This is a genomic window from Micromonospora sp. NPDC049107 (assembly GCF_040648595.1).
Lineage (GTDB): Bacteria > Actinomycetota > Actinomycetes > Mycobacteriales > Micromonosporaceae > Micromonospora.
Genome location: NZ_JBEZEC010000003.1, coordinates 342653 through 400323, shown reverse-complemented (window position 1 = coordinate 400323; position 57671 = coordinate 342653). Strand labels below are relative to the sequence as shown.

Genomic DNA, 57671 nt, shown 5'->3' with positions numbered 1-57671 from the left:
TGACCCCGGCCCGCCGGCCGACCTCGCCGGCCACCTTCAGCGCCTCGCCGGTCATGTTCATGTCCACCAGGCGGTGCGCGTGCTCCAGGATCACGGTGGGATCGCGTCCGGCCAGCGCGATCACCGCCCGGCCGGCGGCCACGAGCCGCTCGGCGTCCACGTGGACGAGAGCCTCGGCGATGCGGTCCGCGTAGCGGGCCGGACCGGCGACCGGATCCAGGTGCGCGGCGTAGATGAGATAGCCCAGTTCCACCAACCAACTCCCGGAGGCGTGCGCGACCACGATCGCCTCGTCCATCAGCTCGCCCGCCCGAGCGCGCCGACCGGTCGCCGCGGCGACCGCCGCCAGCGCCCACGGGCGCAGCCCCGGGACCAGCGCGACCGCGTCGACGGGGTGCTCCCGTAGCACCGACTCCGCCTCGTCCGGGCGGCCATCCTCGGCCAGCGTGACGGCCAGCCAGCCGGTTGCCTCGGCGCGGAACATGCCGTTGCCGCCGGCCTGTTGGGCGACGGCGTCCCGGAGCCGGCTGATGGCGCCCGCTCGATCCCCGCTGACCCGCTGGGCGTACCCGTCGAAGAGGGGCCAGGCGGTGGGGGACAGACCGGAGACGAGCGGGTCCGGGGGCAGCGGCCACCGACCGGTGGCCGGGTCGGTGACCGGACCGGTCGGGGTGGGCTGACGCCACAGCTCGGCCAGTGCCAGCGCCGCCCCGGCCATGCCACGGATCTGCGGCATGGCCGACGAGCCGGACCGCTCGACCGCCTCGACCACCGTGCGGCCCACCCGTACCGCCTCTTCCGTGCGGCCGGCCAGCACCAGCGCCACGACCGACGCCAACATGACCCGAAGCCGCGCGCCGCGCGGGAGTGACTCGCCCAGGAGCTGACGGGCGCTCGCCAGCACCCCCGCCGACTCGCCGCTGAACAGCTGGACCAGCACGCCGAGCGCGGCCAACTCCGCCCGGCCGGCAGAGTCACCGGCCGCATCGGCTTCCGCGCGCAGTCGTCGCAGGTCGTCGTACGCCTGTCGGGGCTCCCGCCCGACCCAGAGGCGGTGCGCGGCCAGGGCCACCCCCACCGTCACCCGGGCGGTCGGGTCACCGGCCGCGTCGGCGTCCCGGGCGGCGGTCCGCAGCGTCTCGTACGCCTCGACGGCGCGGCCCTGCTCGGCGAGGGCGGCGCTGAGCGCGACCGCCGCCGACGCCCCACCACCCTCCTGCCACGCTCGCCGGGCCAACTGTTCCGAGGCCTCCGGGTCGGCGTACAGGCACAGGCCGGCAGACCGCACCAGCTCCGGCGGGTCAACCGGTTGCCCGGCGTGCACCGCCCAGAGCGCGCGGGCCACCGCGTGCGAGCCGCGCGGCGTGGCCTGCCGTGCGCCGGTCAGCAGCGTGGCGGCGATGCGGCGACGCCGGGCGGGTGACATGCGGCGGCGTACCGCCGCGCCGAGCATCGGATCGCGCAACCGCACCAAGACCTCGTCGCCGCGCTGCTCGCTGCGGAGCATACCGAGCTGTTCGAGGTCGGCGAGCAGCTCCGCCGACGCGGCGGCCTCCGCGACGGGCAGCGGCAGCGGCCCGCCGAGCGCCATCGCGGCCAGCGCCTCCTCACCGGGGCGGCCGACCCGGTCCAGCTCCCGGTCGAGCAGGTCCGCCAGCTGTGCGGGCACCGCCAGGCCGGCGCGCCAGCGCCACTGGTCGCTGTCGCGGGCCAGCGAACCGACCTCCTGCCCGTGGTCGAGCAACGCCACCGCCAGATGTGGCAGTCCGCCGGTCCACTGCCACAGCAGGTGGGTGGTGGAGCGGCTGACCGGACCCGCCAACCGCTCCGCCGCCAGCGCGCCGACCTCGGCCTCGGTCAGGGCGGGCACCACCAGTCGGGACAGTCCGACGTCCTTCCACAGCGCGACGACGGCGTCGGGTACCGGGACGCCCGACCGGACGGTGAGCAGGGCCCGGACCGCTCGGGCCTGCACGAGGCCGAGCAGCACACCGGCGGACGGCCCGTCGAGCAGGTGGGCGTCGTCGACGACCAGGACGGGCGTGCGGGCCGGGCCGCACCGCTCGACGAGACTGGTCAGCATGGTGCTGTGCACCAGGGCCGGGTGCAGGGCGGGGTGACCGCCCGCGAGGAGTCGACCGAGCGCGCCGAAGGGCACCTCCTTGCTCGCCTCGGTGGCGGTGATCCACACCGTGGCGAACAGTCGCGGCGGCAGGTCGGCGACCACCGCGCGAGCGAGGGCCGTGCGACCCACCCCCGCCGGACCGATCAGGACGGCGCCGTCGGCCCGCACCAGCGCGGCGCGGGCCTCGGCGAGCGTGCCGTCACGCCCTGTCAGCATTCCCGGATGATGACGGGCGAGCCGCGTCCCGGGCCATCACCCATCCGACAGATGACGGACAGCGTCAATCGGTGCGAGGCCGACGGTGTCCACCGCTCACGATAACCAGTTGCCGTGCGTCACGGACGTCGCCACAGTGGTGCCCATGACGTACTGACGGACACCACCTGAGGACCGCGCCGAGGCCATTTCACGCCGCCCGGCGCCGTACCGCCGTCCGTCCACTTGCGACTCAGCGAGAAATGAGCGTCGTTGTCCGAGCACCACTCCCCTGGGGAGTCCCTGTCCCTGTCCACCCCCGCCACCGTCACCGTGTTCGCGTCCGCCGCGAGCTGGATCGAGTCCGCCGCGCTCGACCAGTGCCGGCAGGTGGCGGCCCTCGACGGCATGGTCCACGTCGCCGGCATGCCGGACCTGCACCCGGGCAAGGGCGCCCCGATCGGCGCGGCCATGGCGTCGACGGTCCTGTACCCGTTCCTGGTCGGCTCCGACATCGGCTGCGGTATCGCCGTCTTCCCGATTCGACTCCGGCGCGTCGTACCCGAGCGGCTGGCCGCCCGGTTCCCCGACCTCGACCGCGCGCTGGACCCGGAGCGGGACGCCGACGACCCCGCCTGGGCCGTCCTCGCGGGTGACGTTCCCGCCGGCCACCTGGACGGGCTCGGTACGGTCGGCCGCGGCAACCACTTCGTGGAGCTGGCCCGCGTCGACACCGTCTTCGCGCCGGAGCACGCCGACCGCCTCGGGCTGGCAACCGGTGACCTCGTCCTGGTCGTGCACAGCGGTTCGCGGGGCCTGGGTGAGCGGATCCTGCGGACGCACACCGAGACGCACGGGGCGGGCCCCGCACCCGACCCGGCCGCCTACCTGACCCGACACGACGAGGCGGTGCGCTGGGGCTCGCTCAACCGGCGGCTGCTGGCCGCCCGGGTCGCGTACGCCCTGGGGGCCGAACCGACCGAGCCGGTCGTCGACCAGTGCCACAACCTGGTCGAGGTGCGCGACGGCGTCTACCTGCACCGCAAGGGAGCGGCGCCGGGTGACGGTCGCGATGTGCTCGTCGCCGGTACGCGGGGCACCGCGTCGTACCTGGTGGCCGCCCACGCCGGGGCGGACGCCAACCACTCGGTGGCGCACGGCGCGGGTCGCAAGATGTCCCGCGCCGACGCGCTGCGCCGGGGCCGGGCCAAGCACACGGTCGAGGAGCTACGGCGTACCCCGGTGGGTTCGCTGGTGGTGTGCGGCGACCGGCAGTTGCTCTTCGAGGAGGCGCCCACCGCGTACAAGCGGATCGAGCAGGTGATCGGCGATCTCGTCGCCCACCAGCTCGCCACGCCGGTGGCCACCACGATCCCCCTGGTCACCTACAAGACGCCGGATGTCGGGGCCGCGCCTCGCTCGGACCGGCGGGATCAGCGTCGCGGGCGGGGTCGGTCGTGAGCCAGGCTCTGTTGCTGTCCGCCGGCCGTGGGCCGCGGGAGTGCGGGTGGGCGCTGGCCCACCTGCTGCGCCGTCTGGAGGGTGACGCCACCCGGCAGGGCGTGGCGGTCCAGCGGGTCCACGTGGTGCCCGGCGACCGGCCCGGCACCTACCGGTCGGCGCTGATCCGGCTGTCCGGCGTCGACGTCGAGGCGTTCGCCGCCTCCTGGACGGGGACGTTGTGCTGGCAGGCGCCCAGCCCCTACCGGACGAGCGCGGGTCGAAAGAACTGGTACGTGACGGCGCAACCGCCGCCGAGCGACGTTCCCCCGACGACGTTCGCCGAGGCCGACGTCGAGATCGTCGGCTGCCGCACCGGCGGTCCCGGCGGCCAGCACCGGAACAAGGCCAGCACGGCGGTACGCGCCACCCACCGCCCGTCGGGTCTCGTCGTCGTGGTGGACGACGAGCGGCAGTTCAGTCAGAACCGGCGCATCGCTCTGGAACTGCTGCGCCAGCGTGTCGAGCGGGGCGACGAGGTGGCCCGCCGCGCGGTCACCACAGCCAGGTGGCGCATCCACGACGACCTCGTGCGGGGCGATCCGACCCGCGTCGAACGCCCGGCGCCGACCTCGACGCCGGGTCGACGGCGGCGCGGACGGGCGGCCGCCGGCCACTGACAGCGGCGCGCTGGCGAGGGGTTGCAGGCGTGTCGGAGGACGTCGTATGTTAACGATCACATCGATGGGCTCGAATGAAATGCTCGCGCTCGCCGCCGCAGAAAGGTCGCCGACCGTGCCTCTGACCCGACGCGCGTTCACCCTGGGCGCGCTGTCCACCGCCGCTGCCGCCACCGGCGCGCTGAGCCTGCCCCGCACCGCCCTCGCCGCGCCGAACACCTCCTACGTCATGGCCTACTTCACCGAGTCGCCGCAGGGCCTGGGAGCGGACTACGGACTGCACCTCGCGGTCAGCCGTGACGGTCTCAACTGGACGCCGCTGAACCAGAACAACCCCGTCGTCACGCCGACCGCCGGGCAGTTGGGTCTGCGGGACCCGTTCGTCTTCCGCAAGCAGGACGGCGCCTTCGTGGTGCTGGCCACCGACCTCAAGGGCACCAACTGGAACCAGACCAGCCAGTACCTGCACGTGTGGGACTCGACCGACCTGACCAGCTTCACCGGCTACCGCCGGATCCGGATGCACACCCTGAACACCCACACCTGGGCGCCGACCGCCTTCTGGGACGCGGCGCGCGGCCAGTACGCCATCGTCTACTCGGCGAACAACGGCCAGGACGTCCTCCTGGTCAACTACACCAGCGACTTCCGGACGGTCAGCTCGCCGCAGGTGTTCTTCAGTCCGGGCTTCGGGGTCCTCGACGGCGACGTCGTCGTCGACGGCGGCACCACCTACCTGTACTACAAGAACCTCGCCAACGGGAACCTGTACGGCGCCCGGTCCAGCACCGCCGCCCCGAACAGCTTCACCACGTACACCTCGGGACTGCTGCAGGGCAGCGGCATCGAGGCGCCGCTGCTGGTCAAGGCGGTCGACGGTAGCGGCTGGCGGTTGTGGGGCGACTCGTACAGCCCGGTCAACAACGACTTCTACGCCTGGTCGACCACCGCCATCGGCGGCAACTCCTGGACGCCGCTGAACCAGCGCGACTACACGCCGCCGTTGAACTCGAAGCACGGGTCGATGACCGGCATCACCGACGCGGAGTACGCCGGTCTCGTCGCGCGGTGGGGTACGCCGAACTGGGTCCGACTGAAGTCCTCCAACCTGCCGGACCGCTACGTGCGGCACTACAACTACGTGGCCCGCGTCGACACGTACCCGTTCGACCCGTACCAGGACCAGTTGTGGCGGATGGTTCCCGGCCTCGCCGACTCGGCCGGGGTGTCGTTCGAGTCGGTGAACAAGCCCGGGTACTTCCTGCGCCACTACAACTACGAGGTACGGCTGGAAGTCACCGACAACACCTCGGTGTTCCGGGCCGACGCGACCTTCTACCGCACCGCCGGGCTGGCCGACGCGTCCTGGACGTCGTTCCGCTCCTACAACTACCCGACCCGCTACCTCCGGCACTACAACTACCTGCTGCGCATCGACCCGCTGAGCGCCAGCTCGGGCGCCACGGACCGGCAGGACGCCACCTTCCGGATCACCTCGTGACGCGAGCCGGACCGGATGGCACCCGCCACACGGCCCGGCCTCACACCTCGAGGACCGCGTCGGCGAACGCCCGCGGCGCCTCCTGGGGCAGGTTGTGCCCGACGCCGCCACCGACGGTCCGGTGCTCGTACCGGCCGGAGAACTGCTTGCCGTAGACGCTGGCGTCCAGGTGGGGCGCGCCGTTGGCGTCACCCTCCAGGGTGATGCTGGGCACCGTGATCTTCGGCTTGCCGGCGAGGCGCTTCTCCACCTCGGCGTACTGCGGTTCACCCTCGGCCAGGGCCAGCCGCCACCGATAGTTGTGGATCACGATGTCGACGTGGTCGGGATTGTCGAACGCCGCCGCGCTGCGGTCGAACGTCGCGTCGTCGAACGTCCATTTCGGCGATGCCGTCTGCCAGATGAGCCGGGCGAAGTCGCGGCGGTTGCGGTCGTACCCCTGCCGGCCGCGCTCGGTGGCGAAGTAGTACTGGTACCACCAGGAGAACTCGGCCTTCGGCGGCAGCGGCACCCGGCCCGACTCCTGACCGTCGATCAGGTAACCGCTCACCGACACCAGACCCGCACAGCGCTCGGGCCACAACGCGGCCACGACGTCGGCCGTACGCGCTCCCCAGTCGAATCCGGCGAGTTTCGCGCTGTCGATGCCCAGGGCGTCCATGAGGGCGACGAGGTCGAGCCCCATGGCGGCCGGCTCACCGTTGCGCACGGCGTCGTCGACGAGGAACCGGGTCGTGCCGTAACCCCGCAGGTACGGCACGACGACCCGGTGGCCGGCGTCGGTGAGCAGCGGCACGACCTCGGCGAAGCTGTGGATGTCGTACGGCCAGCCGTGCAGCAGGATCACGGGCGGCCCGTCCGGCGGGCCGGCATCGACGTACCCGACGTTCAGGACCCCGGCGTCGATCTGTCGTACGTCGTCGAACAGCGCCATGGCCGGCACCCTTCATCGGTTGGTCAAGCCTGGGGGCCGCGCCCGGAGTGCGCCCACCCTGGGGAGAGCGTACGAAGCCCCGAGCCGCCCGGCGGCGCGTTGGGCAAGGAGACCGGGGCCCGGCCGGCGGATGGTTAAGATGCGCCGCCGTACGCCGTCGGCCCCCACCCAGGTCCGATGCTGGTCGTAGGGTGGTGACATGGCTGAGCGATCCCTGACCCTGATGGCGGTGCACGCGCACCCCGACGACGAGGCGACGAGCACCGGTGGCGTCCTCGCCCGGTACGCCGCCGAGGGTGTCACCACGGTCCTCGTGACCTGTACGGACGGGCGGTGCGGCGACGGGCCGGGCGGGGTCAAGCCCGGCGAGCCCGGTCACGACCCGGCCGCCGTCGTGGCGATGCGTCAGGCCGAGCTGGAGGTCAGCGCGGCCACCTTGGGAATCACCCACCTGGAGACGCTCGGCTACGCCGACTCCGGGATGATGGGCTGGTCGACGAACGACCAGCCCGGCTCCTTCTGGACGACGCCGGTGGCGCAGGCCGCGGACCGGCTCGCGGAGCTGATCCGCCGGTACCGGCCGGACGTCGTCGTCACCTACGACGAGAACGGCTTCTACGGCCACCCCGACCACATCCAGGCGCACCGCATCACCATGGCCGCCGTGGCGCAGACCGACGTCCCCGCGAAGGTCTACTGGACCACCGTGCCCCGCACGGCGTTCGAGGAGTTCGGCCGGGTCATGAAGGAACTTGGCGTCGAGTGGGCCGACCCGGACGAGTCGTCGGATATGCCGGAGCTGGGTCTCCCCGACGACGAGATCACCACCTGGGTCGACACCCGCGCCCACGGTGCGCAGAAGTTCGCGGCCCTGGCCGCGCACGCCAGCCAGACCGAGAACATCTTTTTCCTCCAGCTCGGCCAGGAGCGGTTCACCGAGTTGATGGGCATGGAGACCTTCGTCCGGGTGCGGGACACCACCGACGCGCCCGTTCCCGAGGACGACCTCTTCGCAGGCCTGCGCTGACGCCGCCCCCGCCTGCCCGCCACGGCGCGTGAAAGGAAGGGCCCCCTATTAGCAGACGTCTGTTAACAGGGGGCCCTTCCTTTCACCAACGGTTAGGACGCCGCGGCCGACTGTCCGCTGCGACGGTCCCGCTCCGGGTCCTCCCCGGGGCGGGACGTCAGCACCCGGGGACCGGACTCGGTGACCGCGATGGTGTGCTCGGAGTGGGCCGAGCGCGAACCGTCCGAGGATCGGATCGTCCAGCCGTCCTGGTCAAATTTGATCTTGTCGGTGGTCCGGCACAACCACGGCTCGATCGCGAGCGTCAGGCCGGGTTTGAGTGTCATGCCCCGGCCGGGACGGCCGTTGTTGGGCACGTGCGGGGCCTCGTGCATGGTGCGACCGATGCCGTGCCCACCGAACTCGTTGTTGACCCGATAGCCGTAGCGGTGGGCGACCTCGCCGATGGCGGCGGAGATGTCGCCGAGCTGGTTGCCCGGTCGGGCGGCGTCGACGCCGGCCTTCAGCGCGACCTCGGTGGCCTCGATCAGCTTCAGGTCGGCCGGGGCGGGAGCGCCGACGACGAACGACAGCGCCGAGTCGGCGGCCCAGCCGTCGATCTCGACCGCCATGTCGATGCTCAGCAGGTCACCGTCGCGCAGGAGGTAGTCGTGCGGCAGGCCGTGCAGCACCGCGTCGTTGACCGAGAGGCACAGGACGTTACGGAAGGGCCCACGACCGAACGACGGCGTGTAGTCCCAATAGCACGATTCGGCGCCACGCTCGGCGATGCGGCGGCGGGCGTGGTGCTCGATCTCCATCAGGTTGACGCCGACAGCGGCCACCGTCCGCAGCTCGGCCAGCAGTTCGCCGACGAACTGGCCGGTCACGGCCATCCGGTCGATCTCCGCGGCAGACTTCAGCTCGATCACGACAAACCCTCCCCATCCGGTGCGGTATATTTATACCACGCCGTGCGGGCGTCCGGCGGGTCGACATTGCCGGCCTCCAGCGGCGGAACTATCCTGCTCACATGGTTCGGCCACCGCTCACACCGGAGCAGATCGCCGCGGGGCAACGCCTTGGCGCGGCGCTGCGGGTCGCGCGGGGGGGCCGCAGTCTCGCCGAGGTCGCCCTCGCCGCCGGCATGTCACCGGAGACCCTGCGCAAGATCGAGGTGGGTCGGCTCCCGGCGCCCGCCTTCGGCACCGTGGTCTGCCTCAGCGAGGTCCTCGGTGTCGCGCTCAGCGACCTCGCCGACGTGTGGCTCGCCGACCCGCGGGTCCGCGAGGCGTCCTGAGCACTCGGCCAGGGCACGCTCGCGGGCACGCGCCGCGCGGAACACCCGGACCGGCACCTCGCTCGCTCCCTGAACAGGGGCGGCGGCGCCCAGAACCGACCGACGGTCGGAAAAGCCACCGATAACCGTCTATGGACAGGGCCGCCTGTTAACGCTAACGTAACGACGGCCGTCGATAACTGACCGTCACCGGTGCCTCCCAACTGCTGGCCCCGGCCGCGGTCTACGTCGTTCGCGGCGCGGGCGGGCGGAGCGTGGCCGACACGGGACGGCCCGAGCTCACCACCGGGCGACCCGTGCCGAGGGCCGGACGACGGATGCCTGACCAGCGGCGCCCGCAGGTCGGCATCACCTCGATCGGCCGGAGCCGTGCCGTCGATCGGCCTTCCCACAATCGCTCCAGGCCACAGCCACCGCCGTCACCGCGACCCCGGGCCGGGTCGCGGGCGGCGACCGCACCACCGCGTACCCGTCGCGCCCGGCCCGCCGACCCCACCGTCCGCGCGGTCAATCCCGCGCCGGACGGTTCCGGCGACGCCGTACGCGCCCGCGGACCGGGCCCCGTCCCGTCGTCCCCCTGCTCAGAGTCCGGGCCCGAGCAGGGTGAACGGGGCGGGGCCCGCACACCGCCAACTCCCACCCTTGAGGAGAGAACGTGCGAACCCAAGACATCCGACATCGGCGACCGGCGCTCGTCGCCGCGGCCGCCACCCTCGTGCTCGTCGGCGCCGCCGCCGCTCAGACGGGCGCCTCGGCGGCCGCCGCCGGCTGCCAGGTCACCTACGCGGTCAGCTCCCAGTGGCAGGGCGGCTTCGGCGCCAACGTCACCATCACCAACGTGGGCGACGCCATCAACGGGTGGCGGCTGAACTGGAACTTCGCCGCCGGCCAGACCGTCACCCAGCTCTGGAACGGCAGCTTCACCCAGGCCGGCGCCCAGGTGAGCGTCACCAACGCCGCCTACAACGGCAGCATCGGAACCAACGGCAGCACCAGCTTCGGCTTCAACGGCAGTTGGACCGGCAGCAACCCGACGCCGACCTCCTTCGCCCTCAACGGCGTCACCTGCAACGGCGTGGTGGACCCGACGACGCCCCCGCCCACCACGCCCCCGCCCACCACGCCGCCTCCGACGACGCCCCCGCCCACCACGCCCCCGCCCACCACGCCGCCTCCGACGACGCCGCCACCCACCACACCACCGCCCACCACGCCGCCGCCCACCACTCCCCCACCGAGCACGACGCTGCCCTGCGACATCTACGCGGCGGGCGGCACGCCCTGCGTCGCGGCGCACAGCACCACCCGCGCCCTGTACGCCTCCTACAACGGCTCGCTCTACCAGGTACGCCGATCCTCGGACAACACCACCCGTGCCATCGGCGTCCTCAGCGCGGGCGGACGCGCCAACTCCGCCACCCAGGACAGCTTCTGCGCGAACACCACATGCGTCATCACGGTCATCTACGACCAGTCGGGGCGTGGCAACAACCTCGGCTACCAGGGGGCCGGTGGCATCGGTGGCGCCGTACAACCGGCGGTCGCGACCAGGGAGTCGTTGACGGTCGGCGGGAACAAGGTCTACTCGCTCTACATCAACGGCAACAGCAGCTACTGGCGGGACGGTCACCTGACCGGCATCCCGACCGGCGCCGCGCCCGAGGGCATGTACATGGTGACCAGCGGCACCCACGTCAACAGCGGCTGCTGCTTCGACTACGGCAACAGCGAGACCACCCGCCGGGCCGACGGCGCGGGCGCGATGGACGCAATCTACTTCGGCACCAGTTGCTGGTTCGGTGGCTGCTCCGGCTCCGGCCCCTGGGTGCAGGCCGACCTGGAGTACGGCCTCTACCCCGGCGGCAGCAGCTCCTGGAACAGCAACCAGCGGGCCTTCACCAGCAAGTTCGTCACCGCCACCCTGAAGAACAACGGCACCTCACGCTTCGCCATCAAGGGCAGCAACGCCCAGTCCGGCGGCCTTTACACCCTCTATGACGGGTCGCTGCCACGCGGGTACAGCCCGATGAGGAAGCAGGGCGCGATCATCCTCGGCAGCGGCGGGGACTGCTGCATCGACAACTCCAACCAGAGCGTCGGTACGTTCTACGAGGGCGCGATGGTGGCGGGCTACCCGTCCGACGCGGCCGAGAACGCGGTGCAGGCGAACATCGTCGCCGCCGGCTACCGCTGAGAGCGCGTGACCGCCGCCCCGCGACGCGACGGCGGCGGTCACGAAGGTCCGCGCACGCCGTGTGGCCCGACCCGGGAACGTCCCGGGCCGGGCCACACCGGTGGTTCAGGCCGCGTTCCGGCTCACCACCATCGGGTACGCCTCAACCGCGCGTCCACTTCTGACCGTTGCCGCCGTTGCAGGTCGCGAGCACCACCTGGGTGCTGTTGGCGGTTCCACCGGCGTTCGGCGCGAGGCACAGTCCGGACTGCACACCGGTGACGGAGCCGTCCGTGTTGAGGTTCCACTGCTGGTTCGCGCCCCCGGTGCAGTCCCAGATGATCACCCGCGTGCCCGCCGTCGTCGCGGCGCCCTCGGCGTCCAGGCACTTCGTCCCGTACACCTGGAGTTGCCGGCCCGCCGTCGAGGCCCACTGCTGGTTCGCGCCGCCGTTGCAGTCCCACAACGCGACCTGGGTACCGTTCGTGCGCGACTGCGCCGGGACGTCCAGGCAGCGGCCGGCGGCGGAGTTGCGCAACGCCCCGGTCGTGCCGCCCGGGGGCGGCGTCGTCGGAGGTGTCGTCGTCGGAGGCGTCGTGCCGCTGGTGGTGTCGAAGCCGAGGAACCGGATCGCCTGCGCGGCGTCGAACGGGATGGAGTGGCCGTACCCCTGGAAGCTGATCGCCTCGACCGGCGCGGTGCCGCCGGTGCCGCCGTAACGCGTCCTGGTGGCGCTGGTCTGCGGGTAGTCGGTGTAGCTGGGGGTCTGGGACACGCCCTGCACGTTGGTCCACTGCTTGATCTGCTCGCCGAAGTTGACGTAGCTCAGCGTGGTGTCCGTGGTGCCGTGCCAGATCTGGAAGCGGGGACGCTTGCCGGTGTAGCCGGGGTACGCGTTGCGCACCAGATCGCCCCACTGCTGCGGGGTCTTCACGATCCGCCCGCCGGAGCACTCGCTGTTCCACTCCGCGCCGTTGGTGGTCGCGAAGCAACCGAACGGAACGCCCGAGGAGCTGACGCCGGCGTTGAACAGGTCGGGGTAGAGGCCGACCATCACGTTGGTCATCATGGCGCCGGAGGAGAAGCCGGCCACACCGATGCGGTCCGGGTCGACCGGGTAGCGACTCCGGACGTAGTCGACCATCGACTTGAGGCCGACCGGGTCGCTGCCGCCGTCGCGGCGCAGGGCCTGCGGGGAGGAGACGTCCCAGCACTTGCTGCTCCGGGTCACGGACGGGTAGATGACGATGTAGCCATAGCGGTCGGCCAGCGAGCTGAGCCCGAAGCCGGTGTGCACGGCCGGGCCGCTGCCGGTGCAGTAGTGCAGGGCGAGCAGGAGAGCCGGACGCGCCGCTACCCGGTCCGGCACGTACAGGTGCATCTGCAGGTTCGTCGGGTTCGTGCCGAAGTTGGTTACCTGGGTGAGGGTCGCGGCCGACGCCGGGGTGGCGACCGTGACCACGGCCGTCATCGTCGCCAGCGCCGTCGCCAACGCGGCGGCCAGCAGTGCGAACCTTGTTCTCATGGGCGGATCCCTCTCGGTCGGTGGCAGCGTTGGTGGCGCGCGGGAAGGACGTTCGGGACGACGCCCTCGCGGGCGCGCGACATCTGCCGCGCGTCGCCGGCGGCTGGTGACAGGTGCTGATGGCGACGTCCGCTTGCCCGGAGGGGACGTCCGGATGGTGCGGGCCCGAAGCGGATGGCTCGCCCGGTGAGCCGTGGGTGCGGTCGCCTCGACATCGACTGTGAGCGATAACATGCCGTTCGTCAAGCCGTAACGGAGGACGCCGACGAAGCCCGCCCGGGGAGAACCGGACCGGGTCCGAGCCCGCGCGGCGACACCAATCGGCGGCAGGCATCATGTCGGCGTGAACTCAACCCTGGCCGCTCTGCTCGGCTCCGCGATCACCGCCTGCGCCTCACTCCTGGTCGTGTGGACGCACAGCCGGGTCAAGCGACGCCAACGCGAGCGGGCCGAGCTTCAGCGGGCGTACGTCCTGGTCCTATCCGGCGCGCTCCGCCTCGCCCACAAGGTCGAGGCGCTGCGGCAGACCCGGTACTGGCGGTCGGGGCTGCCCGAGGCGGGCAACGACCTGCTCGGCGGGCACAAGCCGCTGGGGCCGATGGGGCTGCACGACTGGCTGGCCCGGGACATGGTCACCGTGGAGGCCGCGTGGTCGGAGATCTGGACGCGTGGGGACCAGGACGGCATCGCGCTCGCCAACGGGCTGATGACCGCGTACAACGCCGTGCTGGCGGCCGCGTTGCAGGCCAGCGGGAGGGAGCCGTTCGAGGCGTCCGACGAGATGACGACCGGGATCCGCCGCCTCGGTGAGGCACGTCGGCAACTCGCCCTGCACGCCCGCCGGGCCGCCAAGCTGGGTCCGCGCGACGTCGACCTGTTCACCGAGCGGGAGTACGGCGTACCGGTGGGCTGATGTCGGGCTGGGCGTCGGCCGGAGGTGCCGACGCCGGCAGCGCCAGCTGGACGACGCCGAGCATCGCCGCCGCCACCACAGCGTCGAGCCAGTAGTGGTTGCCGGTGGCCACGACGACGAGCATGGTGACGAGCGGATGGGTCAGCCACAGCCACCGTAGGCGTCCACGGGTCACCGAAACGAGCGCGACGGCGACGGCCAGCGCCCACCCGACGTGCAGGGACGGCATGGCCGCGTACTGGTTGCTGAGCGCGTCGGTGTCGGGCGGCCCGTAGACGGAGGGCCCGTACCGGCTGCCGGTGTCCACCAAGGCCGTCAGCGCGGTCAGCCGGGGCGGCGCCAGCGGGACCACGACGTGCACTGCCAGGGCCGCCGCGGTGAGCACGGCGAGCGTACGGCGGGTGCGCAGGTAGCGCGCCGGGTGCCGCAGGTAGAGCCAGACCAGGGTGACGGCCGTGGCCGGGAAGTGCACGTACGCGTAGTAGCCGTTGGCCAGGTGCGCCAGCAGGGTGTGCGAGAGCACGGGGTGCTGGACGACGGCCTCGTCGGGCAGGCGCAGCAGCCGCTCCAGATGCCAGACGGACTCGCCGTTGGCCAGCGCCGTGGCCACCCGACCGGCCACCACCATCCGCGCCCCCTTGTAGAGGAGGAACAGCGTGGCGACCAGCAGCAGCTCCCGCACGGCCCGGCGCGCCGGAGCGGCCCGCCGGCCGGGCGTGACCGGCCTCGACGCCGTCAGCTCGGCGATTCCCACAGGCGTCTCGATTCGGTCGTAGGGCCTGTTTCACCGGGGCGGTCGAGCCGAGGCGGGGCCTGGACGACGATCCGGCAAGGCCACGCCGCCGGTCGTCGTCCGGACCCCGCCGCAGGCCGGCCAGTCCTTGTGAAACAGGCCCTCGGATCAGGGGCCGCCACCGTCGTGACGGTGGCGGCCCCTGATTCTGTGCTCTGCAGAGGTCAGCGCCGCTCGGGCGCCGCGTTCGCCGTGGAATCGGCGGCGACCTGGTCGAACGCGGGCGCTCCGTCGACCGCGTCGGCGGCCAGAGCCGTCGACGTGGCGGCGTCCGGCAGGTCGAGGCTGGTCCGCAGGGTGACCGGCCGGAGCAGGAGCGCCGCGATGACGCCGACCACCCCGATGGCCGCGGAGATGAGGAAGATGTGGCCGGTGGCGTCGCCGTACGCGGCGCGCACGATGTGCTGAACTCCGTCGGGCAGCGCGGTGATGTTGAGGTTGCTGTCGCCACCGCTGCCGGAGGTGGGGATCCCGGCGGCGGCCAGGTCGCGCGTGATCTGGTCGGTGACCCGGTGGGCCAGCACGGCGCCGAGCACCGAGACGCCGACCGCGCCGCCGAGCGACCGGAAGAACGCGACGCTGGAGCTGGCCGCGCCGATGTCCTTGAGGGCCACCGTGTTCTGGACGGCCAGGACGAGGTTCTGCATGGTCATGCCGACGCCGGTGCCGACGATGAACATGCCGACGCCGACGAGCACCAGAGACGTCTCGTGGTCGATGGTGCCGAGCAGGCCGAACCCGACGACCAGGGTGATCGAACCGGCGACGATGTACGGCTTGATCCGCCCGGTCCGGGTGATCAGCCGGCCGGCGACGATCGAGGAGCCGAGGACTCCGGCCATCAACGGGATGGTGAGGAGGCCGGCCTCCGTCGGGCTGTAACCCCGGCCGATCTGGAAGTACTGGCCGAGGAAGACCGCGCCACCGAACATGGCCATGCCGACCGCGAGGCTGCCCAGGATGGCCAGGGCGGTGGTGTGCTGGCGCACGATGGCGAGCGGGACGACCGGCTCGGCCGCCCGAGATTCGACCCAGACCGCGAGGGCGAGCAGGAGGAGCGAGCCGGCCACCATGGCCGCGCTCTGCCACGAGACCCAGGCGAACGAGCTGTCGACGAAGGAGATCCAGATCAGCAGCACGCTCACGCCGGCGGCGATCAGGCTCGCGCCCAGGTAGTCGATCTTGACGTTGTCCCGTCGGAACGTCGGCAGGTGCAGAGTCACCTGGAGCAGGATCAGCGCGACGACGGCGACCGGCACGCCCACGAAGAAGCACCAGCGCCAGCCGAGCCAGGACGTGTCGACGATGAGGCCGCCGAGCAGCGGGCCGCCGACGGTCGCCACCGCCATGACGCCGCCGAGGTAGCCGTTGTAGCGGCCCCGCTCGCGGGGCGGGATCATGGCGGCGATCGCCACCTGGACGAGAGCCTGCAGGCCGCCGACGCCGATGCCCTGGAACGCACGGGCCGCGATGAGCTGGCCGGCGCTCTGCGAGAAGCCGGCGATGACGGAGCCCAACAGGAACACCACGATGGCGACCTGGATGAGGAGCTTCTTGTTGAACAGGTCGGCGAGCTTGCCCCAGATCGGGGTGGTGGCCGTCGCCGTGAGCAGGGTCGCGGTGACCACCCAGGTGTACTGGGTCTGGGAGCCGTTCAACGCGCCAATGATCTTGGGAAGCGCGGTCGAGACGACCGTGCTGCTCAACATCGCGACGAAGAGCACCAGCAGCAGGCCGCTGAGCGCCTCGAGGGTCTGCCGATGGCTCATCGGCTCGGCGCCGGGCGTGGTGGTGGGTGCGCTCATCGCGCGGCCTCCCGCTTGTCGTGGGTTCCAGGACGACAACCAGGCGTACGCGGCGGCCTCGGGTACGGACATCCGCGCGCCTGAGTTGGTTGCCTCACGCAAGCATCTACCGATCTTGCCCAGTCGGCAAGTTTGCCCATTGAGAAGCCGGTCACTCGACGTACGCTGACGACGATGGACGAGATCACCGGCCTGCGGGAGCGCAAGAAGGCGGCCACCCGCCTGGCCCTGCACGAGTCAGCCCTACGCCTCGCGGCCGAGCAGGGCCCCGACAGCGTGACCGTCGAGGCGATCGCCGACGCCGCCAACGTCTCCCGGCGGACATTCTCGAACTACTTCTCGAACAAGGAGGAGGCGCTCTTCTACGGCGACACCGTGCGCCTGCGCCGCCTGTTGCAGTTGGTGCGCGAACGGCCGGGCGGTGAGCCGCCGTGGACCGTGCTGGGCCGGGCGGCCGAACACTTCACCGCGGAGTCGGCGCGCGACCGCGACCACGACTGGCTGACCCGACGCCGGCAGTTGCGCGGGCACCCGGGCCTGGCCGCGCACCAGGTCGCGGCGTACACCGCGATCGAGCGCGAGTTGGCGGCCGAGCTCGCGCATCGCCTCACCGGTGCCGAGGTGGCGCTGCGCGCCCGCCTGCTGACCGCGACCTTCCTGGCCGCCCTGCGCGTCGCCATGCAGCACTGGATTGACCACCCGGGCCGCGACCTGCTGGAGATCGTACGAATCGCGCTGAGCGAGGTCGGTCCCCCGCCGGCCGTGCGGCCGGCGGGGGACTCGGTGTCCTGATCGTCGTCAGCGGTAGCCGGCGCTCACCACGTTGGACTGGACCGCGTTCTCGGTCGCGTCGGACGGGTAGCCCGCGACCATCGCGCCCTCGTAGAACGTGCCGGCGCTGAGGTTCGCGCCGCCGTCGGGCTTGCAGCAGTCGCCGCCGCTGCCCAGGATGATCGCGCCCTGCTTCTTCATCGGGCTGTAGCCGGACGGCAGCGAGCCGTCCCACAGCGTGTACAGGCCACCGGACTGCGCGTCACTGCCCTTCATCGCGAAGCGGGACGTGCCGTTGTTCTTCAGCGTCGCGGTGACGAACTTGCTGGTGAACGCCCGCTGGTTCGGGTTCCACGAGCTGCTGCCACCCGGGAACAGACCCCACTCCAGGTCGGCCTGCACCCACGGGCCGCTGCCCGAGCAGCCGCCGAACCAGCACTGCTTGCCGAAGTTGATGGCGTCCATCGCACCGGCGGCGTCGGCCTTGCGGGTCGTCTCGCTGTTGCCGTAGTCGAAGCAGCAGCCGCTGTTGACGTGCGTGCCGCTGGTCACCATGTACATGCCCTCGGGCGCGGCGCCGGTCGGCACGCCGGTCAGGTGACCGTCCCGCCAGTAGCTGTTGCCCGGGTTGATGTAGAGCGAGTACGCCTTGCTGCCGCCCACCGTCAGAGACTCCGTGGTCGCCGTGGCCGGCCTGCTCTGCGGCGAGCCCGGAACCACGCTCGATCCCTGGTACCAGAGGTCGTTACCGCGCCCGGACTGGTCGAAGACGACCGTGATCACGCAGGTCGTGCCGGCGCAGAACGAGTCCTGCGTCGCCGCGTTGGCGGTGCCGCCCGTACCGGTCAGCCCGATGTTGCGGGTCGTGTTGTCCGACGAGCGCCGGACCTGGTAGAGGTTGCCGGCGTACGTCCCGTAGAGGGCCCGCGTGGTGCTGTGGGCCGCCACGCACGGGGTGCCACCGGAGGCGTAGATGTCACACGGGCGCGCACCGCCCGGCGGCGGGCTGGTCGGCGGCGCGGTGGTCGGCGGGACGCTGGTCGGCGGGGTGGTCGGCGAGGCCCACTGCTGGTTGGCGCCACCGTTGCAGGCCCAGAGGATGACCTTGGTGCCGTTCGCGGTGCCGGCCCCGTTGGCGTCGAGGCACAGCCCGGACTGCACTCCGGTGATGGTGCCGTTGCTGTTGACGTTCCACTGCTGGTTGGTCTGGCCGTTGCAGTCCCAGATGATCGCCTGGGTGCCGTTGGTGGTGCCGCGGCCGGAGGCGTCCAGGCACTTGTTGCCGTACACCGAGAGCTGTTTGCTCGACGTCCAGGTCCAGGTCTGGCCGGCCGCGCCGTTGCAGTCCCAGAGCTGGGTCTGGGTGCCGTTGGCGGTGCTGGAGTTGGGGACCTCCAGGCACCGGCCCGAGGCCGCGCCGACGATGGTGGTGCTCTGCCCCGGCGCGATGGCCGCCGCCATCGCCGCGGCCTCCGCGGCGGACGACGAGGCACCGGCCGTGGCGCCGACGGTGACGAGGACGAGGGCGCCGGCCAACGCGCCGGCCAGCATGGCCAGGCGCCCGGGGCGACGTCTCGGGATGGGATCGCGGGCCAGGCCGGGCCCGGTGGGGGACGGGGTACGCACAGGGTGGCTCCTGGAGAGTCGTGGCAGCGCACGGGGTGTGCCGACGCGCCGCAGGGTGGTGGCGGGGCGGGCGAATCGATTCGTAGCGATCGTAGGAGCGGATTTTGATCAGTGTCAATGAAAGCCCGGTCGGCGGGAATCCGGCGGTGGCCGTCCGTGCCGGCGGCCACCGCCGGGGTTCACGCGCGTCGCCTACCGACCCCAGAGACGCCAGGTCTGGTTTAGCGGGCTGCCCTGGGTGACCGCGTTGCAGGGCCACTGGATGACCGACGCGCGGGCCGCCGTGGAGACCCCGTTGACGTCGACACACTTGCCGCTGTGCCGGGCCACGAGTTGGTAGTCGTGCGCATCGTTGCCGGAGTAGGTCACCTTCCGGAGGGCGAACTGCTGGTTCGTCGCGTTCTGGCAGGTCCGCTGGATCACTGCGGCGGAGTTGGCGGTGGAAGCGCCGCTGACGTCGAGACACTTGCCGCTCTGCTGGTTGACCACCGTGTACGTGTTGGCCACGCCGGCGACCGGCCGGAAGTTCCAGAGCTGCTGGTCACCGCCCTCGCAGTAGAACTGCTGCTGCGCGTTGCCGTCGGCGGTGCTCAGGTTGGTGTTGTCCAGGCACTGCTGGGAGTGCTGGGCCACCGCCACCGACTGGAAGCCCGCCTCGGAGGGCGGCAGCAGGGTCACCGTGTACGTGTCGTTCTGGTTGCCGTACGGCAGGTTCACCGTGGCGTTGTTGTTGGACAGGTTGACGACGGTGTTCGAGACCGTGACGGGCCCCTGCACCGCGCCACCGTTGTTGTACGGGATGCGCTGCGTGAGCACCCGCACCTGGTTGTTCTGCACCACGCCGCTCGTCGTGTCGAGACGTTGCAGGTTGACGGCCAGGTTTCCGGTCGTACGACCGCCGCCGACCAGGACCTTCGCCACCCCGCTCGCCTTCGTGGCGTACGCGTCGTAGGACTGGCTGCCGGTCACCGCCACGATCTCCCCGGCCTGGGAGGCGTAGTAGCGGTAGACCCACCACTCCCCCTTGGGCTGGTGCTGGCCGGCCGAGTTGCGGACCAACAGGTTGCCGAGGTCGTTGTGCAGGTTGCCGGCGCTGGCCCAGTTGGCGCGCAGACCGTCCGCCTTGGCCCGCTCCAGACGCGAGATGTACCAGGCGCCGTCGGCCGGGTTCTGCTCGTTGGACGCCCCGTACTCGTTGATCTGGTACGGGCGGGGGTGCGCGATTCCGCGCGGATCGAGGGTGGCGTTGGCGGCCGCGACGTTGGCGACCGGGTCACCCGGCAGGGAGTGCCAGCTGATGATGTCCGGCACGGTGTTCGTCGAGCGGACGAAGTCGAGGTACTGGTTCCAGAACGCGTGCGAGGTCGACGGCACGCAGGCGCAGCTCGGCCCGACGATGAGCTGGTTGGGGAACTCCGTGCGGAGCCGCTGGTACGTGCGTCGCCAGAGCTCGAGGTACTGGGAGATCGGCCGGTTCCAGAAGATGGTGATGTTGGGTTCGTTCCAGATGTCCCACTGCACGGTCAGGCCGGAAGCCCGGACGTCGCCGATGACGCGGTTCAGGAAGTTGTCGTAGTCCGTCCAGTTGCCGTTGTCGCCGGGAAAGCGCGAGATGCCGGCACCGTCGGCGCCCCACAGGTCGTGCGGCAGCAGGATGAACTGCCCGCCGAGGGCGACGGTCCGGCGGGCCTGGGCGAGGGTGGCGTTCCAGCGGCGGTCGTAGTTTCCGCCGACCCAGCCACTGCCGGGCAGTTGCGCGCCGCCGGCCCGCATGTAGCGGAAGTTGACGTCGCGGTAGAAGTGGTCGGGTGGGCCGCTGGCGTTCTCGGTCATGCCGTAGATCCAGCCGGACGCACGGTAGGTCGGTGTGCCGGTGGTCGTGGAGAAGTTCACGCTTATCGACTCGTCGGCGGCCTGGGCGGGGGACGCGGCGACGGTGACGGCCGTGGTGGCGGCGAGCAGGCCGACGGCGAGTCGGGCGACGAGCGCGCGCGCTCGGCCGGGCCTGCTGCGGGACGGGGTTTTCACGGGCGGCTCCTTGGTGGGGCGCGGGGGACGCTCTCCGGAGGGCTGCGCTTGCGAATCGATTCGCTCGGATCGTAGGTCGGAGACTCACTCATGTCAATGAAGTGACGGTCCGGTAAAGCCGGTGTTTCCCGGTGCTCCTCACGAGGGCTGCCGGGCAACTCTTGACCACCGAACACGGACGGTCCTATCTTCGTGCGAACCGGTTCGTCGAATCGGTTCGCCTCATGGTCGGACCCGGTCCGGCCCGCGACGGTCAACCCACGACCCCACCACCCGATCGAGTTGAAGTGAGGCAGCACATGACACGACTCAACCGACGGCGGCGACTGGCCGCCGTGGCCGTGATAGCACTCGCCGCCGTGACGACCAGCGCCTGCTCGTCGTCCGGAGGCTCCGGCAACGACGACGGTGGCGGCGGCGCCTACCTCGTCTGGGACCCCTACCCCCAGTTCGCCGACGACTCCGACTGGGTCGCCCTGCTCAAGAAGTGCGGAACCTCGGCGGGCGTGACGGTCGAGCGGACCGGCTACGACACCACCGACCTGACCAACAAGGCGCTGCTCGCGGCCCAGCAGGGCAACTCGCCGGACGTGCTGATCGTCGACAACCCGGTCATCTCGACCCTGGCCGAGGCCGGCGCGCTCACCACGACCGAGGAGAACAAGCTGGACACCTCGAGCATGGAGAAGAACCTGCTCGGCGCGGGACAGAGTGGCGGCAAGACGTACGGCGTGCCGATCGGCGCCAACACGCTCGCGCTCTACTACAACAAGGACCTGCTGACCGCCGCCGGCGTCGACCCGGCCTCGGTCACCGACTGGACGTCGCTGACCACGGCGCTCACGAAGGTCAAGGCCAAGGGCAAGAAGGGCATCACCTTCTCCGCAATCGGCACCGAGGAGGGCAGCTTCCAGTTCCTGCCCTGGTTCTGGGGCTCGGGCGCGCAGTTGACCAGCCTCGACTCGCCACAGGCGGTCTCCGCGCTGACGCTGTGGAGCGACTGGCTGAAGCAGGGGCTGGCCCCGAACTCCGTCATCAACAACACCCAGACCACGAGCTGGCAGGAGTTCGCCACCGGCGACTTCGCGTTCGCCGAGAACGGCACCTGGCAGCTCGCCAACGCCGAGAAGCTCGGCTTCTCGTACGGCACCATCGCGATTCCGGCCAGCGCGGGTGGGCCGGCCCCGGCGCCGACCGGTGGTGAGTTCGTCTCCATCCCGGTACAGAAGAAAACCGGCCGGTACGCGACGTCGCAGCAGCTCGTCACCTGCCTGACCAGCGCCGACAACCTCCTGACCACCGACACCACGCTCTCCTACGTCGCACCGGTGGCCGCCGTGCAGGACCGGCAGGCCACCGAGAACCCCAAGCTCAAGGTCTGGGTCGAGGCGGTCCGGGCGGCCAAGGGTCGCACCGGCGACAACCTCGGCACGAAGTACCCGAAGATCTCCGAGCCCCTGTGGAGCGCCGTGCAGGCGGCTCTGAGCGGTGGGAAGTCGCCGCAGGAGGCGCTGACCGCCGCGCAGGCCACGGCCGCGAGCAAGTAAGCGCGCCGACGCGACGACATGACCCCCACGACGCAGACCTCCAGTACCACGCGGAGCGACGGTGGGGCGGCCGACGCCGCCCCACCCGGGCCCGCCGCGCCCCGTACCCGTCGACCCGGCCGCTGGCTGGCGTGGTGCTTCCTGGCGCCGACGGTCGTCTACCTGCTGGCCTTCTACGCCTACCCGCTCTATCGCAACGTCGAGCTGAGCCTGCGCGAGTACACCGTCCGGTCCTTCGTGCAGGGTGGCGCGCCCTTCGCCGGCCTGGACAACTACCGCACCGTCCTGACCGATCCGGCGTTCTGGCCGACGTTGACGCACACCCTGGTGTTCACCGGCGCGTCGCTCGTCTTCCAGTTCGGCATCGGCATGGCCCTGGCGCTCTTCTTCCGCCAGCACTTCCCGCTGTCGGGCACCCTGCGGGCGCTGATCCTCGTACCGTGGCTGCTGCCCCTGATTGTGTCCGCCTCGACCTGGTCGTGGCTGCTCAACAGCGACTCGGGCCTGGTCAACGCCGCGCTCGGCGTGGTGGGGGTCGACCCGGTCAACTGGCTCACGTCGCCGACGTGGTCGCTCACGTCGGTGATCATCGCCAACATCTGGATCGGGATCCCCTTCAACCTGGTGGTGCTCTACAGCGGCCTGCAGGCGATCCCGGTCGAGGTGTACGAGGCGTCCGCGCTCGACGGCGCGACCGGCTGGCAACGGTTCTGGTCGATCACGTTCCCGCTGCTGCGCCCGGTCTCCGCGATCACGCTGCTGCTCGGGCTGATCTACACGCTGAAGGTCTTCGACATCATCTGGATCATGACCAGGGGCGGCCCCAGCGGCTCCTCCGCCACGCTCGCCACCTGGTCCTACCGTCTGGGCTTCGGCAACCTGCTGCCCGAGTTCGGGCCGGGCGCGGCCGTCGGCAACCTGCTCATCGTGCTGGCGCTGGTCGCCGGGCTCGTCTACATCCGGTTCCAACGGAGGCAGCACCTACGATGACCACGTCACCGCGTCGAGTCTGGTGGAAGACCCTCGTCGGCCTGGCGCTGACCGGGCTGATGCTCTTCCCCGTCTACTGGATGATCAACGTGTCGTTCACCCGGGACCAGGACATGCGGGCCAGCCCGCCGCACCTGTTCCCGACGAACGGCACGCTGGACGGCTACCGGGCCGTCCTCGACCAGCAGCTCCCCTACCTCGGCACCAGCTTCGTGGTCGGCCTCGGGACGGTGGCGCTGACGGTGGCGCTCGCCGCCCCCGCGGGATACGCGCTCGCGAAGCTGCGCCCACCCGGCGGCCCGGTGCTGAGCTTCCTGCTGCTGATCGCCCAGATGATCCCCGGGATCATCATGGCGATGGGCTTCTACGCCATCTACCTCACCCTCGGCGTCCTGAACACGCTGCCCGGCCTGATCCTGGCCGACACCACACTCGCGGTGCCGTTCGCCGTACTGATCTTCACGGCCTTCATGTCGGGCATCCCCGACGAGCTGCTCCAGGCCGCCGTGGTCGACGGCGCGGGCCAGCTACGCACCTTCTGGTCGATCGTGCTGCCGGTCAGCCGCAACTCGATCGTCACGGTGTCGCTGTTCGCGTTCCTGTGGTCCTGGTCGGACTTCATCTTCGCCTCGACCCTCGCCGGTGGCGGCGACCACCAACCGATCACCCTCGGCATCTACCACTACATCGGCAACAACAACCAGCAGTGGAACGCCATCATGGCCACCGCTGTGGTCGCCTCCGTCCCCGCAGCCGTGCTGTTGATCCTGGCTCAGCGGTACGTCTCGATGGGCGTGACCGCCGGCGCCGTCAAGGACTGACCATCCGCACCACAGAAAGGCAGCCGCCACCCATGACTGTCGCCCCGCCCGGTCCGGAGTTCGCCATCCAGGACATCCCGTTCAGCTATCGGGGATCCTGGCTCAACATCTCCCCCGTGGTCGCCGAGAAGACGTACGCCGACGACCTGCACCTGGTGTCGCACCAGACCGGGCTGCACCCGGTGCTACGCCTCTGCCCCGGCGCCCCGGACACCACCGTCGTCGCCACGCCCGCGCTGCTGACCTGGCATGCCGGTCCCGGTCGGGTCGAGGCCGTCTTCGACGGACCGGACACCCTGCGGATCCGGGGCCGGCAGCTCGGCCTGCGGATCGCCGCGGCGGCGGACACGCTCACCCCGTTCAGCGGCAGCTACCTCTACCGCGACCCGGTCGACGGCTCGCACGTCTTCACCTCGTACGAGACCGGGCGTCGCTACCGGGTCACGGTCCTGGCCGGCGCGCTGCGCCGCGCCGACGGCGTCGAGGCGCTCGGCACCGCCGACCGGTCCCTGGACCTCGCCGGTGACGAGCCCTGGGAGATCGCCATCGAGGAGTACGCCACCGCGCGCCAGCCCTACGCCACGGCCGTCGCCTTCGACCAGGTGTGCCACGACCGGAGCGCCGAGTTCGCCGCGTTCGTCGACGCGGTCGCGCCGTGGCGCGGCGAGGACACCCCGGCCGCCGAACTGGCCGCGTACGTGCTGTGGTCCGCCACCGTCGACCCGGCGGGCTTCGTCACCCGACCCGCCGTCCTGATGTCCAAGCACTGGATGGACAAGGTGTGGAGCTGGGACCACTGCTTCAACGCGATCGCCCTGGCGGCCGGCGAGCCGGAGCTGGCCTGGCACCAGTTCCACCTGCCCTTCGACCACCAGGACGCCGCGGGCGCCCTCCCCGACTCGGTCACCCACTCCGAGGTCCTGCACAACTACGTCAAACCCCCGATCCACGGCTGGGCGCTGCGGCACCTGCGCCGACGTCTCCCCCACCCACCGGATCGGACGGCGCTCGCGCAGACGTACGACCGGCTGGCCCGGTGGACCGGATTCTGGCTGGACGCGCGCCGCGCACCCGGCCAGGAGCTACCGTACTACCAGCACGGCAACGACAGCGGCTGGGACAACGCCACCACGTTCGACGACCACCGGGTCCTGCAGACCGCCGATCTGGCCGCATTCCTCGTCTCGCAGTTGGACTGCCTGGCCGACCTCGCCACCGAGCTGGGCGAAGAGGCCGACCGGTGGTCCCGGGAGGCCGACCGGATCCGGGCGGCGATGCTCCGGGAGCTGTGGGACGGTGAGCGTTTCGCCGCCCGCAGCCCGCACACCGGGCAGCGGCGGACCAGCCGTAGCCTGCTCGACCTGATGCCGGTCGCGCTCGGCGCCGACCTGCCCACCCCGATCACCGACGCGCTGGCCCGGGGCGTCGAGGCCCACCTCACCACCCACGGGCTGGCGACCGAGCCGACGGACTCGACCCACTACCTCGCCGACGGCTACTGGCGGGGCCCGATCTGGGCGCCCTCCACCGTGCTGGTCGAGGACGGCCTGCGGCGGGCCGGGCACACCGCGATCGCCGACGACATCAGCCAGCGCTTCCTCGCGCTCTGCGAGAAATCGGGCTTCGCGGAGAACTTCGACGCCGAGACCGGCGCGGGGCTGCGCGACCGCGCGTACACCTGGACCGCCAGCAGCTACCTCATCCTCGCCGCCGCCCAGCAGGAGCGCCGGGCCGCGCGGCGCTGACCGGGCCAGCGTGTTCGCGCGTGGCCAACGTGGTCACGCGCGGCCGGCGTGGTCACGCGCGGCCGCCGTGTTCGCGCGTGGCCAGCGTGGTGGCGTGCGGCCGGCGTGTTCGCGCGTGGCCGGCGTGGTGGCGTGCGGCCGGCGTGGTCGCGCGGCCGGCGTGGTCGCGCGGCCGGCGTGGTCGCGCGGCCGGCGGGAGCGGGCCGGATCAGCGAGCCCGGACCGGGCCCGTGCTGGACCGCAGCGAGATGGGTGGGCTGTACAGGCGGTGCCGCGGCACGCTGCCGGGGGCCGCGATGATCTCCAGCAGCAGTGACACCGCCTCCGCGCCCATGTCCCGCATGGGTACGTCCGCGGCGGTCAGCGCCGGCCGGAAGTCCTCTGCCCAGTGCTGGGCGGCGACGCCGGTGACGGAGAAGTCCGCCGGCACGGCCAACCCGGCGCCGGTCAGCGCGCGCTGCATCCCGGGCAGCGCCGCCTCGTTGATGGTGGCCACGGCCGTGACCTCCGGATGTGTGACGAGCAACTGCTCCACGCAGGCCTCGCCGGAGGCGGTGTCGTCGCCGCAGCAGACGTCGATGCCGGCGAGGCCCCGCTCCGCCACCGCCGCCTGGAAGCCGGCCAGGGCTCGGTGGCTCGGACCGTAACCCGCCGCCACCAGCTCGGCGGAGCGGTTCACCAGGGCCACGTGGCGGTGCCCCAGGTCGGCCAGGTGGTGCACGCAGCGTGCGATCAACCCGGCGTAGTCGATGTCGACCCAGCTCATGCCGTGCGCCTCGGCCGTGCGACCGATCGTGACGAACGGCAGACCAGCGCGAGCCAGCCGGGTCACCCGGTCGTCCTCCAACCGGATCTCCATCAGCACGACGCCGTCGACGCGACGCCCGGTGACGATCCGCTCGAACGAACGGTCGTGGTCGCCTCCCGACGGGGACAGCAGCACGTCGAGGTCGTGTCGGGCGGCGGCCTCGACGACGCTGGCGACGAAGCCCAACTGCATGTCGGTCAATCGTTGGCTGGCCGGTGGGATCACCAGCCCGAGGGTGCGCGTACGCCCCTCCTTCAGCGCGCGGGCGCTGGCGTTCGGCCGGTAGTCCAGCTCGTCGATGACCGCCTGGATCCGCTGCCGGGTCGCCTCCGACACCGTCCGCTTGCCGCTGAGCACGTACGAGACCGTGCTGCGGGACACCCCCGCCCGACGGGCGATCTCCCCGATGTTCATCCGCCGCCCTCGAATCGATCCCTGCCCCGCCGGGGACGCGCCCTGACCCGGGTCCGAGCATAGGCGCTCAGCGAAGCGACCCGGACGTCCCGGCCGCCGCACCCCGCCCCGAGCCGGTCAGGAATCAAGAAGCTCCCGGGCGCTGTCCGGGCCTAGCCTTTTCGCAGGTGGCCGGCACGACGCCGAACCACGACGAGCGAGAGGGAGCCCGACATGTCCGCGAAGTCCTCCAGGACCGATTCCGACGGCTTCAGCGCTGAGGAGCGCGCCGCGATGAAGGAGCGTGCGGCAGAGCTGCGTGCCGAGGGCAAGAAGGGCGCCAAGAAGGCCGACGGGTTGCAGGCGGTCCTCGACCGGATCGCGCAGATGGCGCCGGACGACCGCGCGCTCGCCGAGCGGGTGCACGTGGCGGTCACCACCGCCGCGCCCGAGCTGACGCCGAAGACGTGGTACGGGATGCCCGCGTACGCGAACGCCGCCGACAAGATCGTCGTCTTCTTCCAGGACTCCGGCAAGTTCAACTACCGGTACTCGACGCTGGGCTTCCAGGACCCGGCCAACCTCGACGACGGCGACTTCTGGCCGGTGGCGTACGCCCTGCGCGCGTGGAGCCCCGAGGTGGAGAAGCGGATCGTCGAGCTGGTGCGCGCGGCGGTCTCCTGAAGCACGCTCTGGTGGGCCGTGCACCCACCAGCGATGATCGGGACGTGTCGCCCTGGGAGTTCGTCACGGATATCGGCGTACCGCTGTTCTTCGTCGTCGGTGCGGCAGTCACCGCGGTCGGCGCGTTCACCGATCCGCCGCAGGATTTCTCCTGGCCGCGCGGCTGGGAGTGGGCGTGGGTGGGCGTGTGGGTCATGGCGAGCGGCGAGGCGGCGTTCGGCACCGACCGACCGTGGTTCGAGCGCGCCTGGAAGGGCGCCGTCACCCTCCTCGTCGCCGTGGCATTCGTGGTCGCCGTGTGGCGACGATGGCGGTGGCGCACGAGGGCCCGAGGCACGGACGCCGGCGCGGCGGGGTAGACCACGGTTGGGCGACACGCCCGGCCCGCCGCCGGCGCGGGGCCGGCGGCGGGCGGGAACGCGCGGGTCAGGTGGTCGTGCAGGTGATGTCGGTCGGCGGGTTGTTGGTCCCCGTCGAGGTGGCGAGGAAGCCGAACGTGGTGGAGCCACCGGCCGGCAACGACCCGTTGTAGTCCACGTTCGTCACCCGCACACTCGCGCCGCTCTGGGTGTGCGTGCCGCCCCAGATCTGGCTGATCGCCTGCCCGTTGGGGAAGGTCCAGGAGACCGTCCAGCCACGGATCGCCGTCGCTCCGGCGGTCACCGTGACCGAGCCCTGGAACCCCCCCGACCAGGCGTTCGTCACCGTGTACGTCGCCCGCGCGCCGGACGGCGAGGGTGTGCTCGACACGGTCGGCGTCGGCGTCGGGATCGGGCTCGGTGTGTCGGTCGGACTCGGGGTCGGCGAGACGGTGGGCGAGGGCGTGCTGGTCAGCGTCGGTGACGGTGTCACACCGGGCCGCGCCGCGCGGTAGGTGTGACCGGCGCGGACGGCGAGTTGCACGACATCCGTTTCGGGTCGGGTGGTGCTGGGGGTGCTGCCGTCGGCGACGTCGACGAGCGTGAAGGACCCGTTGAAGAGGCGGGCGCGCAGGCGTACGGTGCCGTCCCGGTCGGCGCGGAAGCTGATCTCGTCGGCCTGCCCACTGGTCCAGGCCACGCCGACGGTGTAACCGCCGCGCCCGCGCAGGCCGGCGACCTGGCCGGTGGGCCAGGCGCTCGGCAGCGCGGGGAGCAGGTGCAGCTCGCCGTTGTGGCTGTGCAGCAGCATCTCGGCGACGCCGGACGTCGCGCCGAAGTTGCCGTCGATCTGGAACGGTGGGTGCAGGTCGAACATGTTGGGCGCGAGCCGGTCGGTGCGGACGAGGTCCTTCAGGAGCTTGTAGGCACGGGTTCCGTCCTCCAGCCGGGCCCAGTAATTGATCTTCCAGGCGAGGGACCAGCCGGTCCCGTCGTCGCCGCGCAGTTCCAGCGTCCGGCGGGCGGCCTCGTAGAGCTGCGGGGTGCCGCGCTTGGTGATCTGGTTGCTGGGATGCAGGCCGTACAGGTGGGAGACGTGTCGGTGGTTGCGTTCGGTCTCGACCCAGTCGGCGAGCCACTCCTGCACGTTGCCACGGGAGCCGACCTTCATCGGGGCCAGCCGGTCCCGCGCCGTCCGCACCTGGGAGCGGAACGTGGTGTCCACGCCCAGCACCTCGCTGGCCCGGGCCACGGCGTCGAACAGGTCCCGCAGGATCTGGTTGTCCATCGTGGGCCCGGCGCAGACGCTGGCGTTCGAGTGGTGCGGCAACTCGGGCGAGTTCGACGGGTTGGTGACCAGGTAACCGAGCGACGGGTGAGCGACCAGGGTGTCGAGGAAGAACTGGGCCGCGCCCTTGAGCGCCGGATAGTTGGCCGCCAGGAAACCGGCGTCGCCGGTGAACAGGTAGTGCTCCCAGATCAGCGTGGACAGCCAGGCCCCGCCGGTCTGCCACATCCCCCACAACGCGCCGTCGACGACCGAGGCGCCCCGCCACGCGTCGGTGTTGTGGTGGGTGACCCAGCCGCCCGCGCCGTACTGCGCCTGGGCGACGCGGGCACCGGTGGCCGTCAGATCCTTGATCATGTCGAAGACCGGCAGGAAACACTCGGCCAGGTTCGTGGTGTCGGCGGGCCAGTAGTTCATCGGCAGGTTGGCGTTGATCGTGTACTTCGAGTCCCACGGCGGCGTCATCGAGTCGTTCCAGATGCCCTGCAGGTTGGCCGGTTGCGTGCCCGGACGCGAGGAGGAGATCAGCAGGTACCGGCCGAACTGGAACAGCAGGGCCGAGAACTGCGGATCGTTGGTGCTCCCGTGCTGGGCGATCCGCACGTCGGTCGGTTGGTCGGCCGCTGCCGTCCGCCCGAGGTCGATGGTCACCCGGTTGAACAGGGCCTGGTAGTCGGCGAGATGGCGGCCGCGCAGCTGGTCGTAGCTCGCCCCGCGGGCGGCGCTGAGGCGGGTACGCGCGATGCCCTGGTAGTCGCCGTTGACGGTGCGGTAGTTGACGTAGCTGGACCCGATCGAGATCAGGACGGTCACGCTCGTGGCCCGGGAGACGCGCAGGGTGCCGCCCGAGCTGCTGACCGTCCCGCCCGTCGCGGCGGCGGAGGCCAGCGCCAGGAAGCGCACCGACCCGTTGACGCCCTCCATGGCTCCGGAGATGCCGTCGACCGCGATCGTGGCGGCGTCGGGGCTCGACATCGTCGTGCGTTGTGGGCTGTCGAAGGTGGCGTTGAACGTGATCGAGTTGGCGCGGTCCGCGGTCAACCGGAGCACGATCACCCCGTCGGGCGCGCTGGCGAACACCTCGCGCTGGTGTCGGACGCCGTTGAGCACGTACGTGGTGGTGACGGTGGCGGTGGTCAGGTCGAGCGTCCGGTTGTACTGCGACGCGCCGCTGGCGGAACCGAAGGCGAGACGCAGGTTGCCCACCGGCTGGTAGGCGAGCTGACCGCCCGGGTTCCCCATCATCGTCTGGTTGATCAGGTCCTGCGCCGACGTCCACTGGTCGGCGAAGACCCGCCGCCGGATCTCGGCAAGGTTGGCCGCGCCCCGGGTGTTGGCCGAGTCGTACGGGCCGCCGGCCCAGACGGTGTCCTCGTTGAGTTGCAGCCGTTCGGTGTCGACGTTGCCGAACACCATCGCGCCGAGACGCCCGTTGCCGATCGGCAGCGCGCGGAGCCAGTCGGTGCCCGCCGGCTCGTCGTACCACAGAGCCATGTCGTTGGCGGCGAGCACCTGCGGCGGCGCGACCGAGCCGGCGCGGGCGACGGCGGACCACGCGACCGGTAGCAGCGCGGCGCCGGCGCCCACGGCACCGGCGCGTAGCACGTTTCTTCGTGTCACTTCGGACATGGTCTCTCCAATCTGCGCAGGCCAGATACCTCACGCAGGTGGGGACGGCGCCGCTGGAGACGCCGCCGGAATTGGCGCGATGGCGGGGACGTGCCCACGGCCGGATTGCCGTTCGAGTCCTGGCGGGGACGGTCGGCGGTGGCCGGGACGCGTGGTGGGCGCTCGCTGTTAGCGTTAACAGGCGCGGCCCGCTCGCACCCTCTGGCAACGTTCACAGCCGAGACCCGGCGCACCGGGCTCCCGGCGGCGCGCCATACATCCTCCATAGACCTTCGTAGATGACGACGCTGCTCGTCAATAGATGACGACCATGTTTCGGATCGGCGCGCAGGGGCGCGCCACCGGCGGGCCGCCCGGACACCTTGCCATCGACGCAGCTCGTTCGTACCATCCGGAGCCACGAGATGTTATCGCGAACAAACCGCGACATCTCGGCACCGACCGCTCGGAGGTGGCAGCTGTGTCCTCAGGCTCGTCGGCCGTTGCGGGCTACGACAACCCGGTCGTACCCGGCTTCTACCCTGACCCGAGCGTCTGCCGGGTCGGCGAGGATTACTACCTCGTCTGCTCGAGCTTCGAGTACTTCCCCGGGGTGCCGCTCCTGCACAGCCGGGACCTGGTCCACTGGCGACAGATCGGTAACGTCCTCGACCGTGCCAGCCAGTTGCAGATCCCGCCGGACGCCGACGCGTCCGGAGGCATCTTCGCGCCGACCATCCGCCACCACGACGGCCGCTTCTGGGTGATCACCACCAACGTCAGCCTTGGCCGGCATCTCATCGTCACCGCGGCGGATCCCACCGGCCCATGGTCGGAGCCGGTCTACCTCGACCTGCCGCACGTCGACCCGTCCCTGGCCTGGGACGATGACGGCACCTGCTGGCTGACGACCTCGGGAGTGGACGGCTACCGGATCGACCCGGACACGGGCCGGGTGCGGGAGGGTCCGATCGCGCTCTGGTCCGGCACCGGAGGGCAGTACCCGGAGGCGCCGCACCTGTACCGGATCGGCGAATGGTGGTACCTGCTGCTCTCCGAGGGCGGCACCCACACCGGTCACGCCGTCTCGGTCGCCCGGTCCCGCAGCCCTCGGGGGCCGTTCGAGCCCGCGCCGACCAACCCGATCCTCACCCACCGGAGCACTGACCTGCCCGTCCAGGCGGCCGGGCACGCCGACCTGGTGCAGGCTGCGGACGGCAGTTGGTGGATGGTCCTGCTGGGGATCCGGCCGAAGGGCCAGTGGCCGCCCTTCCACGTGCTCGGACGCGAGACGTTCCTCGTGCCGGTCCGCTGGGTCGACGGCTGGCCCGTGATCGACCCCGTCCGAGAGGTCACCGCCGCACCCGCCGGCAGCCCGCCGGCCCTGGCCGCCCCACCCGATCCGGGCGCGCACCGCGACGACTTCGACACGACCAGCCTCGCACCCGGGTGGGTCTCGCCCCGCTCCCGTCCCGACGCGGCCTGGTCGTTGACCGAGCGGCCCGGATGGCTCACCCTGCACGCCACCGGTACGACGCTGGACCGCGCCGGCGCGACGATCGTGGCGGCCCGCCAACGCCACCATGACTGCCGCGCCAGCGTGCGAGTCGATCCGGGCGGCGGCACGGCCGGACTCACCCTGCGCATCGACGAGGCGCACCACTACGACCTCGAGGTCCAGGACGCCGTCGTCCGCGTGCTCGGCCGGGTGGGACCGTTCCGGCAGGTCTTCGCGACGCTCGACGTACCCCGTGGTCCGCTCATCCTGACGATCGCTACCCGGACCCACGATCTCTACCCGCCGACCGTGACGTCCGCCGCCGGCCTCGCCGCCACCGACGAACCCTTCGGGGTACGCGCCGCCACCAGCGACATGATCACGTTCGAGGTGGAGAGCACCGAGGGTCGGGTGCTGCTGGCCGAACTCGACGGACGCTACCTCTCCACCGAGGTCGCGGGCGGCTTCACCGGCCGGGTCATCGGCATGTACGTGACCGACGGCGTCGCGGCCTTCGACTGGTTCGACTACCGGCCGGTGGCGCGTCCGGCCGGCTGAGCGACCGGTGCCGCGACCGTAGACTCGCCGTGTGAGCGACGAGAGCCGACGGCGCCGCCCCCGCAAGCCACTGAGGGGTGACCTGCCCGTCGCCACGATCGCCGAACTCGCCGGAGTGTCCCCTCCCACGGTGTCCAAGGTCCTCAACGGCCGCGCCGGGGTGGGTGAGCAGACCCGGCAGCGGGTGGAGGCGCTGTTGCGCGACCACGGCTACCGTCGACCGGAGGACGCCGCGAGGACCCGCTGCGTCGAGGTGCTCTTCCACCACATGCTGCCCTCGATCGCGTTGGAGATCCTGCGCGGCATCCAGGAGGTCGCCGACGCGCGGCACTGCACGGTCGGGTTCGTCGACCTCCGTCACCGGGTGACGGCGGGGCTGCCCTGGATGGAGCCTCTGCTGCTGCGGCATCCGACCGCTGTCATCGCGGTCTGTTCTCTCGTCACCGCCGAACACGGCCGGCAGTTGGCCGCCATGGGCATACCGCTGGTCGCCATAGACCCGGGCGGCGAACACTTCCCCACCCCCGCCGTCGGGTCGAACAACTGGAGCGGCGCCCTCGCCGCCACCCGGCACCTTCTCGACCTCGGGCACCGGCGGATCGGGGTACTCACCGGGCCGGTGCAGGACCTGGCGGCGCGGGCTCGCCTGGACGGCTTCCGCGCCGCGCTGGATCATGCCGGCATCGGATTCGACGACAGCCTCGAACGGCAGGGGGTCTTCAGCTTCGTGGCCGGCCGGGACCTCGGCCGCGAGTTGCTGTCCCTGCCCGAACCACCCACCGCCGTCGTCTGCGGCAACGACCTGCAGGCCCTCGGCGTCTACGCGGCGGCCCACGACGTCGGCTGGCGGATCCCCGAAGACCTCAGCGTCGTCGGGTTCGACGACGTGGACCAGGCGACCTGGACGTCGCCACCACTGACCACGGTGCGACAACCGTTCACCGAGATCGGGGCCACCGCGGCCCGCCTCGCGTTGACGCTGGCCGACGGTCACGCTCTGCCCCAGGAGCGGTACGAACTCAGTACGGCGCTCGTCGTCCGGGGCAGCACCGGGCCACCCGGTCCTCGGTAGCAGTGCCGACCGCGACATCGCCAAGATTTTTTCGGCGATGATGTCGAGAACGACCATCCGGCGTCGTCCCCGGGGTGAACGCGACCGGAACGGGTCGCGCCAGCGAGGAGGAACACGACGATGAAGTACCTGCTGCTGAAGCACTACCGGGGCGGTCCGGCCGGAGTGAACGACGTGCCGATGGACCAGTGGACGCCGGACGAGATCTCGGCGCACATGCGGTACATGCACGACTTCGCCGCCCGGCTGGAGAAGAGTGGCGAGTTCATCGAAGGCCAGGCGCTCGCCCCCGAGGGGGCCTGGGTCCGCTACGACGGAGAGGGACGTCCGCCGGTCACCGACGGCCCGTTCGCCGAGACCAAGGACCTCATCGCCGGTTGGATGGTGATCGACGTCGACAGCTACGAACGCGCCGTCGAGCTGGCGGGCGAGCTGTCGGCGGCGCCGGGCGCGGGCGGAAAGCCGATCCACGAGTGGCTCGAGGTACGCCCCTTCCTCACCGAGCCGCCCACCATCACGGAGTGACCTGCACGATGGACCAGGCACTGCTCCGGAGCCTCACGCCGAGCGTGCTCGCCGTTCTCGTCCGCCGCGGAGCTGACTTCGCGGCGGCCGAGGACGCCGTGCAGGAGGCGCTCGTGGAGGCCGTTCGCGTCTGGCCGGCCGATCCGCCGCGCGACCCGAAGGGCTGGCTGATCACCGTGGCGTGGCGTCGGTTCCTCGACACCGCCCGCGCGGACGCCGCCCGTCGCCGCCGGGAGGACGTCGTGGACACCGAGCCGACGCCCGGTCCCACGAGCGGGGTGGACGACACCCTTGCGCTCTACTTCCTCTGCGCCCACCCCTCGCTGACGCCGTCGTCGGCGGTCGCGCTCACGTTGCGCGCCGTCGGAGGGCTGACCACCCGGCAGATCGCCCAGGCCTACCTGGTGCCCGAGGCGACCATGGCGCAGCGCATCAGCCGGGCCAAACGCACCGTCTCCACCGTACGGTTCGACCAGCCCGGCGACGTGACCACCGTGCTGCGCGTGCTCTACCTGGTATTCAACGAGGGCTACACCGGTGCCGTCGACCTCGCCGCCGAGGCCATCCGGCTCACCCGGCAACTCGCGGTCGCCATCGACCATCCCGAGGTGGCGGGACTGCTCGCCCTCATGCTGCTGCACCACGCCCGCCGTCCCAGCCGGACCGCGCCCGACGGCAGCCTGGTGCCGCTCGCGGAGCAGGACCGCGGCCGATGGGACACGACCGCCATCGCCGAGGGCGTCGGCGTCCTCCAGGCGGCCCTCGCCCGCGACCGGCTCGGCGAGTTCCAGGCACAGGCCGCCATCGCGGCGCTGCACGCCGACGCCCCCACCGCCGAGGAGACCGACTGGGTGCAGATCGTCGAGTGGTACGACGAGCTCGCACGCCTGACCGACAGCCCGGTCGTCCGGCTCAACCGCGCCGTGGCGGTCGGCGCGGCCGACGGTGCCCGGGCCGGGCTGGCGGCCCTCGCCGCGTTGGACGACTCACTGCCCCGGTACACGGCGGTGGCCGCGTACCTGCACGAGCGCGCCGGTGACCCGGCGACGGCGGCGCGGCTATACGCCGAGGCGGCCCGCAAGGCGGCCAACCTCGCCGAGCGGGACCACCTGACCCGCCAGGCCGCCCGCCTCAACGACCACCGGCGGCGGTGAGGGCTGGCGGGGCGACCGCCTCAGACGCTCGGCAGGGGCGCGTACCACTGCGCGCCGGTCACCCGGACCCGCTGCGACTGCCTGCGGTTCCACTCCACCCGCATGCCGTGCCGGCGGAGCACCGGGAAGGCGACCTCGTCCAGTAGGCGTTCCAGGTCGGCCTGGTAACGGGCCTGCTGCTCGGCCTGCGGCAGGGCCGAGTAGGCGGCCTCGTCGAAATCCGCCGCCGGATAGACGCCGTAGCCGAGGTAGACCTGGCCGTCCTCGCTGGCGAGCAACGACTCCGTGTCCTGCTGGTGGTACCACAGGTAGCCCTGCCAGTGCCGCGAGTCGTCGCGCTCGTCGTGGATCTCGGCGGACGCGCAGGTGCCGCAGCAGCTGAAGTTCTCCCGGGCCACCACGCCGGCCTCGGTGAGCTCGGCGAACGCGCGGTTCAGGTTGCTGCGCACCACGCCCCAACCCCGCTGCTGCTCGCACCGGGCGGTCAGCGCCCTCTCGTACGCCGACCTCAGGTCGTCGTCGGTGGCGCCGTGTCGCTCGTCGTCCCCGTCGAGGTAGTCCAGGAAGTCGTCGGGGTCGTCGTAGCCACGCACGACCCAGTCCCAGATCTCGGCCTCGATCTCGGCGCGACCCGGCTCGGCGACCCGCTCGGTCAGGAAGCGGACGCCCTCGGGGCGGTCGTTGTACGTCCATCCATCCACGGCGAGGATCCTGGCACGGACCTCCGACAGTGTCCGGCCGTGGCGGTGCGGCCGGTCCGGCCCCGCCGTCGTACGGCGGGGCCGGCTGCGGCGGTCGCGCGCGGTCAGCTCAGGGTGGCGAGCAGCGCGGTGCTCATGCCCTGCTCACCACGGGCGTTCGGGTGGAAGGGCGCGGCGGAGTTCTGCGGCACCAGGCCCTCGACCCAACGGGTGCCGCTGCTCTTGCACGCGTCCCGGCCGATCGACGGCGTGTACACGTCGGCGTAGGTGGCGCCGTTCGCGCCCGCGGCGCTGGCCAGCATGGCGTTTAGCGACTTCTCGATGCCACGCAGGTACGGCACGTCCTGGTAGGCGATCGGGACCACCGGCCAGCAGCCGTACCCGCTGTCGGGCAGGATCGCCGGATAGCCGAGGACGACGACGCGCGCGCTGGGCGCGGCCCGGCGGATCGACTGGAGCACGGTGGTCACCTTCGGCACCGTCGCCGCGATCCGGGCCTGCAACTGGTCGGTGCCGCCGGCCGTGTACCGGTTCTTGCACGGCGAGCCGAGGGGACTGCTGAGGCTCGCCTCCGCGCACTCGCCGATGATGCCGGAGAAGCCGATGTCGTTGCCGCCGATCTGCACCGTCACCAACGACGTGCTGGAGGTGACCGCGTTGAGCTGTGGCGGCAGGTTGATGCCCAGTTGACCGCTGCCGCCGTAGAGGATGTCGTCGGTCGTGGCCCCGGAGCAGCTCACGTCCGCGAACGACGTCGAGCCGGCGGCCGCGGCCACCAGGGAGGGATAGTTGCGGTTCGACCGTAGACAGTTGAGGTCCACCTGGGTCGGGATCAGGGGACCTGCCGTGTACGAGTCGCCCAGCGCGACGTAGCGGCCGGAGGGGACCGCGGCGCTGGCGGGTGTGGTGACGGCGAGCAGGACGCCGACGGTGGCCGTGGCGAGTGCGGCCACTCGGGCGGCTGCCCGCAGGAGCCGCAGGCGGGGACGGGACATGACGCCTCCCAAGGGAGATCGCGGTGGTGGTGGTGCCGAGATCCTGTCCCCGGTCGACGATCGACGTCAATATAGATGGACCTCACTAAATGACACGCTGGAATGTGGATTTCGCCTTCACCGCACACCCCTGCGACACGCGATGATCCCCCGCCGCATAGCATGGCGACAGTTCGGGACGGCTCTGCTGAAACGAGGCGACATGCGTTGGCTCCAGCGGCTGCTGGGCGGCGGGCGGATCCAGCTCGACCCGGAGCGGCAGCAGGCGCTGCTGCGAGACCTCCAGCACGGATACGGCCCGCGGGCGCGGACCCCGTTCCCCGCGCAGGTCGAGGCGGCGGCCGGGATGCTGAGCGGGGACGACGGGCTGGTGGTCGCGGCCCGGGTCCTGCACCAGGTCGCCGACGAGGCACACCTCGATCTTCGGGCGCAGGCCCAGGACATCCACCGTCGGACGGGCCGACGACTCCTCGTGCACCGGCGCAACTACCGGCAACTGTGGTCGGAGGCCGGCCCCGGACTGCGCTGGCCGCTGTTCGCGCTGCCCTGCGGCTTCCACCCGTACGCGCAGGTGGCCGCCGCTGTCGCGGTGGTCGGCGGTCGCGCGGCCCGGCTCGATCGGGTGACCGATCCGGCGCCGCTGGTGACCCACATGTTCGAGGTGCTCGACCTCACCACCGCCGGCTGGGAGTACGGCCGGGTGCGGGTGGACACCGACGGGGCAGCCCTGGTCGATCGACTGATCGCGAGCGCCGCGCAGATCCTCGCGGCCATGGACGACCCACCGCGACTGCCGCCGCCGGTCCGCGCGCTGATGCGCCGCAACAACAGCCTCGACGTCCACGATCCGCACGCCGGACATCCGGTGGGACGGTTCAACCTGGGCGCGCGGATGCGGGAGCAACTGCTGGCCTGACCGCCGATCAGGCGCGGGCGTGCGCGCCCAGGAAGGCGAGCAACAGGGTCACCACCTCGTCGGGGTACTGCACGTGCGGGTAGTGACCCGCGCCCTGGACCATCTCGAGCCGCCCCAGCCCGCTCGGCAGCGCGGCCACGATGGCCTCGCCCTCGGCGCGCGGGTCGGCCCAGTCCGGGTCGAGCGCGCCCTCGACGATCAGGACCGGACAGCGGACGTTACCCAGTTGCGCCCCGGCGTCGGTCGGCGCCGACCGACCCATCCCACGCATCGCCGCCATCCGGCCGGGCTCGCGCATCATGGCGTCGATCCGGGCCGTGCGGGCGGCCCAGTCGGCCGGCTTGCGGCCCGGGTAGGCCACGTCGAGATAGCTGCGCCAGAGCCGGACGCTGCCGAACAGGCCGGTGCCGAGCAGCCGGGCGATGCCCCTGCGGTAACGGGAGACCCGCAGGTCACCCAGCTTGATCGACTGCTTGCGGGTGAAGGGGGCCAGTTCGACGACGCCGGCGACCAACTCGGGGGCACGGGCGGCGGCGATGGTGGCGGCCCCGCCGGAGATCGAGTGACCGACCAGCACGGCCGGGCCGCCCAGGTGGCGGATGATGGCGAGCAGATCACCCGCGATGTCGGTGCGACTGTAGGAGCGCCATCCGACGCTCGACTCGCCACAACCGCGCAGGTCGACCGCGGCCACCCGGTAGCCGGCGGCCGCCAGGCGCGGCACAACGAAGCGGTACGCCTCGCGGCTGTCACCCATGCCGTGGGCGAGCACGACGAGCGGCCCGGAGGCGCCGGTCACCTCGTACGCCAGGGTGCCGCCGTCCACGTTCAGGTACTCGGTCATCGAAGCCTCCAAGCTAATCGTCTTAGCTAGAGGCTAATCCTATTAGCCACACCCGTCAAAGTGATGTCCACCGCCCCGCCTGACGGAGTGGGGTCAGCGTGCGGACGCGACGTCCCGGGTGATCACCCGCGCCACCTCGCCGAGGTCGTCGTCGAGCTGATGGTCGCGCCCCGGGAGCCGGTACAGGAGCGCCTGCGGCAGCGCCCGCGCGTAACGATCGGCGTGCGACGGCGGCACCGTCTCGTCCCCGAGGCCGTGGAACACCCGCACCGGCACGCCGCGCGGCAGCCTGGCACCGAGGTCGCCCGGCAACTCGAACTCGTCGCCGGGCCAACCGCCCGCTCCGACGAACGGAGCTGCGACCAGGACGATCAGCGCCAGCTCACGCTCCGGTGGCCGCTCGGCGAGCACGTGCGCGAGAATCGCCCCGCCCACCGAATGGCCGATCACGACCGCGCCGTCGTCCAGGGCCGCGATCTCCCGGCGAACGGCGGCGCTCCAGGTGGCGTAGCGCGGATCGCCCTCGTCGGGCAGGCGTGGATAGCGGACGTCGTACGAGTCACCGAGCTCGCGCCGCAGGCTGTCGACCATCCGGCTGTCCCACTCGTCGTACGTGCCGGGGCCGGCGCCCTGGACGAAGAGGATTTGCCTGACCGCTGTCACGGCAGCTCCCTCTCGTGCTTTCGGGGCGGGACCGCGCCGCTCTTTCGCGATTTTCATTCGTGGCCGGAAAACGCCACCGGTATCCGCTCCCACTTAAACGTATATCGCGACCGGGGCCTTGCCGCAAGACCCCGGTCGTGACGCAGAATCGTCGGCCGGAGACGGAACGATGCGAAGAATCGGGGCACCACGTGGGTGTGTTGTGCAGGACGCGAGTGTTCACGCCGACCGTGCGGGCCGAGGTGGCGCGATGACGGACCGGTACGTGTGGGATCTCGACGAGGTCGACGAGACGCAGGTCGCGCTCGTCGGCGGCAAGGGCGCCCGACTGGGGGCGCTGACACGGATCGACGGCGTCCGCGTACCGCCCGGCTTCTGTGTGACGACCGACGCGTTCCGACGGGTCGTGGCCGAGGCGCCCGCGATGGCCGATCACCTCGACCGCCTGTCGCGCCTCGCGGCGGACGACCGGGACACGATCCGCGACCTCAGCGCGGAGATCCGCCGAATCATCGAAGCCATCGTCCCGCCCGACGACGTGGTGACGGCGATCGGCGCGGCCCTGCGCCGCCACGGCGCCGACACGGCCTACGCCGTCCGGTCCAGCGCCACCGCGGAGGACCTCGCGACGGCCTCCTTCGCGGGCCAGCAGGACACCTACCTGAACGTCCGGGGCGCGGAGGCCGTCCTCGCGCACGTCAGCCGGTGCTGGGCCTCGCTCTTCACCGAGCGGGCCGTCAGCTACCGGCAGCGCAACGGCATCGACCACCGGACGGTCCACCTCGCGGTCGTGGTGCAGAAGATGGTGTTCCCGCAGGCGGCCGGCGTGCTGTTCACGGCCGATCCGGTCACGTCCAACCGGAAGGTCGCCTCCGTGGAGGCCAGCTTCGGTCTCGGCGAGGCGCTGGTCTCCGGGCTCGTGAACCCGGACGCCTACCGGGTGCGCGACGACGCGATCGTCGACCGGTCGATCGCCGTCAAGCGCCTCGCCATCAACGCCCTCCCCGGCGGCGGCACCGACCGACAGACGATCAGCGCGGACCGGCAGGGCCAGCCGGCGCTGACGGACGACCAGGTCCTGCGACTGGTACGGGTGGGGCGGCGCATCGAGGCGGCCTTCGGTTGCCCGCAGGACATCGAGTGGTGCCTGTCCGACGGCGACGCCCAGATCGTCCAGAGCCGGCCGATCACCACGCTGTTCCCGGTACCCGCCGCCGCCCGGGACGGGGCGAACCACGTCTACCTGTCCGTGGGACATCAGCAGATGATGACCGACGCCATGAAGCCGCTGGGGCTGTCCATGTGGCAGCTCACGGCGATGGCGCCGATGCACGAGGCCGGTGGGCGGCTCTTCGTGGACGCCACCGGAATCCTGGCGTCGCCCGCGAGCCGCGCCGGCTTCCTCGAGATGGCGGGCAGGTCAGATCCGTTGACCCGGGACGCGCTGGAGACCCTGCTCGCCCGCCCCGACTTCGTACCGACGCTGACCGACGACGCTCCCCGTGTCCCCCGGCTGGGCGGCGCGCCGGCCACGATCGAGAACGATCCGGCCATCGTCACCGAACTGGTCGAGCGCAGCCGGACGTCCCTCGCCGCGCTGCGGCGTGACATCGCGACGGTGACCGGACCGGCACTGTTCGACTTCCTGCTCACGGCATTCGAGGAGCACAAGCGGCTGCTCGCCGATCCATTGAGCATGCAGGCGATCATGGCGGGGATGGAGGCCACCTGGTGGCTCAACGAACAGCTCGCCGGTTGGCTGGGTGAGCGGAACGCCGCCGACACCCTCACCCTGTCGGCCCCCGGCAACATCACGTCGGAGATGGGCCTGGCGCTGCTCGACGTCGCGGACGCGATCCGCCCGTACCCCGAGGTGGTGGCGTTCCTGCGGGACGTCGACGACGACGGCTTCCTCGACGAGCTGCCGAGACTGCCGGGCGGCAGCCAGGCGCGCGACGCCATCCGGGCCTATCTCGACCGGTACGGGATGCGCTGCGTCGGCGAGATCGACATCACGAGGCCGCGCTGGGCCGAACGCCCCACCACGCTCGTACCCCTGATCCTCGACAACATCAGGTTGCACGAGCGCGGCGCGGCCGCACGGCGCTTCGCGCAGGGGCGCGAGGAGGCCCAGCGCAAGCGCGAGGAGCTGCTGGAACGCCTGCGTGCCCTGCCGGACGGGGTGCGCAAGGCCGACGAGACCGCACGGATGATCGACCGGGTTCGCACCTTCATCGGGTACCGGGAGTACCCGAAGTACGCGATCATCAGCCGCTACCTCGTGTACAAGCAGGCCCTGCTGCGGGAGGCGGAACGCCTCCTGCGGGCGGGCGTGCTGCGCCAGATCGACGACATCTTCTACCTCACCTTCGCCGAGCTGCACGACTTCGTGCGGACGCACCGGATCGACGATCACCTCGTCGAGCGGCGCAGAGAGGCGTTCCGGACGCACCAGAGGCTCACCCCGCCGCGGGTGCTCACCTCGGAGGGAGAGGGCATCTCCGGGGCGTACCGACGCGATGACGTGCCGGCCGGCGCGCTTGTCGGTCTCGGCGTCTCCGACGGGATCGTCGAGGGTCGCGCCCGCGTCCTTCCCGACCTGGCCGAGGCCGACCTGGAACCGGGCGACATCCTGGTCACCGCGTACACCGACCCGAGCTGGTCGCCGCTGTTCGTGGCGGTCGCCGGACTGGTCACCGAGGTGGGTGGCCTCATGACCCACGGGGCGGTCATCGCCCGGGAGTACGGCCTGCCCGCCGTCGTCGGCGTGCCGGACGCGACCAGGCTCATCCGGAACGGGCAGCGGATCCGGGTGCACGGCGCCGACGGGTACGTCGAGATCGTGTCGGACGAGGGCGCTCAGGTGTAGGGCATCGTCGGGAACCAGCCGTAGCCCGATCGCCGCGAAGTCCAGGATCGAACTGTGCGGCATGGCTGTCGATCTACCGCCCGCCCGAGCCGTCGTAGTGTAGGGGCCCACCACCGAGGGGGCCGGCACACGGACGGGACTTGAGCCATGGCCAAGTACATGATTCTGATCTACGGCGACGCCCAGCAGTGGGAGGCGATGACCGACGAGCAGTGGAAGGCACACGACGCCGCGCACGCGGCGTTCGCCGAGAAGGCTGGGACTCAGATCATCGACGGAAAGCAGTTGGAGATGTCGCCCACGGCCACCACGCTGCGCTCGGACTCGATGGGGCAGATCACGACGACCGACGGCCCGTTCCTGGAGACCAAGGAGGCGCTCGGCGGCTACTACCTGATCGAGGCCACCGACCTGGACGAGGTGCTGTCGTTGGCGAAACTGCTCCCCGAGGTGCGCGCGTCGCACAGCGGTGTGGAGATCCGCCCGGTGGTCGACCACGGTTGACGTGACCGACCCACGAACGAAGGACGAGGTCGTCGCGGCGGTCGCCCAGGCGCACCGCCGCGACTGGGCCCAGGTGTTCAGCACCACGGCCCACCTGACCCGCGACCTCGACCTGGCCGAGGAGTGCACCCAGGACGCGTTCGCCCGGGCCCTGGAGACCTGGACGCAGACCGGCATCCCGGACCGGCCGGGCGCCTGGTTGACCACCATCGCGCGTAACCGGGCCCGCGACGTCCTGCGCCGCGCGTCGGTGTTCCGTCGCAAGATGCCCCTGCTCGTGGCCGACGAGACCACGCCGGGGCCGGAGGACGGTCTCGTCGACGACCGGCTGCGCCTCATCTTCACCTGCTCACACCCGGCCCTGGCCCGGGACGCCCAGGTCGCCCTGACGCTGCGTCTGGTGTGCGGGCTGTCCACGCCCGAGGTGGCCCGCGCGTTTCTCGTGCAGCCGGCCACCATGGCCGCCCGCATCACCCGGGCCAAGAAGAAGATCGCCGCGGCCCGCATCCCGTACCGGGTGCCGGGCCCGGACCAGCTGGAGGAGCGGGTGAGCGCGGTCCTGGAGGTCGTCCACCTGATCTTCACCACCGGCCACACGGCGCCGCTCGGCGCCCAGCTGGTCCGCCAGGACCTGGTGGACAGCGCGGTCGGGCTGGCCCGCATGCTGCACCTGCTGATGCCGACCAACGCCGAGATCAGCGCACTGCTCGCGTTGCTCCTGCTCAACGCCGCCCGCCAGGACGCCCGCAGAGCCGCGGACGGGCGTCTGGTGCTGCTGTCCGAGCAGGACCGCTCGCGCTGGGACCGGCAGCTCATCGCCGAGGGCCGGGCTCTGGTCGCCGACGCGCTGCGTCGACGGCCTCCGACGCGGTACGCGTTGGAGGCGGCGATCGCCGCCCTGCACGCTGCGGCGCCGAGCTGGCAGGACACCGACTGGGCCCAGATCGTCGCGCTCTACGACACCCTGTTCCGGATCTGGCCCTCCCCCGTGGTCGATCTCAACCGGGCGGTCGCGATCGGGCTGCGCGACGGACCCCGGGCCGGCCTCGACGCGCTCGACCCACTGCTCGCCGACCCGGCCCTGGCCACGTACGGATACCTGAGTGCCGCCCGGGCCGACTTCCTGCGCCAGTTGGGGCAGTGGCGGCAGGCCCGGACGGCCTACGAGGAGGCCTTGACCCTCACCGACAACGACGTCGAACGGGCATTTCTCAGCGACCGGCTGACCGAGGTGGAACGGAATCTGTGAGCGCCAGCGCCAGGGGAACGGCGGTCGGTCAGACATCCGCCTCGATGGCGAACGTGTTGCCGTCCGGGTCCTGGATCCAGGCGATACGCCCACCTCCGGCCCGCGCGGTGATCCCCTTCGGGTCGTGCTCGAACTGCTCGTAGCGCACGGGGTCGACGCCGGCGGCCATGAGTTCGTCGACGATCTCGTCGAGGTCGTCGACGTACCACGTCGCCAGCGTCGCCTCGGTCGTCCCGGCGGTGACCGACTGGTACACGTTGAGGGCCGGTCCGCCGCCGGAGGCGTAGATGCGGCTGCCGTCGGGGATGTGGGCGCTGGGCGCGGACCGCAGCGCCCGCAGGCCCAGCCTGCCTTCGTAGAAGGCGACCGCCCGTGCGATATCGGACACGGCGACTGACGTTCTGAGGTGGTGTGCGCTCAAGGGCATGCCCCAGCCTGGCAGAGACGGGGGCCGGTGGACGTGACGCGGGGCGGGCTCGGCGTGGTGCCGGGCCCGCCCCTCGGTCGTGCGTCAGGTCAGCGTTGCAGGGTGAGCACGCCCGGTCGGTACGGCAGTAGGCCGTAGTCGACGCCGTTGGAGGAGGGCGATCGGCCCTGGTAGAGCAGTTGGAGGTTGCAGGGGTTGACGGTGAAGGTCTGGTCGGCGCTGGTGCGGATCAACTCGCCGTGGCTGATGTCGTTGGTCCAGGTGGCGCCGCTGTTGGCCTTGCCGGCGAAGGGGTTGCTCTCGGTGGCGGCCTGGGGGGTCCAGCTGCCGTTGAGGCTGGTGGCGGTGAAGGAGCGGAAGTAGCGGCCCTGGCCGCCGATGGCCTCGACGATCATGAGGTACTTGTTCTGGCCTTGGAGCTTGTAGACCTGGGGCGCTTCGAAGAGGTTGTTGGTGGAGTCGCTCATGATGGTCGTGTAGCTGGAGCCGAAGCTGCTGGGGAAGTTCCCGATCGGCATGCTGGCGCGGTAGATCTTGCCGTTGTCGCCGGCGAAGAAGAGGTACATGTTCTGGTCGTCGGCGATCAGGGTCTGGTCGATCGGGCCGGTGCCGGAGCCGGTGATGCTGCCGCTGAACAGGGTCTGGGCGGCGGACCAGCCGTTGGCGTTGGTGGGGTCGGTGGAGGTGCGGTAGGAGAACGCGGCACCGCCCCACTGGTAGGCCAGGACCCAGATGTTCTTGGGCGCGAAGTAGAACAGGGTCGGCGCGACGGTGCCGCTGTTCATGGTGTTCTGGCTGGCCGAGCCCATCTCCGACCAGTTGGTGAACAGACCGAAGTTCATCGACCCCCACGACGAACCGAAGTCGTGGGTGGTGGCGTAGACGAGTTGCCGGCCGTTGTAGGGGGCGACGGTGAAGTCCTTGAGTGACACCCAGCCCGACTTCGGCTGCGCCAACGCCCCGGTCGACGACCACCGGTACGACGACGGCAGGTCACAGGTGCCACCCGGGGGCGGCGTGGTGGGCGGCGGCGTGGTGGGGTTGCCCCCGCCGTCGACGCGGACGAACTGCCACTGCTGGTTGGTGCCGTTCCAGTCGTCGTACTGCACGATGTTGCCACCGTCGGCCGTCGAGGCGCCCTGCACCTCCATGACCTTGTTGCTGTTGCGGTTGATCAACCGCACGTACCCACTGTCCGAGTCGGCCAGCCGGAACTGCTGGTTGGTCCCGTTGTTGTCCGACCACTGCACGATCGCCCCGCCGTTGGCCGTCGACCGGCCGGAAACATCCAGCACCTTGCCGGACAACCGCGACTTGACCCGGTAGTAACCACTACCCGAGTCCACGAACTGCCACTGCTGCTGGTTGCCGTTGTTACGCGTCCACTGCGTGATCCGCGCACCGTCGTTCGTGGCCAGGTTGTAGACGTCCAACGCCTTGCCACTGTTGCGGTTCACCAGGACGTACCACGCGCTCGTGTCGACGGTCGCCGCAGCCGCGGGCGACGACACCGCCATCGCGGCGGCGCCAGCGACCACCACCGCCGCCACGCTGGCGGCTGCCGCTCGTACCAACCGCCCTCGCCGCCGCGAGGGCGGCGCTATCGCCGGGGTCGTATCAATGGCGGACATGTTCCTCCTCAATCACAGGGAGCCGAACGGCTCCCCGAAGCTAGGCGCACCACGACACGCGACCGGGCGCACACGGCGGGAATGTTCGCGTTAACACGATCCCTGCGTGCTGCGGACAGTGTCGGATTGACGGTCGACGAAGTCGGCCGGCGGTACATCGCACCCGACGTCGTCCTTGACCATCGACTGTGAGCGATAACATGCTGTTCGTCAAGACGTAACATCCGCGTAAAGCAGGGCCGACCCGTCGGGTCCGACCATTGACGCCGGTCGCACGCCTGCTGCCCGGCCACCCACCGCCCGACAACCCGGGCCGACGTACTCGGCAACCCAGAATGACTGACGCTAACATCGACATTCGCGCATAAAGCGCCGCGTCTTCCCCGCTGCCGCAGCCGTGCTCGCGAGGATTCATCGACGGACTGCCGGCCGCGCCCGCCCCGGTGCCCAGGCCCGGAGTCGGTGACTCCCGGCCCGGGCATCCGTGCTCAGGGGCTGGTGCAGGTGACGTTGCCGGGCGGGGTGGCGCCGTCTCCGGTGGCGGTGAATCCGAAGGTCGTCGAGGCGTTCGGCGCGAGCGTGCCGTTGTAGTCGGCGTTGCGCACGGTGACGTTGCCGGTGGTCCCGGTGTTGACACCGCTCCAGAGGCTGCTGATGGCCTGGCCATTGGCCAGGGTCAGGCGCACCGTCCAGCCGTTGATCGTGCCGGACGTCCCGTTGGTGACGGTGAACTCGCCCTGGAACCCGCCCGGCCAGCTGTTGATCGCCCGATAGGTGGCGGCGCAGGTGCCCGGCTCACCGGTCGGCGGCGGGGTGGTCGGCGGCGGCGTCGTCGGCGGCGGGGTGGTCGGCGGCGGCGTCGTGGGCGGGGGCGTGGTCGGCGGCGGCGTGGTGGGCGGAGTCGTCGACTGGAACTGGCTGAAGAACCGCCAGATCTCACCCGAGGTCCAGGTCCGCGAGTCGTTGGGGCTGCCCGACCCGTCGACCGGGCTCGGGGTGTGGTCGCCGTCGAACGCGGCCCACTGCACCGGGTACCCCGAGCGGCAGCCGGAGTAGGTGGTGGTGATGTGGGTCAGGCTGCCCTGGCTGGGCTCGCGTGGGCTCTGTGCCGTGCAGCCGTTGTTCCGCACGAACGTGTCGCGCAAAGCCCGACCCTGCGAGATGTTGAGCACGCTGTCGTGGATGCCGTGGATGCCGAAGTACGGAACCGGCTGGGTGCCGCCGCTACAGCCGCTGAGGTTCGCGCCGGAGAGCACCGCGACCGCGCGGATGACGTTGGGTCGGGCACAGGCCACCGCGTAACTCATGGCCCCGCCGTAGCTCCAGCCCAGGGCGAAACGCTGCGTCGTGTCGACGCAGAGGTCGTTCTCGACCTGCCTGGAGATGTCGTCGAAGAGGGTCAGGTCCCGCCCGTTGGTGTTGGCCCACCCGGCGTTGATGCCCTGCGGCGCGACGAAGATCGTGCTGTTGTTCGACAGCGGCGCGAGGCCGTAGTAGCCGGCCGAGGCGACGTTGTTGGCCGATCCGTTCAGCCAGTGGAAACCGAAGACCAGGCGGTACTGGCGGTTCCGGTCGTAACCGCTCGGGATCTGGAGGATGTAGGTGCGGCTCTGGCCGCTGCTGGTGATCGTGCGTGTCCCGTTGGTGAGGGTGGGCGCCTTACCGCAGCCCGCGGTCGCCGCCAGGGTGCCGTTCGTGGCAGCCGCCGCCTCGCCGCGGAACCCGGCGGTCAACGCGCCGCCGGTAGCCACGACGAGAACCGCCGCGGCCGCGACGAACGTCAGTAGTTGTCTCCGTCTGACCATTGCTCGACTCCTTGCCGTTGATCGTGCGTACGACATGCACCTCGAGCCGGTTCGTGCCGGGTGGGGTGCTCGCCCGCGCGGGCGGGACGAGGGCCGACCGACGAGGTGCCGTGACAGGACGTCCTTCCGTTGCGGGCCGACGTGCTCGTGCGGCCGGTGCGGCGTACACGGGTGGTGTACGGGCCGTACCGTCGCTGCCGGGTTGTCCGCGACGGGGCATGGAATGCGGGGAATGCGGCCGGACCGGGGGGGCGTCCGACGACCGCGCGGTCGCCTGGCAGTGGCGGAGCGGCCCGGACTGGTCACCGATCGGTGCGGCGGCGGGAGGGCGGGCCCTCGGCATGCCTGCGCCGACTGACTGCAGTGACTGGGAGCGTGCCCTTCACTCCCCGCGCCGGAACATAGCATGTTATCGATAACACGCTCAACCGACCGAGTGCCGCGCAATCGACCGACATGGTCGGTCCGACCCATTAAAGCCCTGGTCAGGCGGTCGACCGCAGAGCGGCACGCCCATCCCCGGGAACACGCGTCACCGCTGCGTGTCCTCGGATCGCGAGGCGAAGGGGGTGACCTCGAGGAGCCTGTCCCCCAGGTCGCAGACCGTGTCCCGCATGCGACGGGTCCCGCCGTTCTGCATGGCGTGCATGGCGTCGCAGGCCCCCCGCCAGGCCTGACAGGCGCCGGGCACATCGTCGAGATCCAGCAGGGTCCCGCAGAGCTGGGCGGACGCCTCGAAGACGTCGATCCGACTGTGCGCCTCGACGGCCGCTCGGAGGCCCTGCTCGAGCTGGTCCCGAGCGTGGCTCTGGTGCCCCAGCAACGCCAGGCACTCGGCGATCAGAATGCGGATCGCCGGTTCGTCCGTCCCTGGTCCGACCTTCTCGCTCTGGGCCAGCGCCTCGTCGAGGCACCCCATGGCCTCGCCGGGAGCACCGAGTCGGACCAATGTCCGGCCCCGGGCCACGCACGCCCAGATCTCGCCCTGCTCGAAGCCGGCGGCCCGGTAGAGGGACAGTGCTCGCTCGTTCTCCGCGAGTGCCCGCTCGTGCCGGCCGAGCTGACTGTGGATCCGGTGCAGGGCACTGTGGACGCCGCCCAACTCCGCGATCATGCCGCGCTCGGTGAAGATCTCTCGGGCGCGGGTGAGCAGGTCGAGTGCCTCGTCGTAGCTGGCGAAGTGGAAGCAGGAATCGGCCAGACTCCACATAGCGTGGGCCGCACCCAGGTCATCCCCGCTGCCGTTGGCAGCCCGCAGAGCCACCCGCATCACGTCCTGCCAGTCGTGGAACCGCCCGGTGAGCCGCAACCACGGCCAGATGGTGAGAGCCAGCCGCCAGGGTGGGACACCGAAGTCGCCCTCCGCCGCACGGCGAACCGCCTCGAACAGGACCTCCCGGTGATCGTCGAACCACCGCATCGCGGCCTCGTACGAACCGGGTCGCTCGGCGATGACGCCGGCCGGGGCCGGAGTGGGGGCAGCCGCCGGGCTCGTCGGTACCAGCCGCAGCGCGGCCTGGTGGCTGCTGTGCAGGTAGTGGTGCAGAAGTCGGTCGATCGCCGCCTCCCGGTCGCGGACCGACTCCGCCGCCAGGATCAGCTCCTGCGCGTACGCCCGGACGAGGACGTGCGAGGTGAACCGGCCCCGGTCGTCCTCGTCGAGCAGGGCCGCCTCGGCGAGTTCGCGCACCATGGCCCGCGTCTGCTCCAGCGGGGTCTGGGACATGCTGGCGAAGGCCTCGGCCGAAACGCCGGCCGCCATGGCCGCGGAGGACAGCCGGAAGAGCCGTGCCGCGTCCGGGCTGAGCTGACGGTACGACCAGGCGAAGGCGGCACGCGGATCGCATCCGCCGTGGTTGCCGGAGAAGGCGGTGAGTCGCCGCGCGCCGTCCCGGAGTTCCGCGGCGACGTCCTCCAGAGCGAGTCGCGGACGCGCGCTCAACCGGCCGGCCAGGATCGCCAACGCGAGGGGCAGGCGCCCACACATCTCGATGATCTCGTCGAGGGTGTCGGACACCTCAGCGCTGCCCGCCGGGGAGCGGTTCGGCGCGTCCTTCAGCCGGCGCTGGACCAGCCTTCGGGCGGTCGGCATGTCCGGAGGATCGAGATGCAGCAGGTGGGCTCCGTCGCGGACGGCGAGATCGACGAGCGGACTGCGGCTGGTCACCAGAACCAGACACTCCGGGGAGTTGGGCAGCAAGGGGCGCACCTGGGCGGCGTCGAGCGCGTTGTCGAGGAACACGAGCAACTTCCGGCCGGCGGTGAGGCTCCGGTAGATGCCGACCCGTGCGGCGAGCGTCTCCGGGACGCTGGACATGTGGAAACCCTGCGACGACAGCAGGGATCCGAGCGCATCGCTGGCCGAGAGGCTGTCGGTCTCGGGCTGCTCCGCGCGCAGGTCGAGGTAGAGCTGGCCGTCGGTGAACTCCCCGGCGACCAGGTGGGCGAAGTGCGCGGCCAGCGTGGACTTGCCCACGCCGCCCATTCCGTCGAGTGCGACAACCAGCGGACCCGTCCCGCGCGCGTCGGCCGTGTACTCGCACATTCCGGCGAGAGTCGCGAGTTCGGCGGTACGTCCGACGAAGGCGGGGAGATCGGGTGGGAGCTGCGCCGGACGCACCAGCGGCACCGGCCACGAGCGGTCGCGCCGCCGCGTCTCTGGGCCGGTCTGGCCGTTCGGCACCGAGGTCGCCGTCCCCGCCAGGACGCGCCGGTGCGCGGCCTGGAGCGCCTCGCCCGGATCGATGCCCAGCTCCTCGACGAGACGGGTGCGGACGGTCCGGAAGAGCCCCAGCGCCTCGGCCTGGTGGCCGCTCGCCCCGAGCGTGGCGATGAGACTCGCCTGCACCGGCTCGTGGAACGGCGCCATCGAGGCGGCCAGCCGGAGGGGCCGGAGCAACCGCGTCGGCCGGTCCAGTGACATGGCGAGTTCGGCCGCCGGCACGCACCCGTCGAGGAATTCCTGATCGAGCGCCGCGAAGATCGACATCGAGGTGGTGCCGTGGGCGTACGTGTCACCGGCGGGCCCGCGCCACAGCCCCAGGGCCTGGGCGTACCGATCCAGCGCCGCGTGACGGTCGCCGGCCGTGAGCTTGGCGCGGGCGGCCCCGACGAGCTCACGGAAGCGGAACAGGTCCAGCGAGCCGGGCGCGGGCGCGAAGAGGTAGCCACTACCGTGCCGCCGCAGGTACGTGCCGGAAGCGCGCAGCGGGAGCGAGGGTTCCATCAGCCGCCGCAGCGCGCCGACGTACTTGTGGATGACGTTCGTGGCGCTGGCCGGAGCGTCCTCACCCCAGACCAGTTCGATGAGGTCGGTCGCGCTGACCGGTCGCCCCGCGCGGGCGAGGAGCAGGGCCAGCAGGCGGCCCTGCTGTCGGGGGCCGACGTCCACCTCGACACCGTCACGCCACAGTCGCAGGGGACCCAGGATCTCGAAACGCAGGCTGCCGTCGGTCGGCCGGGGTCCGTCTTCTCCGTGGCGGGCATCGGTCGAAATCGACAATTCAATCTCCTGTTTCGCCGTACCCGCCGCCACCACCGAGCTTGCCAGTCTACGGGTGCGCGGCCGAGGACGACCCGTCACCGAGACGCGATCCGGACGAAACGGTGGAGCACGGCACCCGACAATAGAAATGTCACTGCGCGGAATACACGAGGCAGGGCCTCTCCGACGCCGTTCGTCGCTTTTTCGCCGACTCCGTGGATTCCAGGCGATACGGCCGCGAGACTGCCCTTTCGGCTCCTAGACTGCGAGCGTGTACGGCGGGGCCGCCCCTGCCAACGGGGAGGTGCGGGTGCCATGAATTCTCGGCCGACGAAACAGCAGGAACGCCCTCACGGCGGAGCCAACCGTGACATGCCTCCGGAACTCGGCTCCGATTCCGTTGGCATATTCGAGGGCCGAACCTTCATGTTGTCCAATGCTGTCGGCGACGTGCCCGCCGATTCCATTGCGGGACTGGTGCACGACGACACCCGTTACCTCAGCCGTTGGGAGATGACGCTCGACGGACACGCCCCGCTGGTGCTCAGCGCCAGCACCGTCGACGCCTACTCCGCGGCCTTCTTCCTCGCCAACCCGGAGCTACCGAACCTGCGGGCGAACGGCATCGGGCTGCGCCGGGAGCGGTTCGTCGGGGACGGCATGTACGAGCGGATCGAGTTGCAGTACTTCGGCGTCGAACCGGTCTCCGTACGCCTGCGGCTGGATGTCGGCGTGGACTTCGCCGACCTCTTCGAAATCAAGCGAGCGGGGCGGAGCCGGCTCGCCGATATCCGACGGAACCACCGGCGGGACGGCTCCGCCCTGCTCTTCTCCTACCGGAACTCGGGCTGGTCGGCCGGCACCACCGTCGAGGCCAGTCCCCCGGCCGACCGGGTCGAGGGCGACTCGCTGGCCTGGGAAGTGCGCCTGGAGCGCGGCGACACCTGGGGGTGCGAGGTGCGCGTGCTGCTGAACTGTCAGGGTACGGACTTCCAGCCGACCAGCCGTGTCTTCGGCGAGGCACACGCCACCGACCCCGACGACGTGGCATCGCGGTGGACGACCAACAAACCGGATCTCAGCGCGGATTCGGAGCTGTTGCGCAACGTCTACCACAAGACGGCCGTCGACCTGGTGTCGATGCGCATCGTCAAGGAGATCAACGGCCAGAAGGTCGTGCTGCTGGCCGCCGGCATGCCCTGGTTCCTGACTCTGTTCGGCCGGGACACGCTGATCACGGCGTACCAGAGCATCACCTGCGGTCCGGACGTCGCGCGCGGGGCGCTGGTCGCTCTCGCCGCGCACCAGGGCACCGTCGTCGACGACTTCAGCGACCAGGACCCCGGCAAGATCCTGCACGAGTTCCGCTCCGGTGAGCTGACGCAGCTCGGCATCGAGCCCTACGGCCCCTGCTTCGGCGCTGCCGACACCACCCAGCTCTGGCTGATCCTGCTCTCCGAGTACTGGCGGTGGACCGGCGACGACGCGTTGGTGCGGCAGTTGCGGCCCAACGCCGACGCGGCGCTGCGGTGGATCGACGAGTTCGGGGACCGCGACGGTGACGGGTACGTCGAGTACGGCACGCGCTCTCCGAACGGCATGCGCAACCAGTGTTGGCGCGACTCGCCGGACGGCGTGCAGTTCGCCGACAGCAGGCTCCCCGACCTGCCGGTCGCCACCTGCGAGATCCAGGGCTACACCTACGACGCGAAGGTACGCGCCGCGGAACTCGCCGACGGGCCGTGGGCCGACGCCCCGTTGGCGCGACGGCTGCGGACCGAGGCCGCCGATCTGCGGGAGCGGTTCAACCGTGACTACTGGCTGCCACAGCGCGGTGGCTACTACGCGATCGGCCTGGACGCGGAGAAACGCCCCATCGACTCGATGACCTCGAACATGGGCCACCTGCTGTGGAGTGGGATCGTTCCGCCCGAGCGGGCGGCCCTGGTGGCGCGGCAGCTGATGTCCGACGAGATGTTCTCCGGCTGGGGCGTACGGACGCTGTCGACCACGGACGTGGGGTACAACCCGATCGGCTACCACCTCGGGACCGTGTGGCCGCACGACAATTCGATCATCGCCGCCGGGCTCGCCCGGTACGGCCACCGGCACGAGGCCAACCGCATCGCGATGGCGTTGCTCGAAGCGGCGGCCCACTTCGACTACCGCCTGCCCGAGGCGTTCTCCGGGTACGACCGGTCACTGGGCCGACGACCCGTGCCCTACCCCACCGCCTGCAACCCCCAGGCGTGGGCCAGCGGGGCGCCCCTGCTCTTCCTGCGGACGATGCTCGGGCTCGACGTCCGCGACGGCGTCCTCGCCACCGATCCGCACATCCCCGAGACGTTGGGGGGCATCCGGCTGACCGGGGTCACCGTGCACGGCGCGAAACGGATCGTTGACGCCTCCGGTTCGCGGTTGCGCTCCCCCGCCTGAGCTGGCGGGCGAACCGGCCCGGTCAGGCCGCCGGGCGGCTCGTCCGCAGGGTGTGGAGCGCGTCCTGATGCCGGGAACGGACGGTCCGGACCGGGACGCCCAGCGCACGGGCCGTCTGGTGGGTGGTCCGTCCCGCCAGGTAGGTGTGCAGCAGCACCGCGCGGTGCTCGACGGACAGCCGGCGCAGCATCGAGACCGCCTCGGCCGCGGCGACGGCGGCGTCCGCGTGGTCCGGTTGGGCAGCGTCGACCTCCGGCTCGATCCTCTCCCGCCCGACGGCGACCTCCCGCAGCGACGCGACGGCCAGGTCACGCGCCACCGTCATCAACCAGTCGCCGATCGGGACCTCGATGGGGCGGAGGCGGGCGCCCTTCTGCCAGGCGTGGATGAACGTCTCCTGCACGATGTCCTCGGCGAGGTGGTGGTCCACCACGAGCCTCTCGACGAAGGTGAGCAGCGGCCCGAAGTTCTCGGCCATCAACTCGTCAAGCGCGGGAGTCCGGGCGGACGCCGCACAGGTGTGGGGAGCCGTTGTCATCGCTGGTGCCTGGTCCTTAACGAGCTGGTCTACGAGCGGGCCCGCCACCGGCACGTCCGGCAACCGGCGATCGGCCCGGCCCCGACGCTACGGTCGGCCAGTTACCAGCCTCGTGACGAACTCTTACCGACCCGGCCGGCCCGGCAGCGAACCCGCCCGCCCTGGCCGGCTACTTCGGGCGCGCGACCTCCAACTGGCCCGTGGACCGGACCGTCACCCAGGTCGTGACGGTAGCCCCGTCCACCTCGGCGGTGCAGGTGAACCGGTGGCCCTCGATGACCGGCTGGTCGACCGGGCAGGCGACGGTGTCCGCGTTCAGCCCGTAGTCGGCCCGGAGCACGGTCAGCACCTGGCGTTGCAGGGCGGCCGTGTCGAGGACCTTCTGTCGCGGGAGGTCGGGCCGGGTCACGGCCACGACCGTCCCCGCGACGACCAGGAGGACGACCGGAACCGCGACGGCCACCACGAGTTTCGGAGCGGGCCGCCAGCGTCTCGCCGTCGGCACGGTCGCCGCCGGCCCCCACTGCGGCCCAGGAGCCGGCTTCCAGCGGGGTGCCCGCAGGGCTGCCCCCGCGCCGGTGACCGCCGGGCTGTCGGACGCGCCGTCCGGGCTCATCGTCGACTCCACGATCTCAGCGGGCGGTGGGGGTGGGCACGGTGACGACCTCCGGTAGCGGCTTCGTCTTCGCGCCGGTCGGGGCGACCGCGAACCAGGTGCCGCCGACTCCCTGGCCCCGGATCTCGCCGGGCGCGGTGTCCTTGGCGAACAGGTAGACCGGCCAGCCGCCGACGGTCACCTGGCAGGTGCCGTCGGCGCGCTCGACGTACCCGACGAGTTGGGGGTCGACGCCGTCGGGATAGATCCGGCCGGGTGACGAGATGAGCAACGGGGGCCAGGTCCTGGCGCAGTCACCCGCGCAGGTCGCCTTCGGTGGCTTCGCCGAGTCCTTGTCGAACCGGTAGAGCGTCCTGCCCTGGCCGTCCGCGACGTACGTGCCGATGTCAGGCTGCTCCATGGCCCGCAACGCCACCACGTTGCTGCCCTGACCGCGGTCCGGGCTACCGGAGACGGGGACGTCGGACCGCCCGCTGAAGATCTGGACGCGGCGCTGCGTCTTCGCCACGGTCGGCGGCGGCACCGGGCTGACCTCGATGACCTGCGGGCCCGGGTCCGCGGTCGCGGTGACCGACGCGGCCACGGACGCCCCCTGGGTCGGCGCGCTCGCGGTGCCGCCCGCCCCCGTGGCCTCCCCGCACGCGGTCAGCGCCGCCAGGCCGATCACCGCGATCGCGATCCGCGCTCTCTGCACCATGTTCGCTCCACCTCGTATTCGGTGTGGACCGGGCTCGTGCACAGGTCCGGCACCCACACGGACGCCGTACCGAATCGGTTCATCGCCGTACCGCGACGGACAGCCCGGACGGATTCGAACTTGCCCTGAACCGGATGGCGCGAGCATCCGTGTGGGTGGCGGCATCGGCGCAAGACGGTCCACGAGGGGACCGCTCGCCGACCCGCAGAACCACAGGAATACGGGAGGGCGACATGGCCACGTACCACATCGTCAGCGAGGACATCCAGGAGTCCGCGAGCTGGCTGCAGCAGAACATGCAGACTCTGCTGGACGGGATGACCCAGGCCAAGAGCAAGATCGACACGCTGATCCAGGGTGGCTACAACACCCCGGGCGCGCAGCAGCAGTTCGGTCCGTACTTCGAGGAGTACAAGGGCAGCGTCGACCAGACCCTGCACGGCATGGAGGGCATCAGCCAGTACCTCACGCAGGTCAGCGACGCCTTCTCGGAGACCGACACGCAGACCGCCGCCAGCCTCAGCCGCTGACGCGACAAACGGTCGGGGCCGCGTGGTGAGCGATCACCACGCGGCCCCAACCGTGTTCCCGACGGATCGCCCGACCAGGAGATACCCGTGCGCCTGCTGCTCACCGTCACGGATCAGTCCACCCCCGCAACCGACTACCAGGTCGAGGCCGCCCTCGACTCCACCGTCGCGGAGCTCGCCGAGGTGCTGGCGGGGCGCCGTCCGGAACCCGGCACCCGAGCACCGACGATCTTCGTCGCCGGCGCTCCCCTCGACCCCGGGCTGACGCTCGCCGACGCCCCGCTGTGGCAGGGCAGCGTCGTCGAGCTGGATCGTCCGACGTCCGTGTCACCGCCACCGGCGGCCGGTCCGCTGGAGATCCGGGTGGTCAGCGGTCTCGGCGCCGGCAACCTGTACCCGCTCGCCATCGGCGAGCACGCCGTCGGCGCCGCCGACGACAACCACGTCCGCGTACACGACGACCCGCTCGCTCCCGTGCTCGCCCGGCTGCGGGTGACCGAGGACGGGGAGTGCTGGCTCCGTCCGATGGAGCCCGGCCTGTTGCTCGACCGGGTGGAGGTCGACGAGCAGGAGCGGATCTGGAAGCCCGGAGCGCAACTCGCCGCGGGCTCCTCCCTGCTGGAGCTTCGCCGCCCCCTGCGGGACGAGGCGGCGCTCCAGATCTCGGAGGACCGTACGGGCCTCGACTACAACCGTCCGCCCCGCCTACTGCCCGCGGCGCGGACCACCCAGTTCACGCTTCCCGGGCCGCCGGCGCCTCCGGAGCGACGGCCGCTCACGCTGATCACCGTGCTGGCGCCGGTCGTGCTCTCCGGTGCCGCGTTCGTCGTCACCCGCAACCCGCTCACGTTGCTCTTCGCCATCCTGTCGCCGCTGGTGCTGATCGCCGGCCAGATCGGCG

46 protein-coding genes (2 of these 46 running past the window's edge) are annotated in these 57671 nt (G+C 71.3%); 25 read left to right on the top strand and 21 right to left on the bottom strand.

Annotated features, from left to right (window positions below; genetic code table 11):
* Positions 1 to 2341, bottom strand: the 5' portion of a protein-coding gene (locus AB0B55_RS10115; RefSeq protein WP_357171498.1) for a LuxR C-terminal-related transcriptional regulator. It extends 260 nt beyond the left edge of the window; the window shows 2341 of its 2601 coding nt (coding positions 1-2341); its start codon is at positions 2339 to 2341; its stop codon lies beyond the left edge, outside the window.
* Positions 2342 to 2593: 252 nt separating this feature from the next.
* Here AB0B55_RS10115 and AB0B55_RS10110 point away from each other — a divergent pair, with 252 nt between their 5' ends.
* From AB0B55_RS10110 to AB0B55_RS10100, 3 genes are all read left to right on the top strand, one after another.
* Positions 2594 to 3781: an RNA ligase RtcB family protein gene (locus AB0B55_RS10110; RefSeq protein ID WP_357120456.1), complete on the top strand. Its 1188-nt coding sequence runs from the start codon at positions 2594 to 2596 to the stop codon at positions 3779 to 3781.
* Entirely contained in the window at positions 3778 to 4440 is a 663-nt protein-coding gene (prfH, locus tag AB0B55_RS10105) for a peptide chain release factor H (protein ID WP_357171497.1), read from the top strand. The genes AB0B55_RS10110 and prfH overlap by 4 nt, the downstream gene beginning before the upstream one ends.
* Before the next feature lie 64 nt (positions 4441 to 4504).
* Complete coding sequence (locus tag AB0B55_RS10100; protein ID WP_357171496.1) at positions 4505 to 5941, top strand: glycoside hydrolase family 43 protein; 1437 nt, start codon at positions 4505 to 4507, stop codon at positions 5939 to 5941.
* A 40-nt stretch (positions 5942 to 5981) separates the two neighbouring features.
* Here the strand turns inward: AB0B55_RS10100 and AB0B55_RS10095 are convergent, their stop codons facing one another.
* On the bottom strand, positions 5982 to 6875 hold the full coding sequence (locus tag AB0B55_RS10095; protein WP_357171495.1) for an alpha/beta hydrolase: 894 nt from the start codon (positions 6873 to 6875) through the stop codon (positions 5982 to 5984).
* 199 nt (positions 6876 to 7074) lie between these two features.
* On the opposite strand from AB0B55_RS10095, the gene AB0B55_RS10090 reads away from it, so the two are divergent.
* Positions 7075 to 7902, top strand: coding sequence for a PIG-L family deacetylase (locus tag AB0B55_RS10090; protein ID WP_357171494.1), 828 nt, complete (start codon positions 7075 to 7077; stop codon positions 7900 to 7902).
* Positions 7903 to 7994: 92 nt separating this feature from the next.
* Here AB0B55_RS10090 and map read toward each other — a convergent pair whose 3' ends face one another.
* A complete protein-coding gene (gene map, locus AB0B55_RS10085; RefSeq protein ID WP_357171493.1) occupies positions 7995 to 8813 on the bottom strand; it encodes a type I methionyl aminopeptidase in 819 nt (272 codons plus the stop codon).
* 101 nt (positions 8814 to 8914) lie between these two features.
* Between map and AB0B55_RS10080 the strand changes: the two genes are divergently transcribed.
* Positions 8915 to 9181, top strand: a complete 267-nt coding sequence (locus AB0B55_RS10080) for a helix-turn-helix transcriptional regulator (RefSeq protein ID WP_357120474.1) — start codon at positions 8915 to 8917, stop codon at positions 9179 to 9181.
* Between the two features lie 715 nt (positions 9182 to 9896).
* Positions 9897 to 11375, top strand: a complete 1479-nt coding sequence (locus tag AB0B55_RS10075; protein WP_357171588.1) for an arabinofuranosidase catalytic domain-containing protein — start codon at positions 9897 to 9899, stop codon at positions 11373 to 11375.
* A gap of 142 nt (positions 11376 to 11517) precedes the next feature.
* Here AB0B55_RS10075 and AB0B55_RS10070 read toward each other — a convergent pair whose 3' ends face one another.
* Positions 11518 to 12879 (bottom strand): PHB depolymerase family esterase, encoded by a 1362-nt coding sequence (locus AB0B55_RS10070; RefSeq protein ID WP_357120480.1) that lies wholly within the window; start codon positions 12877 to 12879, stop codon positions 11518 to 11520.
* Positions 12880 to 13222: 343 nt separating this feature from the next.
* On the opposite strand from AB0B55_RS10070, the gene AB0B55_RS10065 reads away from it, so the two are divergent.
* Complete coding sequence (locus AB0B55_RS10065) at positions 13223 to 13792, top strand: hypothetical protein (RefSeq protein WP_357120483.1); 570 nt, start codon at positions 13223 to 13225, stop codon at positions 13790 to 13792.
* Here AB0B55_RS10065 and AB0B55_RS10060 read toward each other — a convergent pair.
* Both AB0B55_RS10060 and AB0B55_RS10055 read right to left on the bottom strand, forming a co-directional pair.
* On the bottom strand, positions 13758 to 14546 hold the full coding sequence (locus tag AB0B55_RS10060; protein WP_357120486.1) for a phosphatase PAP2 family protein: 789 nt from the start codon (positions 14544 to 14546) through the stop codon (positions 13758 to 13760). The genes AB0B55_RS10065 and AB0B55_RS10060 overlap by 35 nt on opposite strands.
* A 203-nt stretch (positions 14547 to 14749) precedes the next feature.
* Positions 14750 to 16390, bottom strand: a complete 1641-nt coding sequence (locus tag AB0B55_RS10055; protein ID WP_357120489.1) for an MDR family MFS transporter — start codon at positions 16388 to 16390, stop codon at positions 14750 to 14752.
* A gap of 174 nt (positions 16391 to 16564) precedes the next feature.
* Here AB0B55_RS10055 and AB0B55_RS10050 point away from each other — a divergent pair, with 174 nt between their 5' ends.
* Positions 16565 to 17182 (top strand): TetR family transcriptional regulator, encoded by a 618-nt coding sequence (locus AB0B55_RS10050; RefSeq protein WP_357120492.1) that lies wholly within the window; start codon positions 16565 to 16567, stop codon positions 17180 to 17182.
* A 6-nt stretch (positions 17183 to 17188) separates the two neighbouring features.
* Here AB0B55_RS10050 and AB0B55_RS10045 read toward each other — a convergent pair whose 3' ends face one another.
* Together AB0B55_RS10045 and AB0B55_RS10040 are read right to left on the bottom strand one after the other, a co-directional pair.
* A complete protein-coding gene (locus AB0B55_RS10045; protein WP_357120495.1) occupies positions 17189 to 18787 on the bottom strand; it encodes an arabinofuranosidase catalytic domain-containing protein in 1599 nt (532 codons plus the stop codon).
* Positions 18788 to 18979: 192 nt separating this feature from the next.
* Positions 18980 to 20815 (bottom strand): RICIN domain-containing protein, encoded by a 1836-nt coding sequence (locus AB0B55_RS10040; RefSeq protein WP_357120498.1) that lies wholly within the window; start codon positions 20813 to 20815, stop codon positions 18980 to 18982.
* A gap of 299 nt (positions 20816 to 21114) precedes the next feature.
* Here AB0B55_RS10040 and AB0B55_RS10035 point away from each other — a divergent pair, with 299 nt between their 5' ends.
* The 4 genes from AB0B55_RS10035 to AB0B55_RS10020 are packed head-to-tail and all read left to right on the top strand — an operon-like array spanning position 21115 to position 25918.
* The gene (locus tag AB0B55_RS10035) at positions 21115 to 22362 is read left to right on the top strand and encodes an extracellular solute-binding protein (protein ID WP_357120501.1); all 1248 of its coding nucleotides are present in this window, start codon (positions 21115 to 21117) and stop codon (positions 22360 to 22362) included.
* A gap of 18 nt (positions 22363 to 22380) precedes the next feature.
* Entirely contained in the window at positions 22381 to 23352 is a 972-nt protein-coding gene (locus tag AB0B55_RS10030) for a sugar ABC transporter permease (protein WP_357120504.1), read from the top strand.
* A complete protein-coding gene (locus AB0B55_RS10025; protein WP_357171492.1) occupies positions 23349 to 24173 on the top strand; it encodes a carbohydrate ABC transporter permease in 825 nt (274 codons plus the stop codon). The genes AB0B55_RS10030 and AB0B55_RS10025 overlap by 4 nt, the downstream gene beginning before the upstream one ends.
* 32 nt (positions 24174 to 24205) lie before the next feature.
* Positions 24206 to 25918: a trehalase family glycosidase gene (locus AB0B55_RS10020; RefSeq protein WP_357171491.1), complete on the top strand. Its 1713-nt coding sequence runs from the start codon at positions 24206 to 24208 to the stop codon at positions 25916 to 25918.
* 208 nt (positions 25919 to 26126) lie between these two features.
* Here AB0B55_RS10020 and AB0B55_RS10015 read toward each other — a convergent pair whose 3' ends face one another.
* On the bottom strand, positions 26127 to 27140 hold the full coding sequence (locus tag AB0B55_RS10015) for a LacI family DNA-binding transcriptional regulator (RefSeq protein ID WP_357120513.1): 1014 nt from the start codon (positions 27138 to 27140) through the stop codon (positions 26127 to 26129).
* A 213-nt stretch (positions 27141 to 27353) separates the two neighbouring features.
* On the opposite strand from AB0B55_RS10015, the gene AB0B55_RS10010 reads away from it, so the two are divergent.
* Positions 27354 to 27803, top strand: coding sequence for a hypothetical protein (locus tag AB0B55_RS10010; protein ID WP_357171490.1), 450 nt, complete (start codon positions 27354 to 27356; stop codon positions 27801 to 27803).
* Positions 27804 to 27814: 11 nt separating this feature from the next.
* Positions 27815 to 28162 carry a hypothetical protein gene (locus tag AB0B55_RS10005; RefSeq protein WP_357120520.1) on the top strand — a complete coding sequence of 116 codons (348 nt, stop codon included), beginning with the start codon at positions 27815 to 27817 and terminating at the stop codon, positions 28160 to 28162.
* A 67-nt stretch (positions 28163 to 28229) separates the two neighbouring features.
* Here the strand turns inward: AB0B55_RS10005 and AB0B55_RS10000 are convergent, their stop codons facing one another.
* Complete coding sequence (locus AB0B55_RS10000) at positions 28230 to 31079, bottom strand: glycoside hydrolase N-terminal domain-containing protein (protein WP_357171489.1); 2850 nt, start codon at positions 31077 to 31079, stop codon at positions 28230 to 28232.
* Between the two features lie 460 nt (positions 31080 to 31539).
* Between AB0B55_RS10000 and AB0B55_RS09995 the strand changes: the two genes are divergently transcribed.
* The 4 genes from AB0B55_RS09995 to AB0B55_RS09980 all read left to right on the top strand — a co-directional run bounded on the left by AB0B55_RS09995 (position 31540) and on the right by AB0B55_RS09980 (position 35865).
* The gene (locus tag AB0B55_RS09995; protein ID WP_357171488.1) at positions 31540 to 33114 is read left to right on the top strand and encodes a glycoside hydrolase family 43 protein; all 1575 of its coding nucleotides are present in this window, start codon (positions 31540 to 31542) and stop codon (positions 33112 to 33114) included.
* A gap of 31 nt (positions 33115 to 33145) precedes the next feature.
* Positions 33146 to 34186 carry a LacI family DNA-binding transcriptional regulator gene (locus AB0B55_RS09990; protein ID WP_357171487.1) on the top strand — a complete coding sequence of 347 codons (1041 nt, stop codon included), beginning with the start codon at positions 33146 to 33148 and terminating at the stop codon, positions 34184 to 34186.
* A gap of 120 nt (positions 34187 to 34306) precedes the next feature.
* On the top strand, positions 34307 to 34711 hold the full coding sequence (locus AB0B55_RS09985; protein ID WP_355050483.1) for a YciI family protein: 405 nt from the start codon (positions 34307 to 34309) through the stop codon (positions 34709 to 34711).
* Positions 34712 to 34719: 8 nt separating this feature from the next.
* On the top strand, positions 34720 to 35865 hold the full coding sequence (locus tag AB0B55_RS09980; protein ID WP_357171587.1) for a DUF6596 domain-containing protein: 1146 nt from the start codon (positions 34720 to 34722) through the stop codon (positions 35863 to 35865).
* 20 nt (positions 35866 to 35885) lie between these two features.
* On the opposite strand, the gene AB0B55_RS09975 is transcribed toward AB0B55_RS09980, so the two are convergent.
* Positions 35886 to 36566: a hypothetical protein gene (locus tag AB0B55_RS09975; RefSeq protein WP_357171486.1), complete on the bottom strand. Its 681-nt coding sequence runs from the start codon at positions 36564 to 36566 to the stop codon at positions 35886 to 35888.
* 104 nt (positions 36567 to 36670) lie between these two features.
* On the bottom strand, positions 36671 to 37561 hold the full coding sequence (locus tag AB0B55_RS09970) for an SGNH/GDSL hydrolase family protein (RefSeq protein WP_357171485.1): 891 nt from the start codon (positions 37559 to 37561) through the stop codon (positions 36671 to 36673).
* A 202-nt stretch (positions 37562 to 37763) separates the two neighbouring features.
* Here AB0B55_RS09970 and AB0B55_RS09965 point away from each other — a divergent pair, with 202 nt between their 5' ends.
* A complete protein-coding gene (locus AB0B55_RS09965) occupies positions 37764 to 38477 on the top strand; it encodes a hypothetical protein (protein ID WP_357171484.1) in 714 nt (237 codons plus the stop codon).
* A 7-nt stretch (positions 38478 to 38484) separates the two neighbouring features.
* On the opposite strand, the gene AB0B55_RS09960 is transcribed toward AB0B55_RS09965, so the two are convergent.
* Positions 38485 to 39321 (bottom strand): alpha/beta hydrolase, encoded by an 837-nt coding sequence (locus AB0B55_RS09960; RefSeq protein WP_357171483.1) that lies wholly within the window; start codon positions 39319 to 39321, stop codon positions 38485 to 38487.
* A 93-nt stretch (positions 39322 to 39414) separates the two neighbouring features.
* Positions 39415 to 39984, bottom strand: coding sequence for an alpha/beta fold hydrolase (locus AB0B55_RS09955; RefSeq protein ID WP_357120550.1), 570 nt, complete (start codon positions 39982 to 39984; stop codon positions 39415 to 39417).
* Positions 39985 to 40234: 250 nt separating this feature from the next.
* On the opposite strand from AB0B55_RS09955, the gene rph reads away from it, so the two are divergent.
* The 3 genes from rph to AB0B55_RS09940 all read left to right on the top strand — a co-directional run bounded on the left by rph (position 40235) and on the right by AB0B55_RS09940 (position 44606).
* Entirely contained in the window at positions 40235 to 42853 is a 2619-nt protein-coding gene (rph, locus tag AB0B55_RS09950) for a rifamycin-inactivating phosphotransferase (RefSeq protein ID WP_357171482.1), read from the top strand.
* 147 nt (positions 42854 to 43000) lie between these two features.
* Entirely contained in the window at positions 43001 to 43357 is a 357-nt protein-coding gene (locus tag AB0B55_RS09945; protein WP_357120556.1) for a YciI family protein, read from the top strand.
* A 1-nt stretch (position 43358) separates the two neighbouring features.
* On the top strand, positions 43359 to 44606 hold the full coding sequence (locus AB0B55_RS09940; RefSeq protein ID WP_357171481.1) for a sigma-70 family RNA polymerase sigma factor: 1248 nt from the start codon (positions 43359 to 43361) through the stop codon (positions 44604 to 44606).
* Positions 44607 to 44634: 28 nt separating this feature from the next.
* On the opposite strand, the gene AB0B55_RS09935 is transcribed toward AB0B55_RS09940, so the two are convergent.
* The 4 genes from AB0B55_RS09935 to AB0B55_RS09920 form a co-directional block, all read right to left on the bottom strand.
* Complete coding sequence (locus AB0B55_RS09935) at positions 44635 to 44994, bottom strand: VOC family protein (RefSeq protein ID WP_357120562.1); 360 nt, start codon at positions 44992 to 44994, stop codon at positions 44635 to 44637.
* 128 nt (positions 44995 to 45122) lie between these two features.
* Positions 45123 to 46664 carry a non-reducing end alpha-L-arabinofuranosidase family hydrolase gene (locus AB0B55_RS09930; protein ID WP_357171480.1) on the bottom strand — a complete coding sequence of 514 codons (1542 nt, stop codon included), beginning with the start codon at positions 46662 to 46664 and terminating at the stop codon, positions 45123 to 45125.
* A gap of 488 nt (positions 46665 to 47152) precedes the next feature.
* Positions 47153 to 48469, bottom strand: a complete 1317-nt coding sequence (locus tag AB0B55_RS09925; RefSeq protein WP_357120568.1) for a cellulose binding domain-containing protein — start codon at positions 48467 to 48469, stop codon at positions 47153 to 47155.
* 532 nt (positions 48470 to 49001) lie between these two features.
* The gene (locus tag AB0B55_RS09920; RefSeq protein ID WP_357171479.1) at positions 49002 to 51971 is read right to left on the bottom strand and encodes a BTAD domain-containing putative transcriptional regulator; all 2970 of its coding nucleotides are present in this window, start codon (positions 51969 to 51971) and stop codon (positions 49002 to 49004) included.
* Between the two features lie 297 nt (positions 51972 to 52268).
* On the opposite strand from AB0B55_RS09920, the gene AB0B55_RS09915 reads away from it, so the two are divergent.
* The gene (locus AB0B55_RS09915) at positions 52269 to 54389 is read left to right on the top strand and encodes a glycogen debranching N-terminal domain-containing protein (RefSeq protein WP_357171478.1); all 2121 of its coding nucleotides are present in this window, start codon (positions 52269 to 52271) and stop codon (positions 54387 to 54389) included.
* 22 nt (positions 54390 to 54411) lie between these two features.
* Here AB0B55_RS09915 and AB0B55_RS09910 read toward each other — a convergent pair whose 3' ends face one another.
* From AB0B55_RS09910 to AB0B55_RS09900, 3 genes are all read right to left on the bottom strand, one after another.
* Positions 54412 to 54927, bottom strand: a complete 516-nt coding sequence (locus AB0B55_RS09910) for a sigma-70 family RNA polymerase sigma factor (RefSeq protein WP_357120577.1) — start codon at positions 54925 to 54927, stop codon at positions 54412 to 54414.
* A gap of 169 nt (positions 54928 to 55096) precedes the next feature.
* Positions 55097 to 55543 carry a DUF4333 domain-containing protein gene (locus AB0B55_RS09905; RefSeq protein WP_357171477.1) on the bottom strand — a complete coding sequence of 149 codons (447 nt, stop codon included), beginning with the start codon at positions 55541 to 55543 and terminating at the stop codon, positions 55097 to 55099.
* 16 nt (positions 55544 to 55559) lie between these two features.
* Entirely contained in the window at positions 55560 to 56240 is a 681-nt protein-coding gene (locus AB0B55_RS09900; RefSeq protein ID WP_357171476.1) for a hypothetical protein, read from the bottom strand.
* A 233-nt stretch (positions 56241 to 56473) separates the two neighbouring features.
* On the opposite strand from AB0B55_RS09900, the gene AB0B55_RS09895 reads away from it, so the two are divergent.
* Positions 56474 to 56770 (top strand): WXG100 family type VII secretion target, encoded by a 297-nt coding sequence (locus AB0B55_RS09895; protein ID WP_007457407.1) that lies wholly within the window; start codon positions 56474 to 56476, stop codon positions 56768 to 56770.
* Between the two features lie 87 nt (positions 56771 to 56857).
* Positions 56858 to 57671: the beginning of an FtsK/SpoIIIE domain-containing protein gene (locus tag AB0B55_RS09890; protein ID WP_357171475.1), read on the top strand. The gene runs 3557 nt beyond the window's last position; the window shows 814 of its 4371 coding nt (coding positions 1-814); it begins with the start codon at positions 56858 to 56860; the stop codon falls past the right edge of the window.

Excerpts from the sequence above, each read along its gene's own strand:
- AB0B55_RS10020 (WP_357171491.1), top strand. The coding sequence starts at position 24,206 with ATGACTGTCGCCCCGCCCGGTCCGGAGTTCGCCATCCAGGACATCCCG.
- AB0B55_RS09945 (WP_357120556.1), top strand. The coding sequence starts at position 43,001 with ATGGCCAAGTACATGATTCTGATCTACGGCGACGCCCAGCAGTGGGAG.
- AB0B55_RS09905 (WP_357171477.1), bottom strand. The coding sequence starts at position 55,543 with ATGAGCCCGGACGGCGCGTCCGACAGCCCGGCGGTCACCGGCGCGGGG.
- AB0B55_RS10025 (WP_357171492.1), top strand. The coding sequence starts at position 23,349 with ATGACCACGTCACCGCGTCGAGTCTGGTGGAAGACCCTCGTCGGCCTG.
- AB0B55_RS10050 (WP_357120492.1), top strand. The coding sequence starts at position 16,565 with ATGGACGAGATCACCGGCCTGCGGGAGCGCAAGAAGGCGGCCACCCGC.
- AB0B55_RS10035 (WP_357120501.1), top strand. The coding sequence starts at position 21,115 with ATGACACGACTCAACCGACGGCGGCGACTGGCCGCCGTGGCCGTGATA.
- AB0B55_RS09970 (WP_357171485.1), bottom strand. The coding sequence starts at position 37,561 with ATGTCCCGTCCCCGCCTGCGGCTCCTGCGGGCAGCCGCCCGAGTGGCC.
- AB0B55_RS09930 (WP_357171480.1), bottom strand. The coding sequence starts at position 46,664 with ATGTCCGCCATTGATACGACCCCGGCGATAGCGCCGCCCTCGCGGCGG.
- AB0B55_RS10100 (WP_357171496.1), top strand. The coding sequence starts at position 4,505 with ATGGGCTCGAATGAAATGCTCGCGCTCGCCGCCGCAGAAAGGTCGCCG.
- AB0B55_RS09910 (WP_357120577.1), bottom strand. The coding sequence starts at position 54,927 with ATGACAACGGCTCCCCACACCTGTGCGGCGTCCGCCCGGACTCCCGCG.
- AB0B55_RS09960 (WP_357171483.1), bottom strand. The coding sequence starts at position 39,321 with ATGACCGAGTACCTGAACGTGGACGGCGGCACCCTGGCGTACGAGGTG.
- AB0B55_RS09900 (WP_357171476.1), bottom strand. The coding sequence starts at position 56,240 with ATGGTGCAGAGAGCGCGGATCGCGATCGCGGTGATCGGCCTGGCGGCG.
- AB0B55_RS10070 (WP_357120480.1), bottom strand. The coding sequence starts at position 12,879 with ATGAGAACAAGGTTCGCACTGCTGGCCGCCGCGTTGGCGACGGCGCTG.
- AB0B55_RS10055 (WP_357120489.1), bottom strand. The coding sequence starts at position 16,390 with ATGAGCGCACCCACCACCACGCCCGGCGCCGAGCCGATGAGCCATCGG.
- AB0B55_RS10030 (WP_357120504.1), top strand. The coding sequence starts at position 22,381 with ATGACCCCCACGACGCAGACCTCCAGTACCACGCGGAGCGACGGTGGG.
- rph (WP_357171482.1), top strand. The coding sequence starts at position 40,235 with ATGACGGACCGGTACGTGTGGGATCTCGACGAGGTCGACGAGACGCAG.
- AB0B55_RS09985 (WP_355050483.1), top strand. The coding sequence starts at position 34,307 with ATGAAGTACCTGCTGCTGAAGCACTACCGGGGCGGTCCGGCCGGAGTG.
- AB0B55_RS10010 (WP_357171490.1), top strand. The coding sequence starts at position 27,354 with ATGTCCGCGAAGTCCTCCAGGACCGATTCCGACGGCTTCAGCGCTGAG.
- AB0B55_RS10000 (WP_357171489.1), bottom strand. The coding sequence starts at position 31,079 with ATGTCCGAAGTGACACGAAGAAACGTGCTACGCGCCGGTGCCGTGGGC.
- AB0B55_RS09965 (WP_357171484.1), top strand. The coding sequence starts at position 37,764 with ATGCGTTGGCTCCAGCGGCTGCTGGGCGGCGGGCGGATCCAGCTCGAC.
- AB0B55_RS10095 (WP_357171495.1), bottom strand. The coding sequence starts at position 6,875 with ATGGCGCTGTTCGACGACGTACGACAGATCGACGCCGGGGTCCTGAAC.
- AB0B55_RS10090 (WP_357171494.1), top strand. The coding sequence starts at position 7,075 with ATGGCTGAGCGATCCCTGACCCTGATGGCGGTGCACGCGCACCCCGAC.
- AB0B55_RS09980 (WP_357171587.1), top strand. The coding sequence starts at position 34,720 with ATGGACCAGGCACTGCTCCGGAGCCTCACGCCGAGCGTGCTCGCCGTT.
- AB0B55_RS09925 (WP_357120568.1), bottom strand. The coding sequence starts at position 48,469 with ATGGTCAGACGGAGACAACTACTGACGTTCGTCGCGGCCGCGGCGGTT.
- AB0B55_RS10080 (WP_357120474.1), top strand. The coding sequence starts at position 8,915 with ATGGTTCGGCCACCGCTCACACCGGAGCAGATCGCCGCGGGGCAACGC.
- AB0B55_RS09895 (WP_007457407.1), top strand. The coding sequence starts at position 56,474 with ATGGCCACGTACCACATCGTCAGCGAGGACATCCAGGAGTCCGCGAGC.
- AB0B55_RS09915 (WP_357171478.1), top strand. The coding sequence starts at position 52,269 with ATGAATTCTCGGCCGACGAAACAGCAGGAACGCCCTCACGGCGGAGCC.
- AB0B55_RS10015 (WP_357120513.1), bottom strand. The coding sequence starts at position 27,140 with ATGAACATCGGGGAGATCGCCCGTCGGGCGGGGGTGTCCCGCAGCACG.